The organism is Parvibaculum sedimenti (genome assembly GCF_009184905.1).
Classification (GTDB): Bacteria; Pseudomonadota; Alphaproteobacteria; order Parvibaculales; family Parvibaculaceae; genus Parvibaculum; species Parvibaculum sedimenti.
Genome location: NZ_WESC01000019.1, coordinates 1 through 57,671 on the forward strand (window position 1 = coordinate 1; position 57,671 = coordinate 57,671).

Here is a 57,671-nt window from a genome sequence, read left to right on the forward strand (position 1 = left end):
GAGCGACAGCCTCTCGCTTGGCGGCGGGCCCTACCATTTTTTTGCCAGAAGCTCGCGAAGAGCAGACGCATCGAGCAATGAGCTGTACTAAAACCCTGTACTAAACTCACTTTGCTACGTGAGTTAAGTTATTGATTTAGCTTATATAAATGAATTTGGCTGGGGGACTAGGATTCGAACCTAGACTGGCGGAGTCAGAGTCCGCTGTCCTACCGTTAGACGATCCCCCAACAGGATCAATGACTTGTCGGCAATTTCAGCAATGGGCATAGCGCTTTGCTTGTTTTTGCCGATGTGGAGGCCGGGATATTTGCCCGCGCCGCCCGTCGCGTTTGCGTGGCTTGTCTAATCGAATGCCCGGCCAGATTCAAGCACTTGTGTTCGGGACCAGTCCGATTTTCGGAATGCCTCGCGGGAGCCCGGCAAAGGCCACCCTCAGCCGGACTCAAAGGGCGGAGCCCATCGCCGGACTCCGCCCTCATTCCTTTTCCACTAATGCGCCATGACGCCCTTGTGCCGCTTCTCGGACCAGGTCCTCGGAAGCAGGAGGTCGAGCACCACCACGATGGCGGGAAGCACCGTGACCGCCACGACCATGTTGATCAGAAACATGAAGGTGAGGAGCAGGCCCATATCGGCCTGGAACTTGAGCGGCGAGAAGGCCCATGTGGAGACGCCGATCGCAAGCGTCACGGCCGTGAAGAACGTCGCCATGCCTGTTTCGAGCATGGCGTGCTTGACGCTCTCCGTCGCGTCGCGCTCTGAGGTGAAGTGATACTGGATGCGATTGTAGATGTAGAAGGCGTAGTCGACGCCGATGCCGACCGCCAGCACCATGACCGAAAGCGTGGCCACTGTCAGACCGATCTGCAGCATGTCCATGAACCAGTAACCGAGAAAGGTCGCGAAGGTCAGCGGCAGGCAGCAGGCGATGATCGCGCGCAGATCGCGATAGACGATGGCGACCAGCGCGATGACGACCGCGTAGACCCAGAGCATCATCGGCAGTTCCGACCGCGAAACCTCCTCGTTTACGGCCGCCTGAACGCCCATGTTTCCGGCGGCAAGGCGCAGGTTGACGCCCTTCATCCTGTGCTCGCTGCGATAAGTCTTCACCGCCGCCACCGCCGTTGCGATGGTCGTCGCCCTGGCGTCCTTGAGGAAGATCAGATGCGGCAGAAGCGTGCAGTCCTTGTTCATGACCGCCGCGCTACCGGGCAGCACCGCCTCCTCCTGAGCCAGCGCTTCACGCACCTTGGGAATTGTGTGCCACCTGAGATTCCCCTCATTGAAGGGAACATTGATCGCGCTGATCGAATAAGGCAGCGAGACGACGAGGTTCACACCCGGGACGTTCTGCATGTACCAGGAAAACTTGTTGAGAAAATTGAGCGTATCGTAATCGACGCAGGCATCCGCCGGCGTTTCCACGGCCACGGTCAGGATGTTGAGTCCGAGCGAAAATTTCGAGGCGATGTCGCGTGAGTCGATGTTGTAGCGCGAATCTTCCCGAAGCTCCGGTACGCCTGCGTATAGCGCGCCGACGTGGCGATTGCGGCTTGCATAGATGGAGAGCGTGAAGAGCACCGCCGCGATGCAGAGTATGATGACCGAATTGCGCGGGCTCGATACGAAATCACCCAATTTGTGCATGACATCCAGACGGACCCTGCGCGCCGCTGCGGCCCGATGCGCAAAGCCTTCGTCGAAGCGCATATAGGTGACCAGCAACGGCAACATGACGAGGTTCGTCACCATCTTGAAGGCGACGCCGATCGCCGCCGCGATGGCGAGTTCCCGGATCATCTCAATGGGGATGAGATAGAGCGTGGCGAAACCTATGAAGGTCGTCGTGAGCGCCATGGAGCCCGGCCCCAACAGCGCGACAAAGCTTGCCCGCGCAGCGTGTTCGCTCGATGCGCCCGCGCTGATCGCGGCGGTGACGCGGTTGATCTGTTGCACACCATGGCTCACGCCGATGGCGAAGACGAGAAAGGGAACGAGAATGGCGAGAGGATCGAGCCCGTAGCCCAACAGGTCAAGGGCGGCGAACTGCCAAACAACCGAGGTGAGCGAGGCGAGCAGCGTCGCGCCCGTGAGCATCCATGATCGTGAATAGAGGTAGAGCGAAAGCGCGGTGAGCAGGAATGCGATAGCGAAGAAGATAAAGACACTTCTCGCGCCGTCCGCCACATCGCCTATCGCCTTGGCGAAGCCAATGATGCGGACCGAATATTTGTCGTTCTCGTATTTGTGCCTGATCTGCTTTTCGAGTTTGTCCGCGACATCGAATAGGTCCACCTTCTTTCCCGTAGAAGGATCGAAATCCTGCATATCGGCCCAGACCATGGCGCCGGTAAAATCATTTGCGACAACGCGCCCGACGAAGCCGCCACCGATCGCCTTGATCTTTATGGCGTCGATATCTTCAGGCGTCATGGCATCCGGCTGAACGCCATTCGGAATGACGTCCTGCGCCGTTGCACCGTCTTCCGTGATCTCGATGTAATGGACATTCGGCGTCCAGAGAGAGGTCACAGACTCGCGCGCAACGCCGGGCAGATAGAAAATATCGTCGGTGAGGTTCTTGTAGGTCTTGAAGAAATCCCTGTTCCAGATCGTGCCTGTTCTGGGCTCCAGCACGACGATCAGGCTGTTCGACCCGAAGAGCTGATCGCGGTATTTCTGGAAAGTGTCGATATATTCGTGGCCCATCGGCAGGGCCTTGTCGAAGCCGGTCGACAGCCGCAGATGGGCTGCGAAGTAGAGCGCGAAAACCGTTATTACAGCGAGCAGAATGAGTATCAGACGGCGCGCACCGAATATAAAATCCTCAAGACGCCTTATCATGAAGCCCCCCGCTTCCGCGCCGCGCCCGTACATGCGGGAACGGTCACGTTATGTGTCCAGACACACGCATGAATTACATATTCTGTATAAAGACAGTATTCACTGGAGACTGGCCACCCGGAATCGACCCGCTGCGGCGAAAGAAATACGGAGCACCTCCCTCAAAGCACCCCACTTCTGTCTATGCAGAGCAACAAACCCGCCCTGCGTCCAGAAGACACATCTCACCCAAAATTTCTACCATGGATTCGGACAGCGCACAGCGGCGATTGGCAATAACCAGTGGGCGACTGCACGTCCCGCCATTTCATGGTGAAACGATGGATGTCGCATGATCCGAATGCTGTAATATCCTCCCCGATACCTGATCCGTGAACGAGAGCCCCTTGATGCTCATTGAGATCGAACGAAAGTTCCTTGTTGCCGACGACAGTTGGCGGAAGCTCTACACGCGGTGCGAAAGACTGAGGGACGGGCTCATTGCGGCGACCGATGGGCTCAAGGTGCGCGTGCGGCTCTATGAAGACCACGCCACGCTCGCCGTGAAGACGAAACAGGTGGGATTCACGCGAGCGGAATATGAGTATGAAATACCTATGGATGAGGGGGAGCAGCTCCTCGCGCTCCATTGCGGCATCACGAAGCTCGTCAAGACGCGCTACTACGTTCCTCACCGCGGCTTCACCTGGGAAGTCGATGTCTATGAGGAGATTCTCGCTGGCATCATCCTCGCCGAAGTGGAGCTCTCGCGCGCCGACATGGACGTGCCCCTTCCACCCTGGATTGGCCGCGAGGTGACGGGCGAACTCGAGTACAAGAAAATCAACATGCTGAAGACGCGGCTCGCCCGGTCTGCGTAAACGCGCCGTCAGAATGAGGCCGCCGTCAGACCGCAGCCTCCTCGGTCGCCACGAAACCCTTCCAGTTATTCATGTAGTCGATAAAGACCGGGCTCAGTCGCTCATCGCGGAGATGCGCCCGCGTCACCGGCAGCGCGATGGAGCGGAAATCGGCATCGGCGGCGACCCTCTTGGGAAAATCGTGATGAAGAACGGCGCCACGCCCGATCAGCGCGAAGTCCGCGCCATGTTCGAGAACGCGCCGGCAATCCACGCCACTCGTCAGCTTGCCCGCGACGCCGAGCCGCGTCTCTCCGCGCGGCAGATCGACGAACCAGTCGATCAGCGGCTTGTGAGCGTACTCCGCATCAACCGGCGCCTTGAATACGTCCCAGAGCGACATGTCGAGATAGTCGAGTTCACCCGAGGCGAGGAACTGGCGCGCGACCTCCACCTGCTCGGCCATGCGAAGGCCAAAGCGCTCCGGCGAGAGGCGCAGGCCAAGCTGGAAATTCGCGCCGGTGCGGGCGCGGATGCCTCTCACGATCTCATGAACGATCCGCGCACGGTTTTCCAGCGAACCACCGAAGCGATCTGTCCGACGATTGAGTTCCGGGCTGAGGAAGGCGCAGAGAATGTAGCCATGTGCGCCGTGAATCTCGACACCGTCAAAGCCCGCCTTCTCGCATCGGACGGCGGCTACAATGAAATCCTCGATCAGCTCTTCGACCTCGCCCGTGGTAAGCGCGCGGGCGCCAGTCTCCGCATCTTCGGAGGGGCCACGCGGCGCCTCGCCGATCAGATCAGCCGGGCAGCGAATGCCGCCATGGTGAAGCTGCACCGCAGAGAGCGAGCCTTCGGTCTTGATCCTTGCGGCAAGGCGCGAAAGCCCAGGCAGAAGATCGTCGGAAAAGGCGCCAAGCTGGCCGGGAAATGCCTGCCCCGACTTCTGCACATGGGCCGCGCAGGTCATGACGAGGCCGAAGCCGCCTGTCGCCCTGTAGGTCAGCCAGTTGAACTCATCATCCGACAGCGTGCCGTCAGCGTGGCTCTGGCAATTGGTGAGCGGCGCCAGCATGAAGCGGTTCTTCATCGGCGCGCCATGGGCAAAGGAAAGGGGCTCGAAGAGGTCGGTCATCGTCGGCGTTCCTTGAGGCAGTTCAATTCCAATGCCGAACACTTACCACGACGAACGCAGCTCTGGCACCGCCCCTGGACATCCCAGCAACATTATGGCGAGGAAAGACCGACGGAAACCGCCGTTGATGCCGTGTGAACGAGCGGGCATCTAATGCGCGGCCGCGTCGCAGCCTCCCGCATCCCTCCATTCCAGCAAGCACCGGAGTTTTCAACTTGTCCCCCCGCCTTCTCCTCACCGCCGCGATCCCCCTCCTTCTCGCGGGGTGCGCCTCCACGGAAACCGTCATCGCGACCCAGGCCGTGACACTCTCCTGCACCTATGTGAAATCGACCAGCATCGAGGAAGCCGCGGGCGGACTCGAGGTCGAGGTACCGACGACGATCACGGTCACGAAGACCGCGACCACTGCGGAAGAAGCCGCCAACGCGATCAAGAAGGAAACCGACGGCAAGCCCTGCACACAGATCGCCATCAACACGAACGGCGCCGCGTCTAAGTAATCGAGATGCAGCGGCGCGAACCAATCGTGCCGCTGCTCCTCATCCCGCATGCGCCGTCGGCGTCGAGACGTGGAATTTCGGATCGTCGAAATGTGCCCGCTTCTCGGCATAATAGCGCGCATACCACTCGCCCTCGCGAGCGGCGTTGAAGGTCAGAAACATGGCGCGGCGCGACGCGGCGCTGCCATTCGCCCCCGAACGATGCGGCGCGAAGGAATCGAAGATCACCAGATCGCGGCTCGAAGTCTCGACGGAGCGCCATTCAAGCCGGTCCGCGATCTCCTCCAGAATGTCGCCATTGTGCGCACCGCCCTTGTGGAAGCACAGAAGCGAACGCCCCTCTACGATCGCCTCCACGGCGTCTGACCGGCGCGGCGCAAAGGCCGCCCAGTTCTCCGCGAATTCGAGGCAGCCGTTTTCGCGCGTCGCCGCATCGACCGAGATCATCGCCGTGACGTTATAGCGCGGACCGAAAGCCTGATAGGCGGCAAAGTCCTGATGCGGACCGAAAGCACCGCCACCGGGGTGCTTCTCGTTTTCCTTGTCCTTGAAGGGCAGGAAAGGTTCTCCCGCCAAGGCCTCGATCATGGGTGCGATCCGCGCCGCCACAAGGGCGCGCAGCTCATGACTATGCCCGATGAGATATTCGAAACGGCAAAGCTGCGTCGGGTCTGCCACCTCCGGCACCACGATGAGCCCATCAGGCGTCTCCCGCGCGAAATCTGCCGGGCTCCATCCGCTCTCTTGCGCCTTACGCAGCAACGCCGTCGCCTCCGCACCCATGCTGTGCGACAACTGATCGAAGGCCGCCGCCTCATCCGCCTCGAAGAAATTCCGCAGCACGAGAACACCGTCGCGCCGAAAGGCGTCTCGCTCGGCGGCACCAATCTGTGCGACCGGCAGATGACGCAGGAAATGCGAGACAGGCGGCGTGACGGCAAGAGGGTCTTTGGCCTCCTCGTCGATCCGGCGCAGGCACAATGCCTCCTCCGCGAATGCCAGGCCACGAAAGGCTGCCACCTCGTCCTCGCTCATCGGCCCACCCTGCAACTTCAGGCTCAGCACCGAGTCGGGCGCAAGCTTACCGAAATAATCCGGATCGACGGCGCAGAGATAACGTTTCGCTTCAACATGGAGGCGCACGGGTTCGGAAACAGATTGGGGCAGCCGCTTCGCCAGCCACTTCGCGCCGAGGATTTCATGCCGGTCGTCGATGCCCTGCTCTGCCGGATTCTCGCCCAGCTTGTGGATCATGTGGCCAACATCGTGGAGAAGCGCGGCAAGCACCAGCGCGGGTGCCTCTCCCCGCGCCTCGGCCAGCGCCGCGCTCTGCAATGCGTGTTGAAGCTGGCTGATATCTTCGAGCCCGTAGCGGAGATTGGCGCGCTCCGCATAAATGGCTTCGATTTCGGATTGCAGCCGGGACAAGGCTGTCGATTGGTCTACGGACATTCTGTTTCGCCTCACGCGCTGAACCGACATATGAGGCATCATCGCCCGGCTGGCTCGCCGGGCAATGTGAAACTTTCATTGCGAAATGCCGAATGCCCTCCGCAGAGCGCAGATCCCCGAACTAGGCGTTCTTCGGGCCCTTGCGCTTGGGCTTGTCGAAACCGCCGCCGGCTTTTCCAGCCGGCTTGCCACCCGGTTTGCCATTAGGCTTTCCGCCGGGCTTGCCGGGCTTCTTGCCCGCCCAGGCAGGCTTGCCTTTACCACCAGCCTTGGGGCCACCGGCTTTGCCGCCAGGCTTTCCGTCATGCGCCTTTTGCACGGGATGCTTGCTCTTGGGCTTGGGCTTGCCTGCATGGTCCGGTTTCGGCGTCCATTCCTTGGGCTCATGGCGCGGACGCTCCGGCGCGACGTCCGCGTATTCACGTTCCGGCTTGCGACGTTCCGGCCGCGCTTCCTGTTCCCGGGGCTCCCACTTGGCACGGGGCTCGCGGGTTTCACGCGGCTCGCGGCGCGGACGCTCGGCTGGTTCGGAATGAGGCGTACTCTCCGGCGCAGGCGCGTCGCCGCGTACACGCTCGATGCGCGCTTCGCCTTTCGGCACGTTACGGATTGATGCCTCGAACTGATCGGCAACGCTGCCGTCAACTTCGAAGCGTGTCTCCTGGTCGAAAATGTCGATGCTGCCAATCTCGCGGCGCGTGACGCCGCCCTGGCGGCAGATCATCGGCAGAAGCCAGCGCGGATCGGCATTCTTCTGGCGGCCGACATTGAGCCGGAACCAGACACCGTTCGAGAGGCCCGAAACGCCCGTCTTCCGGCGCGGGGCGGCTGCGCGGGGCTCGCGTTCATTGCCACGCTCGCGGTCGCGGCGCGACTTCGGCCCGCGCTCCTCGCCCGTCTCGCGCAGCGGACCGGCATCGAGCACTTCTTCCGGCGCGGGAAGCTGCGAACGATAGATACGCGCCAGAGCGACGGCGATCTCTTCCGCCGAACGCGCCGCAAGCAGCGCCTTCGCCATGGTCAGATCGTCCTCGTCCGCAGCATAGGTGAAGATGTCGCTTTCGAGGAGGCGTTCCTGATCGAGCGTCTTGATGTCGTCGACGGAAGGCGGCGCGACCCATTCAGGGCGGATGCGCGCATTGTTGAGCAATTGCTCGGCTTTGCGGCGGCGAGACTGCGGAACGAGCAAAACGCTGACGCCCTTGCGGCCGGCGCGGCCCGTGCGGCCGCTGCGGTGCTGAAGCACTTCCGCGTCATGCGGCAGATCGGCATGAATGACGAGACCGAGGTTCGGAAGGTCGATGCCGCGCGCCGCGACGTCGGTTGCCACGCAAACCCGGGCGCGCCCATCACGCAAGGCTTGCAGCGCATGATTGCGTTCGCCCTGGCTCAACTCGCCTGAAAGCGAGACAACCGAAAAGCCGCGCTCCGAAAGGATCGCCTGCAAATGCCGCACGGCTTCGCGCGTGTTGCAGAAGACAATCGCTGTCGGCGCTTCGGCATAACGAAGCACGTTGACGACCGTGTGGCCAATCTCGTTTGCCGCGATGCGGATCGCGCGATAGGTAATGTCCGCGTGGCCGCGCTCGCCGCCCGCCGCCTGAATACGCAGCGCATCGCGCTGGTAGGTCTTCGCAAGCGTTACGATTTCCTTCGGTAGCGTCGCGGAGAAGAGCAGCGTACGGCGCTCCTTCGGCGTTGCTTCCAGAATAAATTCGAGATCTTCGCGGAAGCCAAGGTCGAGCATCTCGTCGGCTTCGTCGAGAACCACAGCCTTCAGCCCTGCGATCTTCAGACGGCCGCGTTCCAGATGATCGCGCAGACGCCCCGGTGTGCCGACGACGATGTGAGCCCCCTGCGCAAGCTGACGCGCCTCGGCGCGCGGATCCATGCCACCGACGCAGGAAACAACGCGCGCCTTCGTATAGGCATAGAGCCACGCAAGTTCGCGCTGAACCTGCAAGGCAAGCTCGCGGGTCGGCGCGATGATGAGGGCGAGCGGATCACCTGCCTCGCCCAGAAACTCCGCCTCGCCAAGCAGCGTCTCGCCCATCGCGAGGCCATAGGCAACGGTCTTGCCGGAGCCCGTCTGCGCCGAGACGAGAAGGTCGCGCCCGACCGCTTCCGGCTCAAGCACGGCATTCTGCACGGGCGTGGGGTCATTGTAATCGCGTTCCGCCAGCGCTCTCGCGAGCGGCGGGTTTGTCGGTAAAAAAGCCAAAGCTGAAACCAAATCCTGCTGAGTCCGGCGGACGGCCTTGCCGCGCGCGTCCGGGCCTGTTCATCTGGGAAAGGCGGGTCATAGCACGCAAAAGGCGAATATGCTAACCGAACCGGCAAACGGGTCCGGTTCGGGACGAAGCGGGAGGATGAGGCCATGACGGCGCCCACAGCCGAGGAAAGCGAACTCCGCGCCGACCTCGTGCGCATCATGCGGAAGATGGCGGCGAGCGGGCTTAACAAGGGCGCCTCCGGCAATGCTTCAGTTCGCCTCGGCGAGGACATGCTCATCACGCCGAGCGGTCTTGCGCCAGATCTCATGGACGAGCAGAGCATCGTCCGTGTCGCCGCTGACGGAACGACCGAGCCCGGTGCCCCGCGGCCCTCCAGCGAATGGGCGATGCATTGGCGTATACTCCGGCAGCGTCGCGACATCGACGCCGTGGTGCATTGCCACTCACGCTACGCGACCATCCTCGCCTGCTGCCACAGGCCCATCGAGCCGGTCCATTACATGGTGAGCGTCACCGGCGGCGCGGAGGTCCCGGTCGCCCCCTATCAGATCTTCGGCACCCCCGAGCTTGCCGATGCGGTCGTCGCCACCGTCGACGGTCACCTCGCCTGCCTCCTGGCCAATCATGGCCAGATTGCGCTGGGACGCAGCCTCGATCACGCTTTCGCCATAGCCGAGGAAGTCGAGGAACAGGCCGCAGTCTATTATGGCGCCCAGCTCCTCGGCTCGCCCCATGTCCTCGATGAAAATCAAATGAACGACATCTTTCGCCGCTTCGAGGATTATGGTCAGAAGCGTTGACCGCCCGCTCGTCCCGCGACAAGCTCGACACCATCAGTAATGATCCCTGGCGAGCTATCGTGACAGGCAGCGGCAAGAACAAGACGAAGGCGACATCCGTAAAGCCAACCAAGCCCGGGCGTGTGCCGCGACGCATCAAGGCACAGCCCGTCGATATGGACGTGAAGACGCAGCCGCTTCAGAAGCGCTCGCGTCAAACTTATGAAGCCATTCTCGCCGCAGCCGGTGCACTGCTTGAGGAAGTCGGCATAGAGCAGCTTTCCACCAATCTGGTCTGCAAGCGCGCCAAGCTCTCGCCGCCTGCCCTCTACCGCTACTTTCCCAACAAATATGCGCTTCTTCGCGAACTCGGCGCACGGCTGATGCAGCGGCAGGATGAAGAAGTTTTCGACTGGATGGAAAATGGCGGGCTTCGGGCAGGCGACGTCGAGGAAATCCGGCAGAGCATTCTCGTCGTCCAGGATCGCGTGAATGCAATCACAATGAAGGAGCCGGGCGGCAGATGGATCATGCGCGCGCTTCGCGCCGTGCCCACGCTGCACGAGGTTCGCATCGCTTCGCGCGAACTGGTCGCCGCCCGCATGAGCGAGGCGCTGGCCCGCATATTCCCCAAAGCCTCGCCGCACAAACTGCTCGTCGCGGCGCGGCTTGCCACCGAGGTCGGCTATGCGGCGGGCGAAATGGCGGTGGACGAGCCCGAGCATGCGGAAGAACTCATCGACGAACTCGCCTGGATGTTCGCGCTCTATTTCGAGCGCTTCCGCACATAAAAAAGCCCGCGAGGCCGGAACCTCGCGGGCTTCGTCTTCCCGAACGAATTACATACGTTCGATGATCGTCGCAGGCGCCATGCCGCCCGCCGCGCAAAGCGTGGCGAGACCGACATTGAGGTCGCGGCGCTCGAGCTCGTCGAGCAGCATGCCGACGATGATCGCACCGGTCGCACCGATCGGATGGCCGAGCGCCATCGCGCCGCCATTGACGTTGACGATCGAGGGATCGACGTTGAGATCGCGCATGAACTTCAGCGGCACGACCGCGAAAGCCTCATTGATCTCGACGAGGTCGATGTCCTTCATCGTCATGCCTGCGATCTGAAGCGCCTTCTTCGTCGCGGGCACCGGCGCATTGAGCATCAGTTCCGGGCTGTCGCCGGCGGTCGCGACCGAGAGAATGCGGGCGCGCGGCTTGAGGCCATGCGCCTTGGCATATTCCGGCGAGCAGACGACGACGGCGCCAGCGCCGTCAACGACGCCCGACGAGTTGCCGGCATGGTGAATGTGCTCGATCTTGACGCCAGGATAGTTCTTCTCGACGAGCTTCCTGTAGGTCAGGCCTTCCTCGTCGAGCGGGAAGTCATACATCGCGGCGAAGGCGGGCTTCAGCGTGGCGAGGCTTTCCAGCGTTGTGCCCGGACGGGGGAACTCTTCCTTGTCGAGCGCGAGGCGGCCATCATCGTGATAGACGGGAATGAGGCTCTTCGCGAAATGGCCGTTGCGGATCGCATGGTCGGCGCGCTGCTGGCTCTCATAGGCGAGCTTGTCCGTATCCTCGCGCGTGATGCCTTCAAGCGTCGCGATCAGATCGGCGCAGACGCCCTGATGCGGCTGCGGATGAATTTCGCGCAGATGAAGATTATGGCTGTCCAGCGTCGCGCCGCCCGTGCGCGGCAGGGTCGAACCATAGGACATGGACTCGACGCCACCGGCGACGACGAGATCTTGCATGCCCGACATGATGCCCATGGCGGCGAGGTTGACGGCGGTGAGGCCCGAGCCGCAGAAACGGTCGAGCGAGAAGCCCGGCGCCGTGTTCTTCCAGCCCGCGTCGAGTGCCGCCATGCGCGCGATGCAGGAGCCCTGCTTGCCCGACTGTGTGCCGCAACCGGCGATCACATCGTCGATGTCGTCGCTGTCGAGGTTGTTGCGCTCGCCCAGAGCCTTCAGCACCGTCGAGAGGATACGCTGCGGGTGAACTTCGGTAAGAGCGCCCTTACCGACCTTGCCGACGCCGCGCGACGTGCGCGCCGCGTCAATAATCCATGCTTCTTTCACTGGGATCTCCCTTTGTGTTCGGATTTGCCGGGAGTTTCCGCCCCCATGCGCACGGCGTCAATCGAGCACCCCAGCCAGGCAAAAGGCACCTGATTTGACGCAGCGTCACGCGACGTCGCCCGCGGACGGCTCGGCGGGCCGCCATGCCGCGCGTGCGCAAATCCGTACATTCTGGCTGGAAGGCCGTCTGAATCGACGGTGGCGACGCTCGCTCAGACGACGCGGAAATTCTTGAACTGCCAAGGGTCCTGTGTGTCGAGATCTTCGGCAAAGAGTTGTCCGCGATCGACCAGCGGCGTCCAGTCGCTATAGACGCCGACGACATTGCCCAGATAGGGCTCGGCCATTTCGAGCACGCGCTCGAAGTCCATTTCCTCCGGCTCAACCATGCCACGGCCCGGATTCTCGATCGCCCAGACGACACCGCCGAGAACGGCAGCGGTCACCTGCAACCCGGTCGCATTGTTGTAGGGCGCGAGGCTCCGCGCCTCGCCGATGGAGAGTTGCGATCCATACCAGTAAGCGCCGCGTTCGTGTCCCATGAGCAGAACGCCCAGCTCGTCGATACCGCTGGTGATCTCGTCGACGATGATGCGTTTCTCCGCCTGCTCCTTCCAGTTCTTGCCTGCCAGTTCATGAACGGAGAGAACGGCGGCATCGCAGGGGTGATAGGTGTAGTGAACGGTCGGCCGATAGCGCACCTTGTCGCCGTCCTTCTGCGACAGGTAATCGGCAATCGAGATCGACTCGCCATGCGTGATGAGAAAGCCGTGATATGGCCCTTCGAGCGGCGTCCAGCTCCGCATCCGGGTCGAGGCGCCGGGACGCCCGAGATAGATCGCCACGTCGTTGCCGAACTCGTGGTGGAATCCATCCGCGGGGAAATGCCGCTCATGGCTGCCCCAACCAAGCTCCGCCGGCTGGCAGCCCTCGCCGATAAATCCGTCGACGGACCATGTATTGACGAATTCGCCCACGCGCTTCGGAATCGGCGACACCTGTGTGTCGCGCTCCGCGATATGGATGACCTTCACGCCGAGCCGTTCGGCCAACGCGCCCCACTCCGCACGGCTCGCGGGCTTCGTCACCTCGATTTCCTTGTCCTCAGCCAGATTGAGCAAGGCCTGCTTGACGAAATGCGACACAAGGCCCGGATTTGCGCCATGGGTCAGCACCGCTGTCGGACCGGCTCCCATCCTCTCCCTGAGTTGCAGCGCCTCCTCGCGCAGCGCGTAGTTCGAACGCATGGAAGGAGTAAGCGTGACGTCCGTATACCGGCCCGGCCAAGGCTCGTTGCAGGTGTCGAGGTAAAGCGCGCCTTTTTCGTGGCAAAGTTTGATGAGCGCAAGGCTCGACACATCGACCGAGAGGTTGAGCAGAAAATCGCCCTCGCCGATCAGCGGCTCCAGAACCGTATGATAATTTTCGCGCGTCAGCGGCTGAAGGATGAAGCGAATGCCCTGCAGCTGCGCCTCGCGCCGCCCCTCCTCCTCGGCAGTAACGATGACCATGCGGTCGGGCGTGACGCCGATATGACGCAGGATCAGCGGCAGGACGCCCCGTCCGATGCTACCGAAGCCGACCATGACAATACGGCCGCGAAACTCGATGGGCTTGGATTCCAGAGGCATCTTTCACACTTCCGACATAAATGGCGCGAGGGGCCTCGTGAGCTGAGGGGGGAGTACTCGCCTTATACAAAACGTGCGTCCCCAATGAAAGAACGCAGACGTCACAGGGGCCTTTTGATCGAGGTCAATGCGCCTGGCCGTCGTCGGCATGCCTATAGTCCGAACAGTTCCCCGCCGAAGGAGTACCGCCATGAAAGCCCTCGTCTATCAAGGCCCCGGCAAGAAGGCGCTCGAAGATCGCCCCATGCCGGAAATCTCGGCAGCGACCGACGCCATTGTCCGCGTCACCCGCACGACCATCTGCGGCACCGATCTTCACATCCTGAAAGGCGACGTGCCGACCTGCGCTCCCGGCCGCATTCTCGGTCATGAAGGCGTCGGCGTGGTCGAGAAGGTGGGCGCTGGCGTCTCGACCTTCAAACCTGGCGACCATGTCATCGTTTCCTGCATCTCCGCCTGCGGCAAATGCGAGTACTGCCGCAAGGGCATGTATTCCCATTGCACGACGGGCGGCTGGATTCTCGGCAACAGCATCGATGGTACGCAGGCGGAATATGTCCGAATCCCTCATGCGGAGACGAGTCTATATCACATTCCCGAAGGTGCGGACGAGGAAGCGCTCGTCATGCTGAGCGACATTCTGCCCACCGGCTTCGAATGCGGCGTACTGAACGGCAAGGTTGAACCGGGCTCGACAGTCGCCATTGTCGGCGCCGGTCCCATCGGCACTGCCGCCCTGCTGACGGCCCAGTTCTACTCACCCGCCCAGATCATCATGATCGATCTCGATGACAATCGCCTCGCCGCCGCCAGAACCTTTGGCGCGACGCAGACCATCAACAGCGCCGACGGAAAGGCCGCCGCCACTGTCATGGCTCTGACGGGCGGGCGCGGCGTGGACACCGCCATCGAGGCTGTGGGCATTCCGGCGACATTTCTTCTCTGCGAAGACATAGTCGCGCCCGGCGGCACCATCGCCAATGTGGGCGTTCACGGTGTCAAGGTCGACCTCCATCTGGAGCGCCTCTGGTCGCACAACATCACCATCACGACCCGGCTGGTCGACACGGTAACGACACCGATGTTGCTGAAGACCGTCCAGTCGAAGAAGATCGACCCGACGAAGCTCATTACGCATCGCTTCAAGCTTGCGAATATACTCGACGCCTATGAAACCTTCGGCAAGGCGGCGAGTACGCACGCGCTGAAAGTCATCATCGAAGCTTGAAGAAAAGGCCCGGCGTTCCGTCATGGACAAGAAATTCCAGTTCAATGCCGGCTACTTCATCGTCGCCTTTCTGCTCATCACCGCTTTCCAGCTCTGGCTCGGCTCGCGGCAGGTGGCGCAGATCGACTACAGCGAGTTCATGAAGTTGCTCGATCAGAAGGCGATCAGCGAAGTCACCGTCACCGAGACGCAGATCCAGGGCAAATTCGCAAGCCCGCGTGACGGCAAGACCTTGTTCACCACAACCCGCGTCGAGCCGGACTTCGCCCAGCAACTCGCCAAGTCCGGCGTGAAATTCACCGGCGGGTCGGATCAGAACTGGCTGACCACGCTGATGTCTTGGGTTCTGCCGACGCTCGTGTTCCTGGGCGTCTGGTTCTACCTCTTCCGCGGCTTTGCCGACCGGCAAGGCGTGGGCGGGCTCATGAATGTCGGAAAGTCCAAGGCCAAGGTCTATGTCGAGACGCAGACAGGCGTCACCTTTGCCGATGTCGCGGGCGTCGAGGAGGCGAAGATGGAGCTTCAGGAGGTCGTCGCCTTCCTGAAGAACAAGGAGAAATATGGCCGCCTCGGCGCCCATGTACCCAAAGGAATTCTCCTTGTCGGCCCGCCCGGCACCGGCAAGACGTTGCTCGCCCGCGCGGTAGCCGGCGAAGCAGGCGTCCCCTTCTTCTCGATCTCGGGCTCTGAATTCGTCGAGCTTTTCGTCGGCGTCGGCGCGGCGCGCGTCCGCGATCTCTTCGAGCAGGCGAGCAAGGCTGCGCCCTGCATCATCTTCATCGACGAGCTCGACGCTCTCGGCCGCGCCCGCTCCGCCATGGGCGGACTCGGCGGACAGGACGAGAAGGAACAGACGCTCAACCAGCTTCTCGCCGAACTTGATGGCTTCGACCCGCGCGCAGGCATCGTGCTTCTGGCCGCGACCAACCGGCCCGAAATTCTCGATCCCGCGCTGATGCGCGCGGGGCGCTTCGATCGCCAGATCGTCGTCGACAGGCCGGAGCGGAGCGGTCGCGCGGCGATCCTCAAGGTCCATATGCGGAAGATCACCGCCGCCCCCGACGCAGACCCTGACGCGATCGCCGGCCTCACACCCGGCTTCACAGGCGCCGATCTCGCAAACCTCGTCAACGAAGCGGCGATCCTCGCCACGCGGCGCGGCGGCAACAGCGTGACGCTGGCGGATTTCACGGGCGCGGTCGAGCGCATCGTCGCTGGTTCCGAGGTCAAGAGCCGCCTGCTGAAGCCGGAAGAGCGCAAGCGCGTCGCCTATCACGAGATGGGGCATGCGCTGGTTGCCGCCACCATTCCCGGCACGGATCCCGTTCACAAAGTGTCGATCATCCCCCGCTCCATCGGCGCACTGGGTTACACGCTTCAGCGTCCGACGGAAGACCGCTTTCTCATCACGCTCGGCGAACTCAAGTCTCGCATGGTCGTGCTGCTCGCGGGCCGCGCCGCCGAACAGGTCACATTCGGGGAAATCTCTACCGGCGCCGCGGACGATCTCGCCAAGGTGACGGATGTCGCCCGCCAGATCGTGACCCGTTTTGGCATGGCGCCGGAAGTCGGCCAGGCTGTCCTCGAAGGGCAGCATTCCGCCTATCTTGGCGACAATATGCTGAGCGTTCGCGACAAGGACTATTCAGAAGCAACCTCGCGCGAAATCGACCTTGCCGTCCGCAAGCTCATCGACGATGCCTATGCTCGCGCCATCGACATTCTGAAAACCCGTCACGACGATCTCGAAGCGGGCGCAAAGCTCCTCCTTGCGAAGGAGACGATAACGCCGGATGATTTTCCGCAATTGAAGCCCGCCCCGAGCGAGGCTCCGACGCAGGCTTGAGCAGGAACAGGATCATGCCCGACATCAACACCGACAAGGTCTGCTACGTCATTTCCCGGGCGCGCATGTTCGACGTCAAGGAAGAGGTCACGAACCCCCGCTCCGGCTCTAACGCTTCCGACGAGGATATGCGCGACATTCTCGAGGATTTCGCCGACGACCCTACCTATCAGGAGCTGGTGGAATTCATTCGCGGCCTTGATGAAGACGAGCAGATCGAACTGGTCGCCCTCGCCTGGGTCGGCCGGGGCACGTTCGACGCCGCGGACTGGGACGAAGCGGTGGAAACCGCCTCGCTTGAGCACAATGCCCGCACCGCCGAATATCTGACCGGCCTGCCACTCCTCGCCGACTATCTGGAAGCGGGCCTCGACGCTTTCGGCGAAAGCTGCTCGGATTTCGACGAGCACGCTTGAGACTTAAAGGCCAAAGGGATAGGTCTCCGCCGCGCCGCTCAATTCCCCGGTCGTCAGCGGCGTCACAGCCTTCGTTTCGTCAAGCCAGACATATTCATCGAACTGGCGCGGCAACATCGTCTCGAAATAATGGCTCTGCAATTCCGTCTGCGGACGGTAGATGACGCCGATGGCCCGCTCGAGCCGTGGTTTCATCAGCCCGGCAGTCAGGTCGGCATCCGCCCCGCGCAGCGGCAGGAAGAAGCGCGCGCGCCCGCTTTCATGGCAAAGCCTTTCGTAGCTCCCCGCCAATGCGGGACGCACATGCTTGACTTCCATCTCCCCATCCCAGTCGGTCGCCGCCGCTACCGTGCCGTGGTCGGTTCCGAAGCCGATGGAATAGACCTCATCACCGAAAGCATCCCTGCAAAGCTGGCCGATATTGATCTCGCCGCGCGCGCCCATGTCCGTCGCCGCCGCGTTGCCGATATGCGAATTATGCGCCCAGACGATCGCCTTGCTCGCCGGTCCATGATGATCGAGCAGAGTCTTCAGCGTCTCGAACATATGCGTGTCACGCAGATTCCATGAAGCGCGCGAGCCATAATACATGATGCGGTAATATTGTTCGGCGCCCGCGACGAGCTTCGCGTTCTGCACCGCATCAAGGAAGCGCTCGCCATCATGCCGCGCATAGGCCTGCCGCTTCCCCATGAGGTCGGACAGCATATGCGCCACATGTTCCTCGCAACTCCTGTAGGCGCCGGAGAGCGCTGCCCGCCCATAGGTCGCGGGGTCCGATTGCCACGGCGTGAGGCAGCCATAGCGCAATCGCGCTATCTGCGCCGTCCGGGGGTCGACCTCATCGAGATAGTCGAGCACGGCCCGGATCGAGTTATAGAGGCTGTAGAGATCGAGCCCGTAAAAGGCGACACGACGCGCGGCGTCCTGCTCGCCATTATACTCGCGCAGCCAGTCGACGAAGGCCCGCACCTCCCGGTTGCGCCACATCCATGTCGGAAAGCGCGCAAAGGCCGCCCATTCGGAAGGCGCATAGTCGAGGTGGCGCACATAATTGTCGATGCGCGCGGCATCCGGCCAGTCGCCCTCGATGGAAACGAAGGAAAATCCTTTCCATGCGATGAGCGCCCGCGTGATCTTTTCGCGCAGCCGATAGAATTCAGACGTCCCATGCGAAGCCTCGCCGATGAGCACGATCCGCGCATCGCCGATACGCCGCATCAGCGGTTCGAGATCGACATTTTCGATATCGGCAAAGCCCTCGCCCACCTGCGCGATGCGTTCCGCCAGGGCGGCATCCGGCGAGAGGTCCTTCCGGATATGCGCCGGGGCGGGCTCCACCGCCTCCTTCGCCGCCCATCCTTCCGCGCCTACCAGTGGCACGAAGCGCACATCCAGCAGCTCCTCGGTCCTGAATTCATCGGCCGAGATGCGCGTGATGCGCAGCAGTTCCTGTAGATCCGGCTGGCGCCCCACCGGCACGACAAGCCTGCCGCCGATCTTCAACTGCGCCTTGAGCGCTTCCGGCACTTCCGGTGCGCCCGCCGTCACGACGATGGCGTCGTAAGGCCCCTTCTCCGACCAGCCCAGCGTGCCGTCGCCGTGGCGCACATGCACGTTGAGATAGCGCTGGCCGCGCAGCGCGTCCGCCGCCTTTTCCGCGAGCTGCGCGATCCGCTCGACTGTGAAGACCTCCGCCGCGACACGCGACAGAACAGCCGCCCCATAGCCGGAACCGGTGCCGATTTCGAGCACCTTTTCGCCGCCCCGGAGCAGCAGCGCCTCCGTCATCACAGCGACGATGTAGGGCTGCGAGATCGTCTGTTGCCCCTCAATGGGTAGCGGCGCGTCGTCATAGGCGAATTCGCGCATTTCAGGCGAGAGGAACTCCTCGCGAGGAACCTCCGTCATGGCGGCAAGCACCGCTTCGTCGCGCACACCCCGCCCGGCGATCTGGCGCTTCACCATCGCCTCGCGCAGATTGTTCAGGCTCGGTTCCTTCATAGGGTGCCTCCCATCATGCCCCATGCTAGAGGACGAATGCCGACGGGAATTGTTCCAGATCAATGATCTTGCCACTTTGCGGCACTTTTCGCCCCACCCCGGAAATTTGCAAATTCGTCTTATGGAATGGGCGTTTGACTGCGATCAATGTTCCCCTCCATCCTATTGCCGATAAGGGGCTTGGCCGCTTCCGGCCGAGTCGCAGAGGTAATGAACATGGCCGAATATGTCCGCTGGTTTCGCGATCTTGGCGTCGCCGATGTGCCGCTGGTGGGCGGCAAGACTTCCTCGCTCGGCGAGCTTTACAACACGCTTTCCGGCGAAGGCGTCCGCGTTCCCAACGGCTTCGCCCTGACCGCCGAAGCCTATCGCGACTCACTGACGAAGGCCGGCGCATGGGACAAGCTCCGCGACCTCTTCGCGAAGCTCGACGTCACCGATACGAAAGCCCTTTCCCGCGCCGCCAAATCCGCCCGCGCCATCGTCTATGCCGCGACCGACACGAGGGAAATCCGCCAAGCCATCGAGGCATCCTATGCGAAGCTTCAGAAGGAATATGGCAAGAACGCCGCCGTCGCCGTTCGCAGCTCCGCAACCGCCGAAGACCTGCCCAATGCAAGCTTCGCCGGACAGCATGAAAGCTATCTGAATATCTCCGGCCTGGAGAATGTCATCGAGGCCTGCCGCCGCTGCTTCGCCTCGATCTTCACCGACCGCGCCATCGTCTATCGCAAGAACAACGGCTTCGACCAGCTCAAAGTCTATCTCTCCGTCGCCGTGATGAAGATGGTCCGCTCCGACCTCGCATCAAGCGGCGTCGTGTTCACCCTCGACACGGAGTCCGGCTTCCGCGATGTCGTCTTCATCACCGGCGCTTATGGCCTCGGCGAGACCATCGTTCAGGGTGAGGTTGATCCTGACGAATTCTACGTCCACAAGCCTACCTACCGCGCCGGACACCGCGCCGTCCTCAGCCACACACTGGGCTCGAAGCGGATCAAAATGACCTATGCCAAGGGCAAGGGCGCCGCGACCACCGTGCTGAAGCCCACGACCGCCGCCGAACGCGCGGGCTATTGCCTCAACGACCGTGAAGTCCTCGAACTCGCGGGCCACGCCATCGCCATTGAGGATCATTACTCGAAGGCCGCGGGCATGCCCCGGCCGATGGACATCGAATGGGCGAAAGACGGCGCGGACGGCAAGCTCTACATCATTCAGGCGCGTCCCGAGACGGTCGCCTCCCAGCGCGGCGCCGGCGTCCTGGAAACCTATACGCTCAAGGGCAAAGGCCACGCCGTCGCAACTGGCCGCGCCGTCGGCGAGAAGATCGCCACCGGCAAGGCTCGCGTCATCACCAGCACGCGCGACCTTTCGAAGTTCAAGGACGGCGAAGTGCTCATCGCCCGCACCACGAGCCCCGACTGGCAGCCCATCATGAAGAAGGCCGCCGCCATCGTCACGGATCGCGGCGGGCGCACCTGTCACGCAGCCATCGTCGCGCGTGAACTCGGCGTTCCTGCCGTCGTCGGCGCGGAAAACGCGACAACGAAAATCAGGACCGGCCAGAAGGTGACCGTCTCCTGCGCCGAAGGCGAAGCGGGCCACGTCTACGAAGGCGCGGTCGCCTTCGATATCGCGCGCTCCTCCGCAGACAAGATCAAAAGGCCGAAGACCGCCATCATGGCCAATCTCGGCAATCCCGATCTCGCCTTCCGCACGGCCATGCTGCCCAACGACGGCGTCGGCCTCGCACGCATGGAATTCATCATCAACGAATATATCGGCATCCACCCCATGGCGCTGGCGCAGCCGAAGAAAGTCGCCTCCGCCGCCGACCGCAGGAAGATCGAAAAACTGACGCGCGGCTACAAGAAGCCTGCCGATTTCTTCGTCGAGAAGTTGTCCGAAGGCGTCGGCACCATCGCGGCGGCCTTCTATCCCAAGCCCGTCATCATTCGCCTCTCGGACTTCAAGTCGAATGAATATGCCAGCCTGATTGCAGGCGCGGGCTTCGAGCCCAAGGAAGACAATCCGATGATCGGCTTCCGTGGCGCTTCCCGCTACGCGCACCCCGCCTATGCCGCCGGATTTGCGCTCGAATGCAAGGCGCTCGCCCGTGTGCGTAACGAGATGGGCCTCGACAATCTGCGCATCATGGTGCCCTTCTGCCGCCGCGAGGAAGAGGCGCGCAAGGTCATCGCCACCATGGCCGAACATGGGCTGAAGCGTGGCGAGAAAGGCCTCGAGATTTTCGTCATGTGCGAGATCCCCAACAACGTCATTCGCATCGACGCATTCTCCGAGCTCTTCGACGGTTTCTCGATCGGCTCGAACGACCTCACACAGTTGACCCTCGGCGTCGACCGCGACTCGGAAATTGTCGCCTTCGACTTCGTGGAGAACGATCCAGGCATGCTCGAAATGCTGCGCCTCGCCATCACCGGCGCAAAACGCAATCATCGCCATATCGGCATCTGCGGCGAGGCGCCGGCCAACGATCCCGAGATCGCGGCCTATCTCGCCCGCCTCGGCATCGATTCCATCAGCGTCAACCCTGCGAGCCTCATCAAGACGATGAAGATCGTGGCCGAGGCCGAGAAGAAGGTAAGATAACCGCATGAGCGCGGAACAGGTACCGGCAAAAAAGCGCGGAAGGTTCTACGAACTATTCCACTTTATCCTGCGTTTCGCACGCCTGGCCGGACCCTTCTGGCTAGGCCCTGATAAGTGGCGCGCCATCTCCATGACGGCGAGCCTCTTTCTTCTCACCGTCGCCCAGGTCGTCCTCGCCATCTGGACCAATTACTGGAACGGCAATCTTTTCGACGCGCTCGGCGAACGTTCGATCCCGAAATTCCTCACCCAGATCGGGATCTTCGCCATCATCTTCCTGTTGACCATGGCCGTCACCGCCACCCATCTTCAGGTGAAGAGGCGCCTTCAGGTGAACTGGCGCCGCTGGTTGACGCGCCGCGTTGTCGACCGCTGGATGGCACAGAAGCATCACTACCAGCTTATCTTCACTCCGGGCGAGCATGACAATCCGGATGGCCGCATTGCCGACGACATCAACAATGCGACCGAACAGGCTATCGCCCTCTCCCACACGCTCGTCTATTCGGTACTCGTCCTCGGCACCTTCATCGACATTCTGCTGAACGTTGCCGGCGGAGCGACCGTGAACGTCAGCGGCTCGTCCTATCATGTACCGGGCTACATGGTGTTCCTCGCCTTCGGCTATGCCGGCGTCGGCACGGGCCTCGGGCTCATCCTGGGCCGTCCGCTCGTCCGTGCAACCAACGGCCTGCAGACGGCGGAAGCCAATTTCCGCTATGGCCTCGCCCGCGTACGGGAGAAAGCGGAGGAGATCGCTCTGGTCGGCGGCGAAAGAGTCGAGCGCCGTCGCTTCGTTGGCCTCTTTGTCGGCATTCGCGACTTCTGGCTGCGTCAGACCTTTGCTCTGACTGGTATTCTCTTCTTCACCTCGGGCTATGGCGCGCTGCTTCCGGTGTTTCCCATTCTCGTTGCAGCGCCTCAATATATTGCGGGCACCATGACGCTCGGCGTGTTGATGCAGACGGCGCAGGCGTTCCAGAAACTCACCTCGGCGCTCTCCTGGCCCGTGGACAATCTTTCCGATATGGCAAAATGGCGCGCCTCTGCCGACCGCGTGATGTCTCTCGCCGACGACCTTCAGAAGCTCGAGGAAGCTCGCGCAGCACCCGACGAGAACCGCATCACCGTCGGCCGCGCCGACACGCCGACGCTCGCCATCCGCAAGCTCCAGATCGTCAATCCCGATGGCCAGCTCGTTATCGACGGCTTCGACATCGAGGTGAAAGAAGGCGAGCATGTGTTGATCGACGGTGACGCGGGCGCGGCTGTGAACCTCTTCAAGGTCGTGGCAGGGCTCTGGCCGTGGGGGCGCGGCGAAGTCATGCTGCCCAAAGACCGGACGATCCTCTTCATGCCACAGCGCCCCTATATTCCGAATGACAGCCTGCGCGCCGTACTCGCCTATCCCAACGAGCCCGACGTCTATGACGACAACGATTTCCATGCGGCACTGGACAATGCCGGCCTCGGCTATCTGCGCGACCGCCTCGATGAGGTTTCCGCCTGGGAGCGCGTACTCACATTCCGCGGCCAGCAGCGCATTGGCTTCGCGCGCCTCTTCCTCCACAAGCCCAACTGGATTTTCATGGAAGAAGCGACGGATGCCTTCGACGCCATTGCCGAAGAAAAGCTCATGGATGCCGTGATCTGCGAGCTTCCCAAGATCACAGTGATCGGCATCAGCTTCAATACCGATCACGACCATTTCTACACCCGCAAGCTGAACCTCAAACGCGCGCCTGACGGCCAGTTCCTGTTCGGCGGGCCACCGGTCAAGCACGCAGCCTCGCTCCTCCTCGTCGAAGACGAAAAAATCCTCTGACCCCGTTCGGACTCATCATGAAGAAACCCGTCGTCATCGACGCCAAGACCGTGAATGTAGATCTTCAACCCGGCATACTGCGCAAGGATTTTGTCTGGGGCGTATCGACCTCCAGCTACCAGATCGAAGGCGCGACGAGAGAAGATGGCCGCGGTCTCAGCATCTGGGACACCTATGCCCGTCAGAAGGGCCGTATCGAACACGGCGATACTGCCGATATCGCCTGCGATCATTATCACCGCTATCCGGAAGACATTGCCCTGATGAAGGGCCTCGGCATCGACGCCTATCGCTTTTCCGTCGCCTGGCCGCGCGTGCTGCCGCGCGGGCGCGGCGCCGTCAACGAAAAGGGCCTCGACTTCTACGACCGCGTGATCGACGGCGTGCTGGAAGCCGGCATCGAGCCCTGGCTCTGTCTCTATCACTGGGACCTGCCGCAATCGCTCGGCGATCTGGGCGGCTGGACGAAGCGCGACATTGCCGGCTGGTTCGCCGATTACGCGGCGCTGCTCTCCCGCCGCTATGGCGACCGCGTGAAGCATTTCGCCACTTTCAACGAGCCCTGCGTCGCGATCCTGTTCGGCTATGCCATGAGCTGGAACGCGCCGGGCGTGTCCGACCGCGCCTCCTATCTCAAGGCCGTCCACCATCTCAATCTCGCGCATGGGGGCGCGGTAGATGTGATCCGCGATCTCGTGCCCGGCGCCTCCATCGGCATCGTGCATAACCGCCAGCCGGTCTATCCTGAAAGCGAAACGCCGGAAAATATCCACGCCACTGCGCTTCTCGACACCCATTGGAACCTGATCTTCACAGATCCCCAGTGCCTCGCCGCCTATCCGCAACTCGCCGCCAACGACATCGAGCCCTATGTCCAGGCGGGCGACATGGCAAAGATCTGCCGCCCGATCGACTGGATCGGCCTCAACCATTATTCGCCGATCTACGCGCGGGCTGAGCCCAATTCCGAGCTCGGCTTCGCCTGGGGCAAGTCACCTGACCACAACGACCATCCCGATTTCCGTTGGCCCATCCACCCGGATGCCTTCCGTGAAACGCTGATGGACACATGGACGCGTTATGGACTGCCCGTCTATGTCACGGAAAATGGCTGCGGCGATCCCGACGCGCCGAATGCGACGGGCGAGATCGTCGACGAACGCCGCGTCAATTATCTCCGCGCCTATATCCACGCCATGGGCGAAGCGGTGAAACAGGGCGCCGATGTTCGCGGCTATTTCGTCTGGTCGTTGCTCGACAATTTCGAATGGGGGGCCGGCTTCGGCAATCGCTTCGGCCTCGCCTATGTCAACTTCGAGACGCTCAGGCGCACGCCCAAATCATCCTATTTTGCCTATCGCGACATGATCCACAGGCTCCGCTAACGCGCTCATGTTGCCGCGATGGCCGCGGCAGGCTAGTTTCCACGTCGAGAGTCAACGGAGATCGAGAGACCATGACCACCGCCCCCTACGCCCTGCCCGCAAAGCTCGAAACCGATATCGAGAGGGCACGCGCCTATTGGCATGGCCTCATTCGCGGTCAGGCAAGCGACATGCCCTATTGGGACGATGTGAAACTCTCCTCCCTGCCCGACCTCGCCGATCGACTGATGCTCATCGAAGTGTTCGACAAGCCGGAGCGTTTCCGCTTCGACATTGTGGGCAAGGAAATCGCCGGCAAATATGGGAAGGATTTCACCGGCAGCTTCGCCGACGAAATCGAACCCCATGCGCCGCTTGATTTCTTTCGCGCTCAGGCGAGCGCCACGGTCGAAGGCCGCGCGCCCACCTATCAGCACCATGGGCATGTCGCTCGCCTGCTGCTCCCCATGTGGGGCGATGGCCGCATCAGCATGCTGCTCGGCGCCTTCGTCTGGCTCTAGGCGAGTTTTGACGCCTTCACCTGCGGGAGAAGGCGCTCCACATCCTTCGGCTGGCAAAGCTCGGTACCAGCGGCAAGCAGCGCCGCCGATCCCGCTGCGACGCCACGACGGAAAGCCTCCTCCATCGGCATTCCTTCCGACAAGGCGCAGACCATCGCGCCGACAAAGCTGTCGCCAGCGCCCACCGCGCTCAGCACCTTCACCTTGGGCGCGTTTGCGCGCCACACATTCTCGCCGGTGACGAGCAGCGCGCCGTCCTCACCAAGCGTCAGCGCAACCATTTCGACCTTGCCTTCCGCAACGAGGCCGCGCGCGGCGCCGATCATCGAAGCCTCATCCGTCAGCGTCGCCCCGGTAAGCTCCCGCAACTCGCGCAGACTCGGCTTGATCATGAAGGGTCGGCCGGCCAGCGCGCCCGCAAGCGCCGCGCCTGACGTATCGACGACAACCTTCGCGCCCGCCTTTCGTCCCGCCTCCACCACCCGCGCATAGAAATCCACCGGCACGCCATGCGGCAGGCTTCCGCTCGCCACGATGAAGCCGGGCGCCGGCGCAAACTCCGCCACCGCGTCGAGCGCCGCCTTCCATACCGCTTCCGGCAAGTCCGGCCCTGGCATCACGAAACGAAACTGGTTGCCGCTCTTTTCCTCATAGACGGTGAAATCCTCGCGCGTCTCGTCCGGCGTTTCGATCACACGGCTATCAATCCCCGCGTCAGTGACGAGTCGCTGCAGCAGCTTTCCCGAAATGCCGCCAACGACATAAACCGCCGTCAGCGGCAAGCCGAAGCGCTTCACCACCCGCGCGACATTGATGCCGCCGCCGCCGGGATCGCGGTGCCCCGCCGCGCAGCGCATCTTGTGAATGGGCTTTACCTCCCCCACCGACGTCGAAACATCGATGGAGGGATTCATGGTCAGAGTGACAATCTTCGCCGTCATGCGCGCCTTCGCTCCCTACCTTTCGGCATTTTCCAATGAACGGTGCAAACGCCGGAGGATGACATTGCGCGCCTTGTCGTCGGCCGCACGATCCAGCTGCTCGCTGATGTCGAGCCAGAGACGCGACAGATCGTTGTGCCAGTCGAAGCGGCCCACCACCTCCGGCTGCAGGCGGCGCGGCCCCGGCCGCGAACGCGCGCCGGGCGCTTCGGTGACGAGGTCAAAAACATCGTCGAGCGTCGGCTCGATGATGCGTTCTCCATCAATGCCCATTTCGTCGAGTCGCTTGTGCAGCGCCTCGATTTCCTCTTCTTCACCATGCACCAGAAACACCGCGCGCTTCACCGGTGCGCGATCCTTGATCCAGTTCGCCAGCGCCGGACCATCAGCATGGCCCGAATAAATGTCGAGCTGACGGATCTTGGCCCGGACCTTGATTTCTTCGCCCTGAATGCGCACGGCCTTCGCGCCATCCGCGAGAATGCGGCCCAGCGTGCCCCTTGCCTGAAAGCCGACGAGCATCACAGTCGTATTCGCGCGCCACAGATGGTTCTTCAGATGGTGGCGAATGCGGCCGGCATCGCACATGCCACTCGCCGCCACGACGATGTGGTTTCCTTCCACCTGTTCGATGCGCATGCTTTCCGCCGCCGACTCGGTCGTCTGCAACAGCGGCGTCGCCATGGCCTTGCGGAATTCGTCTCCGTTTTCAAGCTCATCCGCATGGTCGATGAAAACTTCCGTCGCCTTGATGGCAAGAGGCGAGTCGAGGAAGATCGGCACCCGGGCAATGCGCCCCGTATCAACGAGCTCGATGATGTCGGCCAGAAGCTCCTGCGTGCGCTCGACCGCGAAGGACGGGATCAGCAACGCGCCGCCATCCTTGAAAGCGTCCTTCACTTCACGTTCCAGAACATCCAGCCGCTGGTCATGGGTGAGCTTCGGCCGGGTCCGGTTGCCGTAGGTCGATTCACAGATGAGATAGTCGAGGTTTTCGGGCGAGACCGGCGCGGGATGGAACGTCTGCGCGTCGGGGCCGATATCGCCCGAAAAGAGAAGCCGCAACACGCGGGCGGTCGGCACATCCGTATCGATCTCGATTTCAATCGAGGCTGATCCAAGAATGTGGCCAGCGTTCCAGAAGCGCGCCCGAACGCCCGGCGCAGGTTTCACCCACACGTCATATTTCACCGGCTTGAAGAGCTTCAGGCAGTCCTCGGCATCTTCCACCGTATAGGTCGGCGTCACCTTCTCTCGGCCGCGTCGTGCGTTGCGCCGGTTCAGATCCTCAACTTCGATTTCCTGAATATGTGCCGAGTCCGGCAGCATGCAGCCAGCGAGATCAGCGGTTCCCCGCGTCGCATAGATCGGCCCCTTGAATCCATGTTTGGAAAGCTTGGGCAGCATGCCCGAATGGTCGATATGGGCATGCGTCAGGAGAACGAAATCGATCTCGCGCGGGTCGAAGGGAAAAGGCTCATAGTTGAGTTCCTTCAGCGTCTTCGAGCCCTGGAACATGCCGCAATCGACGAGAAATTTGTGCTCGCTGGTTTCAATCAGATAACAGGAGCCCGTGACGGTGCGGGCGGCACCGTGAACGGTCAAGATCGCGGTCATGGCATCCCCTCTTGGATTATTCCTCACCGTCGTACATGAGACGGGAAATATGGCAATTCGACGAGATTCGCCTCGCCGGGTCTATGACTTCGCTCAATGCTGGCATAGTTGGCCCGGACACACCATGATGCGAAACGAGACAGGCCGACGAACGGATTCGACTGGAATGGATGGCAGAAATATATCCATGGCGATCCTCGCATGAGCGACGCGCCCATACCCTTTGCCGAGCCGGATGCCATCGCGGATGCGATCATCGCGAAGGTCGGAAAAAAGATCGTTCTCGCCCTGCCTCTCGGCCTCGGAAAGGCGAACCATATTGCCAACGCGCTCTTCGCCCGAGCAGCGGCAGACCCCTCGATCACGCTTCAGATCATCACGGCACTCACCCTTGAAAAGCCGCATGCCGCGAAGGGGCTCGAAGGGCGCTTCATGAACCCCATCGTCGAGCGGCTGTTCGAAGGCTATCCCGAACTTGCCTATGCAAAGGCGCTCCGCGCCGGAACGCTGCCGCCCAATATAGAGGTGAGCGAGTTCTTCTTTGTCGCCGGGCGCTGGCTCGGCGTGCCAAAGGCGCAACAGAACTACATCTCGACCAATTACACCCATGCGCAGCGCTACATCCTCGCGCGTCGCCCCAATGTCATCGCTCAGCTCGTCGCCAGGCATCCCGATGGAACGCGCTACAGCATCAGCTCCAACACGGACCTCACGCTCGACATGCTCGCCGCGCGCGAGGCTGGCAAGGCCGACTTCATCCTCGTCGGCGAGGTGAACAGCGAGCTTCCCTATATCGGCTACGACGCGGAGATTCCCGCCTCCACTTTCAGCCTCATGCTGGAAAACGCCGCGACGGATTTTCCCCTCTTCGCGCCGCCGAAAGAGCCCGTGAGCATTCAGGACTACGCCGTCGGACTTCACGTTGCGCGAATGGTTCCCGATGGCGGCACCTTGCAGATCGGCATCGGGTCCATGGGCGACGCCATCGCGCGCGGCCTCATCCTGCGCGACGACGACAACGAGACCTTCCGCGCCGCCACGCAGCAATTGGCGCTGGATGGATTGCCCGAAGATCAATCGCACCTCGCGCCCTTTGACAAGGGCCTCTTCGGGTCGAGCGAAATGCTCGTCGATACGTTTCTCGAATTGATGGACACGGGCATCATCAAGCGCGAGGTAGACGGCACACTTCTGCATGGCGGTTTCTTCCTCGGGCCTCGCAGCTTCTACAAGCGCCTCCGCGAGCTGCCCGAAGCGGAGCGCGCAAAGATCCGCATGAAGCCCATTTCCTATGTCAACGAACTCTATGGAGACGAGGAGACGAAGCGAAAGGCTCGCGTCGGCGCCCGCTTCGTCAATAGCGCCATGATGGTGACGCTGCTCGGCGCCGTCGCCTCCGATGCGCTGGAAGATGGCCGCGTCGTCAGCGGCGTCGGTGGCCAGTACAATTTCGTGGCGCAAGCCTTCGCGCTCGAAGACGCCCGCTCCATCATCACGCTACGAGCAACGCGCCAGAGCGGCGCCAGGACGCTTTCCAATATCCGCTGGTCCTACGGCCACACGACCATTCCGCGCCATTTGCGCGACATCGTCGTCACGGAATACGGCATCGCCGATCTGCGCGGAAAGTCTGATCGCGATTGCATTGCCGCCATGCTCGAAATCGCGGATTCGCGCTTCCAGGCCGAACTCCTCGCAAGCGCAAAAAAGACAGGTAAAATCGAAGCGTCCTACGAGATCCCCGCACCGTTTCGCAACAACACGCCACGGCGTGTCGAGATTGCGCTGGCGGCGCTGCGCGACGATGGCCTTCTCGATCCATTCCCCTTCGGCACGGATTTCACGGAGACGGAGTTGCGCCTCCTTCCCGCCCTGCAACTCATGCAGACTGCGGCGAAGTCGCCCGCAAAACTTGGGTCGCTATTTCTTCGCGGGCTTTCGACGCCCGCAAGCGCGGCCGACCGGGAATGCCTTGCGCGCATGGCTCTCGAAAATCCGCGAAGCCTGTCGGACCGACTCTACGCCAGCCTCTTGCGCGGCGCGCTTCGAGCCTAGTCGCCGCCACCTGCCACATGCCCGCCGGATAGCGACCGATGGGCAAACCAGACCGTACCAATAAGCAACAGCACGAGCCAGCCCGAGAGCCAGAAGTAATCCAGCGAGGCCAGCAAGTAGGCCTGGCCCTGCATGTTGCGAGCAAGCATGGCGAGCGCCTGCGCGTCCGGTACGCCAAGTGCGTGAAGCGACGCCAGCGCGTTCTGCATGGTCGGATCGTAAATGCTCGACGCCTCCGCAAGTCTGCTCTGGTGCAGCGCCTCACGCCGGTCCCATAGCGTCGTCGTCAGCGACGCGGAGAAACTACCCGCCGTGATACGAATGAAGTTGTTGAGACCCGAGGCGAGCGGAATACGCTGTGGGTCAACACCGTTGAGCGCGATCGTGAGCAGCGCGACGAAGAAGAAACTCATCGCGACGCCCTGCACCAACAACGGCATGACGAAGTCGAGGAAGGTCGCATCGGCGGTGAGTCCCGCTCTCATGAAATAGGAGACCGCGAACGCGAGAAACGAAAAGCTCGCCGTCCATCGCGCATCGAGGCGCGACATGACACGCGCCGCAAGTGGCGAGAGGACGACCGCGACGACGCCGCTTGGCGCGGCGACCAACCCGGCCCATGTCGCCGTATAGCCAAGATGCTGCTGCAACCACAGCGGCAGAATGACGACATTACCGAAGAAGATCGCATAGGCGAGCGACGAGGCAAAAACGCCGATCGTGAAATTTCGATTGGTGAAGAGTGACAGATCGACGATCGGATGCTTCTCGGTTACCTCCCAGATCACCCACGCGATGCAGCCGATGGCCGAAACAAGCGCCAGAACGACGATTTCCGTCGAGGCGAACCAGTCCGCATCCTTGCCCGTATCGAGCATGATCTGCAACGCGCCGACCCAGACGACGAGCAGAGCGAGGCCGATGGAGTCGATCGGTATCTTCTGGGTCTGCGTCTCCCGCGACTTGAGGCCCCGCCAGCAGACCGCCGCGCAGAGAAGGCCCACGGGCACGTTGATGAGGAAGATCCACGCCCAGTGGAAATTATCCGAGATATAGCCGCCAAGGATCGGCCCGCAGATGGGCGCCACCAGCGTCGTCATCGACCAGATGGCCAGCGCCGTACCGCGCTTGGCGGGTGGGAAGATCGCAATCAGAAGCGCCTGCGAGCCGGGAATCATGGGCCCGGACGCCGCGCCCTGAAGGATGCGGAAGAAGATAAGGCTCGAAAGGTTCCAGGCCATGCCGCAAAGGAACGATGCAAGCGTGAAGAGCAGCACTGAAGCCACGAAGGTCCGCACTGCTCCATAGCGCCGCATCAACCAGCCGGTCAGCGGAACGGCGATGCCGTTCGACACCGCGAAGGAGGTGATGACCCACGTTCCCTGGTTCGCGCTGACGCCGAGATCACCCGCAATGGTCGGAATGGAGACATTGGCAATCGTCGTGTCGAGCACCTGCATGAAGGTGCCGAGCGCCAACGCGAGCGATATCAGCGCGAGCGCGCCGCCTTCGAGCGGCGCAGGCGCCCTCTCCGGCGCGCCGCTCATGGCAACCGCGCCGCCGCGGAGACGGCACCACCACCGCCATTGTCAGCCACGATGCGCTCTATCGTCTGCTCGATGCCCGCGTTGCCATCGTCGCGCGGACGCGGCGGCAGCGGCACGGAGCGCACCTCGCTCGCGACAAGCGGCCCGGAGGTGTCGCGCACATCGACCTTCACCGACACGGAAAGGCCGATCCGCAAGGGATGCGCTCTCACTTCCGCCGGATCGAGCGCAATCCGAACGGGCAGGCGCTGCACGATCTTGATCCAGTTGCCGGAGGCATTTTGCGGCGGCAGAAGCGCGAAGGCGCTGCCGCTGCCCGCGGACACACCAACGACATGCCCGTGATAGGTCACATCGCCGCCATAGATATCGGCTTCCAGCGTCACCGGCTGTCCGACGCGCAAATTCGCAAGCTGACCTTCCTTGAAATTCGCATCGACCCAGACATCTTCAAGCGGCACGACCGCCATCAGCGGTGCACCCGCCGCCACATGCTGGCCAAGCTGAACTGTCCGCCGTGCGACGAGGCCATTCACCGGCGAAACGATATGCGTGCGCCGTACGCCCAGCGCCGCGTCGCGGACCCGTGCCGCCGCCGCCAGAACGTCGGGATTCGTGGACACGGATGTGCCGTCGATCGCCGCGAGCGTGGCGTTGAGCTGTTCCTTCGCAGATGACAGCGTTGCCTCCTGCGCGGCCACAGCGTCCCGCGCATGCGCGAGTTCTTCACCCGACACCGCGCCGTCGCCGGCAAGCTGGCGCCGCCGCTTCAGATCGCTCTCCGCCTGGCGCACCGCCACTTCGCGCTGCGCGATATCGGCCCGCAATGCATCAGCCTTGGCGAACTGCGCCCGCACCTGCCTCACCGTTCGCGCAAGATCAGCTTCCGCCGCCTGCAACGCGATCTCGACACTCGACGGATCGAGCGTAACGAGCGCCTGCCCGCGCTTCACGGACTGAGTGTCATCGGCACTCAGCACCTGCACCGTACCCGGTTGTTCCGCCGTGATCTGCACCACGTCGCCCGCGACATAGGCGTCATCCGTCGACTGATAACTTCCGCCGAAGACAAACCAATAGCCTGCCCAGACCAGAATCCCGGCAATGACGATGATGCCCAGGAGGGCAAGCCCGCGCTGGCGCGGCGTGCCTCGGCCAAGAATATTTGAATCGTAACTCATGGTGTCCACCGGATGGGCTGATTATTGGGTGTTCGTCGTGGTGTCGCTTCGCGCCAGTTTCCGCGCGGGCGGCGTGAAGTCGCCGCCTACGGCAAGGAGCAGCTGCACCTTGTTCGTCGCCTGTGCCGCCGCGATAAAGGCCTGTTGTTGCCTTGCGTCGAGCAGCAACGTTTCCGCGCTCAACACCGAGAGATAGGTGCTGAGGCCTGCCGCATAGCGCCGCTCGGCGAGGCGATAGGCTTCTTTCGCCGCGTCGAGCGACTGCCGCTGTTCATCAAGTTGCTTCGCCAACGATCCGGTCTCGGTGAGCCTGTCCGCCACGTTGCGAACCGCCTCGACAACCGCCCCGTTATATCCGGCGATAGCCGCATCGACCTCCGCCGTCGCGCCGACATATTGCGACTTGAGCCTGTCGCCATCGAAGATCGGCAGATGGATCGCGGGCCCGACGCCGTAATTCTGCGATGGCGCCTGAAGCATGCTGTCGAGGCCGATCGCCGCCCAGCCCGCGAAAGCTTTGAGGTTGATGTCGGGATAGAACGACGCCTTGGCCGCCTTCCGCCCCGAAAGTGCCGCCTCAACGCGCATTCGCGCCGCAAGCACGTCGGGTCGCCTGCTCAAAAGATCGGCGGGCAGCACTTCCGGCAGCGGCAAGGCGCCGCCGAGTTGCAGCGCGGGCCGCTTGATCGCCGCATAGGCATTCGCGCCTTCGCCCGCCAGCGCGGCGACTTCATGCAGCGCCAGATCGCGGCCACTCATCGCCTGCTCCCGCGCCACGCGCGACGCCGCGAGCAACGCCTCGGCCTGCTTCACCTCCGCCTTGCTGTCGAGACCCGAAGTCACGCGCTGGCGCGTGAGATCGAGAATATGCTGACGCTGCTTTTCCGTTTCGACTGCGATGTCCGACAGCGCAAAGGCGCGGTCAAGCGCGACATAGGCTTGAACCAGCGCGCCCGAAATGGCGAGCCTCGCACCCTCCGCATCAAGTCGCGCCGCTTCTTCCTCCGAACCCGCCTGCGCGACGAGCGCCGCCTGCTTGCCCCAGAAGTCGATATTCCAGGACAGATTGGCATCGAGGCTGCCGATCCAGTTCCAGTTTCCGGCATAGGGCGGCGGATAAACATAGGTACCGCTGAAACGCTGGCGCTGTTCATCGCCGTCCAGCGTTACCTGCGGCAACATCTGCGAGTGCGCCACCGCGACCTGCGCCTGCGCCCCGCGCATCCGGGCCATCGCTTGCGCCAGCGTCGGATTATGCACAAGACCGCGCGACACAAGATCGTCGAGCTGCGGATCGCCGAAAGCCTTCCACCACGCAGGCGACGCTTGCGGCGCGTTCACGCCGCCAAGCCCGATAGCCTCGCCCGACAACGGCTTTTCCTGAGGCTCCACCGAGGGCGGCAACACGCAGCCGCCGAGCAACAGACTCGTCAGCGCCGCAAATGCGATTGCGCTTCTCATGGCTTCGCCTCGTTCACCTGTTCAGCCCGCGCGACGAGCCGCGTCAAAAGCGAGATCAATTGATCCGCCTCCGCCTTGTTGAAATCGCCCATAAGATCGTTGAGATAGCCGGCCACGAGCGGGATAAGGGACTCGACCATCGCCATTCCGTCCTTCGTGAGCGACAGCTTCACGATGCGACGGTCCACGCCGCTGCGCTGACGCTCCACGAGGCCCCGTTCCTCGAGCTGATCGAGAATGCGGGTCAGCGCACCGCTGTCATGGTGCATGTCGCGCGCGATATCCGCGCAGCTCTCGCCCATTCCGTCCCGCAGATACATGAGCACCGCCCATTGTGTGAAGGTCAGGTCGTTCTCAACAAAGAGCGTCTCCACCCTGGGCATGATGAGGTTGTGCGCGCGGCGCACCAGATAGGAGATCGCCGTCTTGGCCCTGTAGTTCTCTGCGTAATAATAGGGCTTTCCCATATCCCTGCCTCAGCAATGACTGCCTGGGCAGCTAATATGAGTGTCGACCCTTTGCCGTCAAGGTCACCATCAAAATTTTTGGCGGTGCGTGGCTTCAGCGCACCGAGAATGCGACGGGTCCGAGCACCCGCGGCCCGTCCTCGTCCTCCACCCGCGCTTCAAGGGCATAGAGCCCCCGCGAGACCGGCCACATGAATTCCGCCCCTCGTGTTTCTGCCACGGGCGCACCATTGAGCATCCATGTCACATGGGCCTCCGGCTCGACGCCGCCCAGCGCGAAGCGGAACATCTGCCTGTCCGCAGGCAGGCGTGGGTCATAGGCAAGGCGCAGGTTCGGTGTCGGCGACAGGATCGACGGGCCCGCCACCTCCCGCGCCACGGCTGCCCTGCCCGAAGTCCGACCTGTCCCATAGTCGTAAATCTGCTCACAGCCGCTTTGCCCAAACGCGCAGCTATCCGCCAGCGCCAGACCGTCCGGCAGGGGAAGTTTTTCCGTATTCTGGTCACGATTGAGATAGGCGAAGACGCCCCGCAGCACGAGCGCGGGGCCCGTCGAGCCCGTGATGCCGTCCGTCGGCGTTCGGTCCAGATTTCCCATCCATATGCCGACCACATAGCGGCTGTCGAACCCGACCGACCATGCGTCGCGATAGTCCGAGGAAGTCCCCGTCTTCACTGCCGTCTGCACCGGCAGGTCGAGCGTCGAATAGCGCCCGAACTCCATCGCCCGCGCCCATGGATCGGAAAGCACATTGCCGATGAGCAACGCCGCATTGCGGCTGAAAACACGCGCCCCCGGAACCGCGCGCGCGTGTCTGTCGACAACGGCGCGCAGCGGCATGACCTTGCCGCCATTGGCCAGCGCCGTGAACCCCCGCACCAGTTCGAGCAGCGACACCTCGCCATTCCCAAGCGCCAGGCCATCGCCATAGAACCCCGCGCTCTTCTTCAGGCTCTCGAAGCCGAGCTGATGCAGCAGGTCGAGATAGCGGTCCGGTCCGACGAAATTGACCGCATGGAGCGCCGGAATGTTCAGCGAGTTGCCCAGCGCCTGCCGCGCGCTCACCTCGCCGTAGAATTGGCGGCTGTAATTGTTGAAGCGATGAAGACCCGTCCCCACCGCCTCCGAATAAGGCGCGTCCTCGATGCGCTCGGCGGGCGACCAGCCCGCATCGAAGGCGGCGGCGTATAGAAAGGGCTTCAAGGCGGAGCCCGGCTGCCGCGGGATCAGCACCGCATCGAGAAAGCGGCCCGGCGTGCCCACGCCGCGATCAGAACCATCCTCCGCGCCGGCGACGACCCAGGCGCGAATCTCGCCGCTCCGCCGGTCGACCACCAGCAACGCACCATTGTGAACCTGACGCGGCGCAAGGCTCGCCAGACGTTCGTCAAGAAGGTTCTGCGCGAAGTCGACGAGCCCGCTGTCGAGCGTGGTCGTGACCTTGATCGGCATGGTGCCGGTCCGCGCGCCCGCGATCTGCCGCTCAACATAATTGCGGAAATGGCCGATGGCCGCGCGACGCGGCGCCGGATGCAGGTCGAGCGGCGTTTCGATGACGTTTTGCCATTCCGCCGCAGGCAGCAGGCCTGCATGGCGCATGGAGGTCGCGAGCCGAATGCTGCGCCGGTCGAGCACCTTCGTCCCGCCGCGATTGGGATCAAGGCCCGAAGGCGCGCGCGGCAGGATCGCAAGCGCGAGCATCTCCCGTGTATCCAGCGTGTCGAGATCGCGATCGAAATAGAACCGCGCCGCCTCGGCGACGCCGCGCCGGTTCGAGGCGTAGGGCACCTGATTGAGATAGAACTCCAGTATGTCGGATTTGGTGTAGCGCCGCTCCAGCCGCGCCGCGTCGAAACCTTCAAGCCATTTCGACCAGAACGAGCGCGGGCGCGGATCGAGCATTCGTACCACCTGCTCGGTGATCGTGCTCGCGCCGCGGACATTGCGGCCCGCGCTCACGCCCTGCCAGAGTCCATGCGCCCGCGCGATCCAGTCGACGCCCCGATGCGCGAAGAAGCGCCTGTCCTCCGCAAGCAGAACGGCGTCCTTCAGCCTTTGCGGCACGCGGTAGAGCGGCACCTGACTCTGGATGTTCCACGCGCCCGTTTCCTCCGCGAGCGGATGGCCCTGCCGGTCCAGCAGAATGTGGCTCGCCGCCTTTGGCTTGAGGTCGAGCAGCGCTTCATCCGCAAGCCCCGCCCATGTCGCAATGCCGAGCCAAAGCGCGAAGGCGCTCACGCCCAACCCCACCCAGCGCGGCCAGCCCCATTCGTTCGGACGCATCGGCGTCCGGTCGAGATGGGACCAGCTCCAGCACAGCCACATCATTTACGGCTTCTCTTTCACCGTCAGGCTTCCCGGAACGCCGAGACCAAAGACATCCGGGTCATACATTTCCTCGGCCTTTGTCGCGCGCCGCTGGAACTCGCCCGTCGCAATCGCCTGCGCCATATAGGTCAGGTGATAATTTCCCGCGTCGAGATAGTCCGAATAGAAGCGCGCGCTGTCGAAGCGCAATTCCCGGTGATAGAAGCCCCAGAAACCCGCCTCATATTCGATCCAGTCCTTCGCGTGGCTCCACCAGCTTCCCTCCGGCGCGACATATGCGGCCTTGGTGGCGTCAACGCTGGATGCCGTCGCCAGATCGCGGTTGACGGGTTCAAGTCCGCCCGGCACCGGATCGTTGACGACCACGAAGGCCCGCGCCGCCGGCAGCGAGAGATAGAGATCGACGCGCACAATCTCGCCCCGCGTCACCTCCGCCTTGTCGCCGAGCAACACCCACTTGCCACCGCGCTCGACGCTATATTCGCGCCGCACCTCGATGCCGCTATTGACCGCGGTCCCGCTGGCATCGGTCGGCGCATAGGAAAGCCGCGTCGCGTAGTAGAGCCGTCCCGCTCCATCACGCTTGATCGACACATTGGCTGTGGTCCCGGGATCGCCGGCCGAAATCGGCCTTGTCAGCGTCACAGGCTTCGCCTGCGCGCCCTTGAGTTCCGCCGCGCCGAGCGGCTCCGCGCCCAGCGTCGCCGTCACATGAAGATCGGGCGCAACGGCCTCATAAGCCGCCGCATAGTCGGCAAGTGCAGTTGTGCAGAACATGTTCTCCTGTGTATTGCCCCAATAGCCTTCCTTGCGCTGGCTCTGCGAGATCGCCCGGACGAGCTTGAATGTCACCTGCTCCATGCGCGCCCGCTGAGCCGGATTGCGCCCGTAAGCGACGAGGCTCGACAGGATCGCGCAATTGTCGCGCAGCGGCGTCGCCAGCATGCGTGCATAGCCCTCGCCCTGCTCCTCGTTGAAAAGGAACTTGCCGGAGGTCTGGTTCGAATGCGCCATGATGATATCGGCGATCTCGTCTGCGAGCTTTTCACCGCTCGTATCTTTCAGCGATAGCGTTGCCTGCATCAGCATCGCATCGCCGAAGAGGCCCATCGTCTTGTAACGCGGCCTGAGCCGCTCGATATCGCGCAGCGTCACCTGTCCGCGTTGCGCCAACGCGGCGAGCGCCGTCGCCCGAACCGATGCCGTCATATCGGCGGTATAATACTCGGGCGCCACATCCTTCCGCAGCAGGTCTTTCAAATAGGAGAGTAGCTTCTCCTCCACAGGCGCCGCCACCTCGACGCCGCGCTCATGCAACCACCCGAAGGCCAATGCCGTATAGGCCGAGAGATAGGGATCGGCGCGGTCGTTCGATGCGACCCAATAGGCCATGCCGCCATTGGGCGCCTGGAAGTCCGCCGCGCTGGAAACCATCGCCTTCAGCGTATCGGCCGCCCCCTTCCATGTGAGATCGGAGGGAAGATATTTTCCCAGCGCCGCGAAATTTGCCGCCATCACGCCCTTGGTGATGCGCTGCTCCCAGCACAGGAACGGATAATCGGCGATGAAGCGGAAGGCACCAGCCACATCGGTCACGACGGTTGGGCTCAGCACGACATCGAGCGCCCCGGCATCCGGCCTTATATCCTTCGGGAATGCGACCGGCGTCGAAACCTCCGCCGCATCCGTCGAGCCATAGACCGCAGCGGTGACGAGATCGACGCGCTTGTTCACCGGAAGTTTCGCGAGATATCCATCCTTGTCCGAGGCATCGCCCGCCGCGACCTTGAACGCGATCTCGCCTTGATTGACGCCTGGCACTGTTGCCACGGCTCCCGCAACGAGCGGCATGTAGATCGCCGCCCGCTGGTAGGGATCGAGGTCAACATCTTTGGTTAGCGTCGTCACCGCCTTCGCGTCGAGCGTTCCCGCCGCTTCAATATCGACCTTGATGTGCCGCCTCTTGTCCGTCCGGTTCATCACGCTGAACCCGGCATTGAAGCTGTCGCCCTCCATCACCTGGTTCGGCATGATGGGCCTGATTTCCGTCTCGCGATTGACCTTGAAGTCGCCCTCGCCGAGCCCGGCCTTGTCCGTCGGCGTCGTGCCGATGACGAGGATACGCCAGCCGGTCAGATTGTCGGGCGCCGCAAACTCGAAGCTCGCCTTGCCGGACGTGTCCGTTCGCAGGCCTGGGTTCCAGTAGGCGACATATTTTGAATCGTCGCGGAACTTGAAATCGGCCCCGCCATCACCGCCGGGATTTGCGCCCTTCTTCTCGAACTTCTGCCGCCCGACGAGTTTCAGCAACAGATTGTAATTATGCACGTCGAGGCCATCGAGCCGATAGAACCCCTTGTAGGGATCGAAATAGGCCCTGCCGCCCACAACGAGATCGAAGACAGCCTGATCGAGAACCGCGACCGCAAGCTCGATCGGCTCCTTCTTCTCTTCGTGCAGCGGCGCGGCGTGAAGCGCGACTTTCACCGTCTCGCCGGGCCGATATTCCCCGCGCTCCGTCTTCGCCGTGATCGAAAGCTCATTATAGGGATCCGTCACCGGCACGGAGATATAGCCCATGCGGAATGCAGGCTTGCCGAGATCGACCTGGTTCGCTTCCAGCGGTTTGTCGACACGCGGGCTCACCAGCACCACCGAAACGAAGAATCCCGGCGCGTAATTCGCCTTCACCGGAAATTCGACGATCGGCGTCGATGTTGTGAATGTCCGCACGAAGTGATCGAGCACGCCATAGCGTTCGATGGTGATGAGCGCCTTGGCATTCGGATAGGGGTTCTTGACGAGATAGCGCGCCGTCTCCCCCACCTTGTAACTCGCCTTTTCCGGGAACATCTGCAGCGCGGTATCGGGCGCGCTGTCCCAGAGCACGACATCGCGCCCCGTCACCCAGAAGTCGCTGGTGGCGACATGGGCCTTACCGCCCGTGCCCTTCACCGTCGCCGTAATGCGATATTCGCCGGCATCCTTCGGCACAAAGCTGCATTCGGCGGGCTGCGCCTCCGGCGTTCCCGCGCAGGTCGCGACCTGCTCCCAACTCGTGTTGTAAACGGTCTGATAGGCATTGCCGGCGGATTTCACCCGCGCCGCCGTTACCTTTTTCAGTTCGATCCTGAGATCGGCCTTCGCGTCCTTCACCGGCACACCCGCCGGATCGACGACGATGTAGCTATAGGCCGCCGCCTTTCCGGCCTGATAGATCCACTCCTTGGCTTTCAGGCCGACGAAGCGATCCGTCGCGGCAAATGTCGCCGAGACCGAGTTCGCGACATTCTTGCCGCGATCATCCATTACGGCGACCTCGAAGTTCAGATCGCCATAGGTTTCGTTGCCTTGATCGGGAATAGCGACATTCACCTTGGCAATGCCCTGCGCATCGAGCGGCTGCTCCATCTGCGCCAGCATCTTTTCATAGCTCTCGTGTTCGAGATCGCCGCGTGAAAAGTCGAAGCCTGCCGCAATGGGATGATCCGATGACATGGGCCTCGGCGTGAACATTGCCGTGATCCGGGCCTTGGCGTTGGTGTAGGGCCCACCGGAATGTAACTCCGCCTTGCCCTCGATCTCGACCGCTTTCGAGGGGCCAAAGACCTTGCCATTCACGCTCGCGGTGACGCGGAAGGACGCAGGCGTGAAATCGCTCACCAGAACCTGCGCGGGCATCCATGCGAACCAGCCGCTCGACAAAGCCCCCATGGCATCGGCACCCTCGCCCTGCTCCGCATTTTGCGGCTCGCCGGCATCCCCGCGCAGCTTCTGCAACAGACGGAACTTGTACCAGCCGACCGCGCCCGTCTTCGGCACTGTGACCGACCCGTCCGTCGCGCCGAACTCGTTGAGCGCCACCTTCTTTATGTCGGCGACCAGCTTTCCGGTTGGATCGACGAGTTGCAGGCGATATTCCGAAGGCGGCGCGGCGGACAGCCCCTCGTTCGACTGGCCACGCACATAAATCTTGTACTGGATCGTATCGCCGGCGCGATAAACGCCCTGCGCGGTCGTGCCCCAGACGCGCATGTGCTCCTGTTCACTTTGCGCCTGCGGCCATATCTGTTCGCCGGAGGCGCGGAATGTATCCGCCTCGAACTGATAGGTGACAGGCAACAGCGCGATATCGTCGCCTTTCACCGCGCGGATCGTCAGCGCTTTGTCACAGTCGGATTCATAAACGCCCGGCTTCGGCGCCACGCCGGGCAGGATTGCAAGCCCGTTCTCGTCGCTGATCGCCGAGGCCTCGATGAACTCGGGCTCCGGCCAGTTTCCGGGCGCGGTATTGCTGCAAACCGCCGCACTGAGCACCGGATCGCGATAGCGCTCGACCCGCACTCCGGCAACCGGCTCGGCGGTGGCAAGGTCAGATACCCAGACCAGCGTGTTGTAATGCGCGACCTTTGCATGAAGCCCGAAAGGTGTGACCTGCGCGAAAAGAAGCCCCGGCTTTGCGTTCGGCAATTCCGGCGTGACTGTCATCTGTCCAAGCAACGCGCCCGATTTTCCATCGAGCATTCCGCGCACGCCGAAAGGCACGGCATATTGAATGTTGCGGATCGGATCGAGCGCCTCATGCGAGGAAAGCCCGCTCTCGATGCCGTGCGCTGTCATCCGTGAAAAGACAAAGTCCCGGCTCGCCAGATTGTTGACGAAGAGCGGCACCTCGCTGTCGACGTTCTTTTCCAGCACGGCAATATTGTTCGGAAGCTCGAAATTCGGCGGCCGGTTGTCCATGTGCCAACGCACATCGATATTGCCGTCGAGCTTGCGGCCGAACAGGTCGACGATCTGAACCTTGTCGTCCTTCTTCAGCGTCGCCTCATAATAGCGATCCGACCGCAGGTAGATCGGGAAGCGCGCCGAATATTCGTCGCCCTTCTGCCGTCCCTTCCAGCTGTAATAGCCCTCCGTCTGCTCGGGATCGACATTGGCCCATGGATCGTCCTCCGGCCCCTCCTTGCCAAGCTCCGGCGAGAGCGCGACGTGATCGCGGATTTCCTTGAGTTTCACCGGCGCGCTGAACATGAGGCGCACGACGCTCCACGGCCCGCAATCCGCCCTGGGCTTTTCCGTATCGCCAGGACGGACGGTGATTTCCGTGCCGTCATTCGCCGTGCAGCGCAGGCCTGTGAAACGGAACGCACCGAAAGTCGCAAATTTCTGCACCGGCTGGTCGATAACGCTGCGCTCCGGTCCCATCGACGAAATCAATCCCGGACGCATGACGAGTTCGGCCTCTGTATCGAGCGGCAGGGGCTTCTTCGCGGTGACGAGCCATGTCCGCCGTGCCCATTCCTCAGTTCCGGGAACGTTTTCCGGGCGGAACCAGGGAAAATAGGCAAGAAGACGTCGGAAGAAGCCACGCAACCCCGGCTCGCGCCCGACTTTCACCAGCGCATCATCTGGCGCCTTGCTCCAGTCCGGCCCCGCCGCCGCATGAATACCAACCTCGCCAGCATGATCGCCCTTCCAGATAAAGCTCAGGCGATCGGCTACGGAGTCCCGGCGCACGGGCTGATTGAAGGTAACGAGCACGGCAGGTTCCGCAGGCCCCGCCCAATCCGAAAACTCGGCCCGGTCAAGCGCGACGCGGGAGGTGACAAATTCATGATGGAAGGGCGCAGCAAGCGTCGTTCCATCCGCAGCCTTCAGCCCCGGATTGACCGTCACCGAATATCGCGTCGATGCCTTCAGCGCATCGGCTTCCTTCAACTGGCAGGCAAGCGCGCTTTCACTGAGCCAACGCCATTCGCAATCGAGCTTGGGCGAAATCTCCACCGGTATTTCCGCCGCCGTCCGTTCCATGCGCCCCAGAGGCACAACCGCCCGATCGAACTCGATGACCATCTGGCGTTCTGCCGGAACATCCTCGCCCGAGGGAGTGATCCGGGCGACGGAAAGCGCCCCTTCGGCCGCCCAGGCCCCCGTGGCAGGAAGTATCAATGCGAGAAAAAGAGCCACAAAAGGGGATCGTGAAAATGCCTGCATGAAAATGATCCTTGGCAAGAATCCGGGCGATAATTGATGAGAGCATATCACGCAGACAAAGCAGTGACAGACGGCCAGAGGCCGCCCGCGCACTTCCACAGTACACTCCCATAGTATGAGTGATTGAAATTATGCGGAGATAAGTCGGGTAGATGGACGAAATCGAAGCTTTCGGTCACCCGGGCGGAGAGGTCTATCCGCCGATCCAGCCAAGCGCCCGGCGGAAAAGACCGATCGTCGAGGCGTGGAGCATATCACCGGTCTCCTTCGGCGCCTTTCCGGCTGCCGCCCGCGCATTCGTACCTTCGAGGATGATGCCGAGCTTGTAGCAGGCAAGTACTGCATACCACTCGATGGCTGAGAGATCGCGGGCAGACCCCTCGGCATAACGCGCAACAAGTTCCTGCGCCGTCGGAAAGCCATCCCATGGCTGAACACCGACCGAGCCCGTGCTGCCCCGCCCCTCGCCATCCGGCCAGGTCGCCATGAGCCAACCGAGATCGAGCAGCGGATCGCCGATAGTCGTGAGCTCCCAATCGACGATGGCGGCCAGTTCCGGCCCATCGAAGCGGTACATCACATTGGCGAGATGATAGTCCCCATGAATGATGCCGGGCTTGAAGGAACCAGGCCGGTTCGCCTCGAGCCAGTCGGCAACCTTGTCGACGCCGGGAATGTCGCCGGGGCCGGCCCAGCCCTCATATTCGGCATAGGACTCAAGTTGTGAGCGCCAGCGCTTCACCTGCCGTTCGAGATAATTCTCGACCTTGCCCAGATCGCTGAGGCCGGCGGCGACATAATCGACCCGCCCCAACGCTGCCGCGCCGTCGGCTATGGCCAGCCCCATTCCGTAGCGGATTTTCGGATCACCCGCATGAAGCGGCGGCAGCCCGACCGTCGCGTTAAAGCCTTCCACCGGCTCCATCAGATAGAAAGCCGCGCCGAGCACGTCATCGGTCGGGCAGGCGGCAATCAGCCCGGGATGCGGCACGTCGCTTCCCTTGAGAGCGCCGAGCACCCGCGCCTCGCGCCGCATCGTCTCACTACCATTCATGTGTGGACGATGCGGCGGACGGCGCAGCACAAAGGCCCGCCCACCACGCTTGAAGCGCAGCAGGATGTTCTGCGTACCGCCCGCAAGCGACGTCACATCTTCCAGCGGACCACTCTCGAGCCCCTGCATGTCCATCCAGTCGCGGAGCTTTTCGAGATCGACGAGTTCAGTCCAGCTTTCGGGTGCCATTTCCATGCCTCAGGGGACCAGGATCATTATAGCGGAGGGCCCTGCTCCCTTCTTGTGTTTCAGGCGTTGCGTGCCATCAAACCGCCATCGACGGGAATGGTGACGCCCGTGATGTAGGACGCTGCCGGCAGACAAAGGCTCAGCGTGATATGCGCGACCTCCTCCGGTCGGCCATAGCGGCCAAGCGCAGTGCGGCGCTTCGCATAAATCTGTTTCTGCTCGTCGGGGATCGCCTGCGTCATCCCAGTGAGGATCGGCCCCGGACAAATGCAATTGACCGTGATGCCTTCCCGCCCAAGCTCGACCGCGAGCGCGCGCGTCAATCCGGTGACGCCTGCCTTCGCCGCCGCATAGGCGCTGTCCATCGCCGTCGCGCCGAGCGCTTCGGTTGAGGCAATGTTGACGATGCGCGGACTCTTCGACTTGCGCAGATGCGGCAGCGCGGCGCGGATGACGCGCTGCTGCGCGGTAAGCAGAACGGTGACGAGCCGGTCCCAAATCTCGTCATAGCCCGGCGCATCGATGGGTGAGAAGCCCGAAATGCCTGCATTGTTGACGACGCAGTCGAGCCCGCCGAAATGCTGCGCGATTGCGGCCACGACCGCATCGATCTCCGCCTTGTCCGCAACGTTGAGCCTCCACGCCTTGGCATTCCCGCCCGATGCGCGAATACCCTCTGCTACGGCTTCCGCGCCTTCCAGCGTGTAGTCCGTCACCGCGACATTGGCGCCTTCGGCGGCAAAGACCTCCGCCGTCGCGCGGCCCATACCGCTCGCGGCACCCGTCACCAGCACCGTCAGGCCTCTGACCGAGCGGTTATGTTCCGTCATGGCGTCCTCACTTCTTCTTTGCGTTGTATTCCGCGATCTTGAGCTTACCGAGCTGCGACATGTGCACCTCGTCCGGGCCGTCGGCGATGCGCAGGAACCGGTTCAGCGTGAAGAAGGAGGCAATCGGCGTATCGGCACTGACGCCCATGCCGCCATGCGCCTGGATGGCTCGGTCGCAAACGGTCTGAGCCATCTGGGGCGCGATGACCTTGATGGCAGCGATCAGATCGCGCGCGACCTTGTTGCCATAGCGATCCATCGCATCGGCAGCCTTCAGCGTCAGAAGGCGCGCCTGTTCGATCTCGCAATAGGAGCGCGCGACATCCTGGCGGATGCTGCTCTGATCGGCGAGCTTCTTACCGAAGGCGACGCGGTTTTCGACCCGGCGCGCCATGATCTCGAGCGCGCGCTGCGCCTGACCGATGGAGCGCATGCAGTGATGAATGCGGCCCGGCCCAAGCCGGCCTTGCGCGATCTCGAAGCCGCGGCCCTCACCGAGGATGAGATTGGATTTCGGCACACGCACGTTTTCGAGGCGGAGTTCCGCCTCGCCGCCCGGTGAGTTGTGGCTGTTGAAGACCGACTGGTTACGGACGATGTGGATGCCGGCGGTGTCGCGCGGCACGATGATGGTCGATTGCTGAACGTGGCGAGCAGCATCCGGATTGGTCTTGCCCATGATGAGCAGAACCTTGCAGCGCGGATCCATGATGCCGGAAATCCACCACTTGCGGCCATTGATGACGTAGTCGTCGCCATCGGCGCGGATTTCCGTCTCGATGTTGGTTGCGTCCGACGAGGCCACCTGCGGTTCGGTCATCACATAGGCGGAGCGGATTTCGCCATCGAGCAACGGCCGCAGCCACTGCTTCTGCTGCGCGGGCGAACCATATTTCGCCAGCACTTCCATATTGCCGGTATCGGGCGCCGCGCAGTTGAAGACCTCGGAAGACCAAGGTACCCGGCCCATGATCTCCGCCAGCGGCGCATATTCGAGATTGGTGAGGCCGGGGCTCCACTCGCCATATTCATGCGGCAGGAAGAGATTCCAGAGCCCCTCCTCCTTAGCCCTTTCCTTCAGCGCGTCGAGGCCAGGCCAATATTTCCAGAGATTGGCATGGTTCGACACCCAATCGAAATAGGCCTGCTCATTCGGATAGATATGCTCATCCATGAAGCTCTCAAGCTTCGCGATCAGCGTCTTGACCTTGTCGGTATGTTCGAAAATCATGGGATCGCTCCGATCACTGCCGAATTAGAGAATGAGACCGCCATCGACCGGGATGGTCTGGCCGAGGACATAAGCCGCGAGCGGCGATGCAAGGAAAAGCGCGACGCCCGCCATGTCTACCGGCGTGCCGAGGCGGCGCATCGGAATGCCCTGAATGGAAGCGGCGAGACGGTCGGGATTGTCGGTCGTGACTTTGGTCAGCTTCGTATCGACAAGGCCCGGCGCGATACCGTTCACGCGAATGCCGTCCTTCGCCCACGCTTCGGCGAGCGTGCGCGTCAGGCCGACGGCGCCGGTCTTCGAGGCGTTGTAAGCCGGATTGCCCTTGGTCGAATGGAAGGCCGCCGTCGAACTCACGGTGATGAGCGAGCCTTTGGACGCCGACAGCATGTCATGGAATTTGATCGCGCAGGCCATCAGGCTGTTGACGTTGACGTCCATTACCTTCTGGAAGCCGTCCATCTTGAACTCGCCGCGCTGGTAGATGACCGTGCCCTGGCTCAGAACCAGCACATCGAGCGAAGCGAAGGGCGTCTGGTAGGTCTCGATCGCGTCAAAATCGGAAACATCCATGAAGTCGTAGTGCAGCCCGGTGAGATCAGAGCCTTCCGCAGCGGAATAATCCGACGCCTTGGCCCGTGTACCCCAGACATGCACCGTCGCGCCCTTGGCGCGAAATGCCTGCGCGATGCCATTGCCGATGCCGCTCGATCCGCCGACGACGAGCACGGTCTTGCCCGAAAAATCGAGTTCCGCCACGAAATCCTCCCCTGCCACGACACTTTTTGATTTAGGTCGTTTGGATAATTTATTTGACCCATCATGACGACCTCGTCCATTCTGTCAAGATGCCGAAGTACCCGACCACATCAAAGCCGTCCAAAACCCAGGTGAACGCGAGGGCGAGCGCGCGCGAGCAGATCAAGCTCGCAGCGCGTCGCCTTTTCGCGTTGCGGGGAATCGACGGCGTCAGCGTTCGCGAAATCGTCGAGGCGGCGGCGCAGAAGAACCACGGCTCATTGACCTATTATTTCGGTACCAAGGAAGCGCTGGTGCGTGAACTCGTCGCTGATGGCGCAAAGCTTATCGACGAGCGCCGCAATGCCCTCCTCGACGCGCTGGAGGCGAAAGGCGGACCAAAATCGGTGCAAGACGTGGTCGAGGCGCTCGTCTACCCCTCGATCGGGCTTGCAGGCACGAGCAACGACGAGGAGGACACCTACACGCGCTTCATCGGCCTTCTCGGGATGAGCCACCGCGAACTGTTCATGGACGCTCTCGAGAAGCGCTGGAACTCCGGCTATCTGCGAGCTCTCGAACATTTGCGCCGCCTGATGCCTGAAATGCCCGCGGCCGCGAAGAACCAGCGCTTCGTTTTCATGGGCGCCTATCTCGGCAGCGTGCTTAGCCTGCGCGAAGCAGCGCTGACCGACCGCTCACGTCCTCACCCGACATGGAGCTCCAAGAACACGCTGCCGCATTTCATACAAACAATAACGGTAATGTTGGGGGCCCCGCTGCAAAAGGGGTTGTTCGCAGACGCAGACGGGAACGCCACCGCAAAAGCACGGCGTCCCCGCGCCATTGTCGGCTCGGTCGGGCTGATCCTCGACTGAGCGGTTGCCCGTCACCCATGTCTTTCACGGGGTGACAGGCATCTGTCTTTAAGCGACCTTCAGCTTCGTCGCATCATCCATCGCCTTGCCGATGAACTCACCGCCCTGCGCAATCGCGTGGCGGCCCGTTTCAAGCATCGGGTGGAAGAAGTGCCAGACATGGATCATCTCCGGCCACACCTTAAGCGTCACATCGACATCGGCCGCGCCCGCTTTTCCGGCGAGGCGGATGGAATCGTCGAGCAGTGTCTCCGCAGCACCGACATGGATGAGCAAGGGCGCGAGGTCGCGATACTCCGCATGCAGCGGTGAAGCGAGCGGCGTCTTCGCGGACGCGGCACCAAGATAGGCCGCCGCCATGCCGGCGAGCCCTTCCCGGCTCACCATCGGGTCGATGTCGGCAAGTTCCGTTATCGAATTGCCGGTCGCCTCAAGATCAATCCAGGGCGAGATACAAAAGGCGCAGGCCGGCTGTTCGAGCCCGGCATCGCGGATCGCAAGCAGCGTCGCCACCGTGAGACCGCCGCCCGCGCTGTCTCCAGCGATGGCTATATTGCCGGGCACGAAGCCCTGCGCGAGGAGATAGCGATAAGCGGCGAGAGCATCGTCCACGGCAGCGGGAAACGGATGCTCCGGCGCAAGGCGATAATCGACGGAGAGCGTCCGCGTGCCCGCAGCACGGCCCAGTTCGGTGACGAGGTGACGATGGCTCTTCACCGAGCCGATCACATAGCCGCCGCCATGCACATACATGACAACGCGATCCGGCGCTGCGCCGGGCGTCGTGGCCCACTCGGCGGGAACGCCATTGGCGCTCACACTTTCGAGCGCCACATCGGCCGCCGTGGGAAAGATCGCGCCGAGATTGTCGTAGGTCTGGCGCAGCTCAGCCCTGTCCGCCGGTTCCGGCATGGAGCCGAGAAACTCTCGAATGGCAATGATTTCCTGATTTTTCATTCTTCCCTCCCTTGATCTTTGGCCAAGCCTATACCGGACAAAGGAGAGAATGAAAGGCTAGGCCGTCGCGCGGACAATCTCCTCCTCGACGTCCCGAAGGCGATCCTTGCCGAAGAAAATCTCATCGGCGACATAGAAGGTCGGCGCGCCAAAGGTTCCACGCTCGACAGAAGCGCTCGTATTGGAGAGCAACGTGTCCTTCACATCCTGGTCCTGAATGCGCGCAAGGATGCGCGCACCGTCGAGCCCACCGGCATCGAGTACTTCGCGGATGACATCGGCGTCATCCATTTTCTTCGAATCCTCCCACATGGCGCGGAAGACGATGTCCATGTATTTCGCCAGCACACCGTCCATATCGGCTGCCACGGCGCCGCGCATGATCTGCACCGTGTTCACGGGGAAATGTGAATTGAATTTGAACTTTCTGAGCTTGTGCCGCGCGATGAAGCGCTGCATCTCCAGGTTCTCGTATTGCGGCTTGTTCTTGATGTTGCCGAAAGCAACCATAGGTGGCTGGTTGCCCGTGAGCTTGAACACGCCGCCAAGCAGGATCGGCACGTTAACGAAGGTCGCACCGGTGCGTTTCTCGATATCGGGGATGATCTTCCAGGCGAGATAGGAATTCGGGCTGCCGAAATCGAAGTGATGTTCCACCGCTACCATTACCAACGCTCCCGATAAGGACGAATATCCAGCTCGTGCGTCCAGGCGTCGCGCGTCTGGTTGTGCAATTGCCAATAGGTTTCCGCGATCGACATGGGGCTCATGAGCTGACCGGGATCCGCCTCGCCGCCCGCCGCCTTGATGCGTTCGCGCACGAAGGCCGTGTCAACGCCGGCATCGATGACGAGGTGGGCAACATGAATGTTTTGCGGTCCGAGCTCCCGCGCCATGCTCTGCGCTACCGCGCGCAAGCCGAACTTTGCCGAAGCGAATGCCGCATAGCCGGGGCCGCCGCGCAACGAAGCCGTCGCGCCGGTGAAGAAGATCGAGCCCTGCCCCCGCGCGAGCATGTGCCGCGCAGCCTCGCGCCCCGCGAGAAAGCCCGAATAGCAGGCCATCTCCCATACTTTTCGGAAGACGCGCTCGGTCGTGTCGAGAAGCGGAAAATTCACATTGGCGCCGACATTGAAGATGACGACCTCGAGCGGCGCATGAGCATCGGCTTCCGCCATGAAGGCGGTCACCTCATCTTCCTTGCGAGCGTCGAGACCTCGCGCGACGCATGCGCCGCCCGCGCCTTCGATCTCATTCTTCAAAGACAGAAGCTTGTCCGCCGTTCGCCGCCCGGCAAACACGGTGTAGCCCTCGGCAGCGAACTTCTTCGCGATCGCTCCGCCGATGTAATCGCCCGCGCCGATGATCGCCGCCGTCGCATTCCGCTTCGCAGCCATGCCCGCTCCCCTGTTGCCGGTGCGGACAACAGGTAAGTTCTAAAACGGAACCTTGTCAAGCCTGGCCCCTGCTCATCGCGCATCGGCTCACCTCCGGCTCACACCAAAAAGGGCGGACCGATAAGGCCCGCTCTTTTTCAGTTCCGCCGTGCGTTTTATGGCTTCGCGAGCCCGGTGGCCGTTCCGAGTACGCTACCCACCACTCCGTTAGCGGAAGGCAACCCGCCGCTCGAAACCATTCCACCGAGACTCGAAGCCGCGTTCGTTGCACTGGTCAGGGTGGCCGGATTTGTCACACTGCCGAGAACTCCGGAAACAGCTCCGGTCACCGAATCGAGCGGAGTGCCTGTGGTCGGCAGGCCACCGGAACCGGCGCTGCCAAGGGCGCCCGTCAGCGTCGATACCAGGCCCGTCACGGCCTGCGTCGGGTCGCTACCGGTCGGAAGAGAGGGAAGCGTTCCCGCAGGCACCACACCGCCCAGCGCGCCGCTGTTACCGCCGCCCAGCAGCGACCCTACGACGCCGTCCGAGCCGACAACGCCCGTGAGTACATCCTGTCCGGCGAGATCCTGGACAAGTCCACCGCTACCGTCGACGCCGAGCGCGGGAAGCTGGCTCGTAATCGTGCCGAGCGGAATGGCATCGGCGAGCTGCCCCGTCACCGGCGCAAGTGCACTCGACAGCGGATCGAGCACACCTGCCGGAATAGCGCCGCCGAGCTGGCCGCCCGATCCACCTCCGACGACGCCGGTCGTGCCGAGGATGGGGTCCGTCAGTGCGGAAACGCCAAGAGCCTCGGTCGCACCGCCCGTTCCGGTGACACCAAGCTGCGGAACAGCGGCCGCGCCGCCTCCGCCGCCGCCATTACTGCCGCCGCCACCTCCGCCGAGGCTCGAATTGCCATCGCTTGCACAAGCGGCGACGAGAGCCATTGCGCTCGCCCCGAGCAACACATTCCATAAGCGCTTCATTGTCATTTCCTCCCGATCTGGGTGAGCCCGCGATTCCAGGTGATCTGACGTCAACGCTACGCGCCCACCGGCCGCCGACGGTGTAGAGCCGTGTACGTTTGGGTATCGTTTTGTTGGCGGCCGGAGCAATCCGGCGCATTGGCCGCAAATGATCCCCCACTTGGCCGGATCTGCACTCCTTGAACGGGCCATGCCTGTCCATATGGAGAAAACGCTGCGCCACTTCGCAGGAAATTCGTGCCCCGATCCTTCAAGCGTAGGAAATGATATGGCCCTTCAAGATGCTCCCGACATCAGCTCTCAGAAGCTCAAGCCGGCCAGACCGCGACCGCCGCGAAGGGCACCGGGGCTGACTGCCACGCTCATTCGACCGCACCTCCTGTCGAACCTCATCGCCTCCTATCCGCATGACTGGTACGACGGGGATTTCCACGAATTCCGCATCGGCATCGCAGCTGCCGGGCGCGGCACGGTGGTGAACCATCCGGACACGATCCGTCACATCCTCGTCTCACACTCCGATAACTTTCCCAAGGATACGAACCAACTCGCAATCCTGCGACCGCTTCTCGGCGACGGACTACTGACCGCATCCGGACCAGGCTGGCGGCAGGCTCGAAAACTGGCCGCGCCGATCTTTCAGCATTCGAGCGTGCGCGACTTTGCGCCAATCTTCGTCGCTGCCGCACAACGGTCCGTTGAGCGCGTACTGCAAAGGGGCGAGATATTCTCGATCGACCGCGAAATGACGCAGGTAACATTGGAGGTGATCGGCGAGGCGATCCTCAGCGCGGACCTCTCAGATGACATTGAGGGCATCGCTGGAACGGTCACCGGGACGTTGGAAAAATTCCCGGCCATGTTCCTGGCTGCCGCACTTCTGCCTCCACGCATAAGAGATGCCTTTCTCGAAAGGCTCGTACTGGCCGGGCGCAGGCAGTTGGACGTCTTCGCGCGCAGGATCATCAAGCGCGCACATGAGAGGGAAAGCGGCAATTCGCTGCTGACGCGGATGATGGATGCGAGCCGCGCCGACACCGGCCACGAAATGTCGCTCGCCCAGGTGCGCGACGAGGTAGCGACTTTCCTTCTGGCAGGCCACGAAACGACGGCCACCACACTCTCATGGGCATGGTACCTTCTGACGTTGCATCCGGAAGCCTTCGAGCGCATGCAAGCGGAAGTGGACGCGGTGGCGCCCAATCGCCCGCTGACGGCAGAGGATGTCCCCGCACTCCCCTATACACGCGCTGTTCTCGACGAGACGTTGAGGCTCTATCCGATCGTCGCGAATATCATGCGTACCACGCTCGCCGACGACATCACGCCGACAGGGCTCCCGCTCAAGGCCGGACGCACCGTCCTTATCTCACCGTGGCTCATGCACCGTCACCGGCGCTATTGGCAGGAACCAGATCGCTTCGTTCCCGAACGTTTTCTCACGCAGGAATCTACCGCGCAGCCACGCTACGCCTATCTCCCCTTCGGCGGCGGCCCCCGCGTCTGCATCGGCGCGAGTTTCGCGCTGCTTGAAGCGGTTCTCATTCTCGGTACATATGCGCAGCACGCCAATATACGTGTTCTCAATGCGCATAATGTGCGACCGCTGGCACGCATCGTATTGCGGCCAAACCGTCGGCTGCGAGCCATGGCAAGCAAAAGACGACCAGCGACCTGATCCCGACCAGACTCTTCCGGCCAAAATCTTCAAATAATGTGCCGCACGCACGCCGCCGTTCCAAACGGCGACATGCGCGCGGCCACATTTGGTTACAAAACAGCACGCTTTAACATCCGTCTGTTTGAGCCAAGTTGATAGAGTTCCCCCCAATGATCTGCATACGAACCGGGCGCATCGCATGCGCCGCTCAGAGATCGAGGGAGAGGACAATGAAGCGAGTTCACCACATTTTCGTTACGGGCGTTATAGCGGCGCTTCTGGTCAGTCAGGCTCGCGCCAGCACTCCTGCCCAGCACTATTTCCTGCAAACGGGTGCAGATCTTGAACAGGTCTGCGCGAACCCCGTCGATGCGCGTAATATCCAGCCGACCGAGCGAGAGAGACTGCTTGTGTGTGGCTCCTATATTCAGGGATACCTTTCTCATTACGCGCTCGTACGCGGAGAGCTTGCCAACGCCCCCTTCTGCTTGCCGCAGACTGGCGTAAGCGGCGAACAGATTCGTGTCCTCCTCGTCACGCTGCTCCAGCGGAAGCCGCAGATCCGTGACCTTCCGGCCAGCGTCGATCTGGCAACGAGCATCGCCTGGGCCTATGGCTGCTCCGGCGCTGCCAGTACGTCGGCGCAAGGCGGCACACCGAAGCCGGCCGCACAATGAAAAGCAGACCAAAGATGCCGCCGCAGGTCTTGCGAAGGTCAGTTGGCAAGGCTCGGAAGAGCCTCATGCCGCTCCCGCCATTCAGATAGAAGCGCAATCAGGAGATCGCGAAGTTCGTTATCGCTCAAACTCCTGACCGCGCCGCCCAGGTCGCTCAGCACATCGTCAAGCGGTGTGATCCGCTCGTCACTCATAATGCGCTTGTCATCCATGATCGGTATCTCCTCGATAGCAATTTGGTAAGCCAGAAACACGCTCCCCTCGCTTCAAGATGCTGTAATTCGCGCGGCGAGACTGTTGAAATCTGTGGCAATTCGTACAACACGGGAGGCGTCTCATACATGCAACGCCTTGGATGGAAGCAACCTGATATCAACGATCGCGTCTGGTCGCCGCCCGTAATTCCCGTAATAATAAACTGACAGGCGATATCGATTTTATGTAGTCGTCCGGCCCTGTGAGCTTTGCGGGAAAGCTTTGTTTACGCGCGTGGTGCAAGATCGGGTTTCGATAGTCGGATAGACCGGCAAGCTGGAAGGAAGGGAAACACCATGGCTCCGGCAATGGAAGCGGACCAGACGGACGAAACGACGGGAGATAGCGCCGTTTCGCTTCTGCTGGTGGATGACGACGCTGAAATTCGCTCTGAGGTCAGAGAATATCTCGAGGCGCACGGGTTCGAGATTTCCGAGGCGCCGGACACGCGCTCGGCCAAGGCGTTGTTCGGTTCCCGGCACTTCAACCTCGTCATTCTCGACCTCTGGCTCGGCAAGGAAAATGGATTCGATTTCCTGCGCGACATCCGCCAGACGCATTCGACGCCCTGCATCATGGTAACGGCACATGGCGAGGCGACCGACAAGGTTGTCGGCCTCGAGCTTGGCGCCGATGATTATGTAGTGAAGCCCGTCAACTTGCGCGAGCTTCTCGCCCGCATCCGCGCGCTCCTCCGCCGCTCGGGTCGCTCCGGTTCGGAGCCCCAACCTGCCGCATCGCCGAAGCCCGAAAACGGCGACAACGCCACATCCTGGCGCTTCGATCCCGTGCGCCGCAATCTTCTCTCGCCGGAAGGCGAACTGGTGCCTCTGACAACGGCGGAATGCGATCTCCTGATCGAACTCGTCGCGCATGAAGGCCGCCCGCAAACGCGCGAAGATCTCTGCCGTCGCGTTTTCAACCGGCAATGGCAACCCTACGATCGCAGTCTCGACAGCATTGTGGTCAAACTGCGCCGCAAGCTTGAGCCCAATCCCGACCATCCGATGGTCATCAAAACGATCCGTGGCAAGGGCTATCTGTTCACAGGCTTTCCGAGCGAACAGTAATCAGGTGATCTTCGTCACGCTCGGCATGTGCAGCGTGACGAAGCCCCCGCCGGTATGGTTTCCGAGTTCAATGAAGCCGCCGCTTTCACGCAAGATCGCGTCACAAATGGCAAGCCCGAGGCCCGTGCCCTGCTCCGCCGGCTTGGTCGTGAAAAAGGGCTCAAGCGCCCGCTCCAGAATCCCGTCGGGAAAGCCCGGCCCGTTATCTTCTACCCTCAGCACTGCCTGGCGCGTCGCATCCGGCGCATAGAAGCCAATGATGCGAATACGCCCATCGCGCCGGCCAGCCGCCGATGTGCCGACACCGGAAATTGCATCTGCCGCGTTCTGAAGCAGGTTCGCGAGGACCTGTTCGACCTGCAGTCCGTCCACAAGAGCGGCGAGGCCTTCGGATACATTTATTTCCACGTCAGTGCCGGCCCGATCGAGCATGGGCCTCATCATCGAGACAACACCCTCAACCAGTTCCACCAGATCGACCCGTTCGTTATCGCCGATGCTCTTGCGTCCAAAGCGCCGCATGCGGTCTATCACGTTGGACGCCCGATCCACCTGTGCCAGCATTCGCGCGATCTTGGCTTCGGCCGTTCTTGCCTCGAACTTCGGCGAGGCAATGATGGCCTCGAGATTCTGCGCTGCCAGAGAAATCGTATTGAGCGGTTGCTTCAACTCGTGCGCGATGCTCGCGGACATCTGACCGAGTGCGGCCATCTTGGCAGTCTGCGTGAGCTGCGCCTGCTCTTCGCGCAGCAAAAGCGCCTGGCGCAGCAAGAGCCCGAATCGATCGGCAAAAGCGAGGCTCGCGCTCGAAAAGCCCTCCGCCGCCCGCGTTCCACAAAGGAAATAGGTCATGTGCGCCTTGAGCGGCAAAGCGAGTGTCGCCACATGTGCCCCGTCCAGGTCGAACGCCTGACGCAGGCCATCAGCCGACATGTCGCCGGCGGCGTAGACCTTGAGCGATCGCTCGGCTAGCCCATGAGCCAACGTTTGGATGATGTGGCCACCATCGAGCACACGAGTCTCCGGACTCAGCAGGCGTGGCCGTCCGTCGAAGCCCGCTTCAACGACGAAGCCCGCACTCGCGCCCAGTCCTCGTGAAAGAAGATTCGTGAGGTGTAAAAGCTTGTCGCGCGACGTCGAACTCGCGAGCAGAAGACGAAGCCCCTCAAGCATGGCCTCGGCCTCTATACGCAGCTCTTCCTCGCGTCGCCGTGCTGTACTCGCCTGCGCCAGAACGGAGGACGCCTCAGCATCGAATGACCCGAACCCGGCGCCATGCGCCGCCGTCAGAGTGCCAGCGAAGACCGGCCTCGCGACGCCTGCCGATTCATCTGTGTATAGCCCGGAGACGTAAAAGGTCTGCCCCTTATGAGCGTCGAGATTGCGATGCGCAACGCGCTGATGGCGAACACGTCCCTCCGCGCGCAACAGATCGAGCATGTTGGCGCCACCGTTGCCCACCGTCATCCCGGCAAGGTTAATGCCCTCGAGCGAACGGGCGAGGTCGTCCCGCCGGTTGAGCACGCGACGGCAATGCAGGACGCCATCCGCATTCGCGTCCCACGCGATGTCGATTCCCATTTCCAGCCAGACTTGCGCATCGTCGTGAGCCTCCTGTTGGCGACGCTGCAAAAAACTCTCGACCTGCCGTCGATGGACGCGCAGAAGCGCGGCTGCAACAAGCCGGGCGATCGCCTTGAGGCGTTCCTGTACGCGTTCGATATCCGCCCCGTCAGAAACAATAAGGCAGGCGAATCCCTCCCATCCGGAGGTCTCTTCAATCGCGACGGCGATGCCCGCTGCCCTTTTGCCGACTACGGACTCAAATTCGCCGGAGCTCCGGCGCGCACGGGAGAACCATGCGGAGAATGCTTCGCCCTCGATAATATCGAAATCGCCGTCCCCGACTCTCCAGACTACGACCGGTCGGCCGTCCGGCCCGGCACTGACCTCGCAAAGCGCATAGTGGCGCGACGGCTCCGCTTTCCGAAGAAGCGTAATACACCGCGAAAGGGCCTGACGTATCTCGTCAGGCTCACCGGCGCGCGCCACATCTACCGCCGTTTCGATCAACGCACGGTCTAATGGATCATTCCCTTGATCCACAGAGTCGGGTGGCACGCGTGGTGCGGAAATCAGCATTTCGGCCCTCACAACATCGCGCCGAACTAACTGGATGGATCGGCGACGATAAAAGTCGTCGAGACTGCGGGCAGGTTCGACATATCGGGAACGAAGGGTAGATAGGTGAAGCGGGCGGTCGGCTTTATGCTGATCAGCAGCTTCTGGTCGCCATTTGCTGTCGTCCCGTTCGGCGCAACCGTGATGCCGGTCGTTCGATCAACATCGACAAGCCCTGAATAGGCATCCAGCACCCTGTTGATCGCTTCCTTGGCAAGAGTTTCCCGCTCCGTGTTGGTCAATCCCGCCACAGCTGCGCGGCCGCCTTCCGAGACCGCGTAGTCGAGCGCGATGCGCGTCGCAAACTGGAAACCAAAAGCAATGATGCCAAAGAGGATCATCAGAAACAGGGTGGATACCGCCGCAAACTCGATCGCGACGGCGCCGCTCTCGTCACCCACCAGGCCTCGCACAATGCCACGATGGAGAGGGCCGCGCCTCCCGGCTACCCGGGAGGCACCTACGCGATACGAGCCCTTCAACATGCCTCCCCTCCTCCCGACTTTAGCAAGTGGTGGAGTTCGAGAGACAAGTGCTTACATTGCCAAAAATAGTCGAGACGCCGGTACCCACTCCCGCCGCTGCGGCATAGACCACCAGTGCGATACCGGCTGCGAGCAGACCATATTCCACAGCCGAAATTCCGCTCTCATCCGCCATGAAACGC

General features: G+C 62.2%; 43 protein-coding genes and 1 tRNA gene (1 of these 44 running past the window's edge). 16 read left to right on the forward strand and 28 right to left on the reverse strand.

Features of this window, described 5'->3' with window-relative positions; genetic code table 11:
• Window positions 1-156: 156 nt before the first annotated feature.
• Both F2P47_RS16290 and F2P47_RS16295 read right to left on the reverse strand, forming a co-directional pair.
• A tRNA-Gln gene (locus F2P47_RS16290) sits at window positions 157-230 on the reverse strand.
• A gap of 262 nt (window positions 231-492) precedes the next feature.
• Window positions 493-2,850 carry an efflux RND transporter permease subunit gene (locus F2P47_RS16295; RefSeq protein WP_152217447.1) on the reverse strand — a complete coding sequence of 786 codons (2,358 nt, stop codon included), beginning with the start codon at window positions 2,848-2,850 and terminating at the stop codon, window positions 493-495.
• Between the two features lie 389 nt (window positions 2,851-3,239).
• Here F2P47_RS16295 and F2P47_RS16300 point away from each other — a divergent pair, with 389 nt between their 5' ends.
• Window positions 3,240-3,710 (forward strand): CYTH domain-containing protein, encoded by a 471-nt coding sequence (locus F2P47_RS16300; RefSeq protein ID WP_152217493.1) that lies wholly within the window; start codon window positions 3,240-3,242, stop codon window positions 3,708-3,710.
• A gap of 25 nt (window positions 3,711-3,735) precedes the next feature.
• On the opposite strand, the gene F2P47_RS16305 is transcribed toward F2P47_RS16300, so the two are convergent.
• Complete coding sequence (locus F2P47_RS16305) at window positions 3,736-4,827, reverse strand: NADH:flavin oxidoreductase (protein ID WP_152217448.1); 1,092 nt, start codon at window positions 4,825-4,827, stop codon at window positions 3,736-3,738.
• Window positions 4,828-5,042: 215 nt separating this feature from the next.
• Between F2P47_RS16305 and F2P47_RS16310 the strand changes: the two genes are divergently transcribed.
• On the forward strand, window positions 5,043-5,330 hold the full coding sequence (locus F2P47_RS16310; protein WP_152217449.1) for a hypothetical protein: 288 nt from the start codon (window positions 5,043-5,045) through the stop codon (window positions 5,328-5,330).
• 39 nt (window positions 5,331-5,369) lie between these two features.
• On the opposite strand, the gene F2P47_RS16315 is transcribed toward F2P47_RS16310, so the two are convergent.
• Both F2P47_RS16315 and F2P47_RS16320 read right to left on the reverse strand, forming a co-directional pair.
• Window positions 5,370-6,782 carry a phytanoyl-CoA dioxygenase family protein gene (locus tag F2P47_RS16315; protein ID WP_152217450.1) on the reverse strand — a complete coding sequence of 471 codons (1,413 nt, stop codon included), beginning with the start codon at window positions 6,780-6,782 and terminating at the stop codon, window positions 5,370-5,372.
• Window positions 6,783-6,903: 121 nt separating this feature from the next.
• On the reverse strand, window positions 6,904-9,003 hold the full coding sequence (locus tag F2P47_RS16320; RefSeq protein WP_152217451.1) for a DEAD/DEAH box helicase: 2,100 nt from the start codon (window positions 9,001-9,003) through the stop codon (window positions 6,904-6,906).
• A 156-nt stretch (window positions 9,004-9,159) separates the two neighbouring features.
• On the opposite strand from F2P47_RS16320, the gene F2P47_RS16325 reads away from it, so the two are divergent.
• Together F2P47_RS16325 and F2P47_RS16330 are read left to right on the forward strand one after the other, a co-directional pair.
• Window positions 9,160-9,816 (forward strand): class II aldolase/adducin family protein, encoded by a 657-nt coding sequence (locus F2P47_RS16325; RefSeq protein WP_152217452.1) that lies wholly within the window; start codon window positions 9,160-9,162, stop codon window positions 9,814-9,816.
• Window positions 9,813-10,586 carry a TetR/AcrR family transcriptional regulator gene (locus F2P47_RS16330; protein ID WP_204886735.1) on the forward strand — a complete coding sequence of 258 codons (774 nt, stop codon included), beginning with the start codon at window positions 9,813-9,815 and terminating at the stop codon, window positions 10,584-10,586. The genes F2P47_RS16325 and F2P47_RS16330 overlap by 4 nt, the downstream gene beginning before the upstream one ends.
• Window positions 10,587-10,634: 48 nt before the next feature.
• On the opposite strand, the gene F2P47_RS16335 is transcribed toward F2P47_RS16330, so the two are convergent.
• Together F2P47_RS16335 and F2P47_RS16340 are read right to left on the reverse strand one after the other, a co-directional pair.
• Window positions 10,635-11,870, reverse strand: a complete 1,236-nt coding sequence (locus tag F2P47_RS16335) for an acetyl-CoA C-acetyltransferase (protein WP_152217453.1) — start codon at window positions 11,868-11,870, stop codon at window positions 10,635-10,637.
• Between the two features lie 212 nt (window positions 11,871-12,082).
• A complete protein-coding gene (locus F2P47_RS16340; RefSeq protein WP_152217454.1) occupies window positions 12,083-13,501 on the reverse strand; it encodes a homospermidine synthase in 1,419 nt (472 codons plus the stop codon).
• Between the two features lie 190 nt (window positions 13,502-13,691).
• Between F2P47_RS16340 and F2P47_RS16345 the strand changes: the two genes are divergently transcribed.
• The 3 genes from F2P47_RS16345 to F2P47_RS16355 are packed head-to-tail and all read left to right on the forward strand — an operon-like array spanning window position 13,692 to window position 16,991.
• Entirely contained in the window at window positions 13,692-14,729 is a 1,038-nt protein-coding gene (locus tag F2P47_RS16345) for a zinc-dependent alcohol dehydrogenase family protein (RefSeq protein ID WP_152217455.1), read from the forward strand.
• Between the two features lie 22 nt (window positions 14,730-14,751).
• Window positions 14,752-16,575 (forward strand): ATP-dependent zinc metalloprotease FtsH, encoded by a 1,824-nt coding sequence (ftsH, locus tag F2P47_RS16350; RefSeq protein WP_152217456.1) that lies wholly within the window; start codon window positions 14,752-14,754, stop codon window positions 16,573-16,575.
• A gap of 14 nt (window positions 16,576-16,589) precedes the next feature.
• Window positions 16,590-16,991 carry a DUF3775 domain-containing protein gene (locus F2P47_RS16355; RefSeq protein ID WP_152217457.1) on the forward strand — a complete coding sequence of 134 codons (402 nt, stop codon included), beginning with the start codon at window positions 16,590-16,592 and terminating at the stop codon, window positions 16,989-16,991.
• 3 nt (window positions 16,992-16,994) lie between these two features.
• On the opposite strand, the gene F2P47_RS16360 is transcribed toward F2P47_RS16355, so the two are convergent.
• Window positions 16,995-18,995 carry a protein-L-isoaspartate(D-aspartate) O-methyltransferase gene (locus F2P47_RS16360; RefSeq protein ID WP_246176937.1) on the reverse strand — a complete coding sequence of 667 codons (2,001 nt, stop codon included), beginning with the start codon at window positions 18,993-18,995 and terminating at the stop codon, window positions 16,995-16,997.
• Window positions 18,996-19,205: 210 nt separating this feature from the next.
• On the opposite strand from F2P47_RS16360, the gene ppsA reads away from it, so the two are divergent.
• The 4 genes from ppsA to F2P47_RS16380 all read left to right on the forward strand — a co-directional run bounded on the left by ppsA (window position 19,206) and on the right by F2P47_RS16380 (window position 25,321).
• Entirely contained in the window at window positions 19,206-21,611 is a 2,406-nt protein-coding gene (gene ppsA, locus F2P47_RS16365; protein WP_185681165.1) for a phosphoenolpyruvate synthase, read from the forward strand.
• A gap of 4 nt (window positions 21,612-21,615) precedes the next feature.
• Complete coding sequence (locus F2P47_RS16370) at window positions 21,616-23,436, forward strand: ABC transporter ATP-binding protein/permease (RefSeq protein ID WP_152217460.1); 1,821 nt, start codon at window positions 21,616-21,618, stop codon at window positions 23,434-23,436.
• Between the two features lie 17 nt (window positions 23,437-23,453).
• Window positions 23,454-24,821: a GH1 family beta-glucosidase gene (locus F2P47_RS16375; RefSeq protein WP_152217461.1), complete on the forward strand. Its 1,368-nt coding sequence runs from the start codon at window positions 23,454-23,456 to the stop codon at window positions 24,819-24,821.
• Between the two features lie 71 nt (window positions 24,822-24,892).
• Window positions 24,893-25,321: a hypothetical protein gene (locus F2P47_RS16380; protein WP_152217462.1), complete on the forward strand. Its 429-nt coding sequence runs from the start codon at window positions 24,893-24,895 to the stop codon at window positions 25,319-25,321.
• Here the strand turns inward: F2P47_RS16380 and F2P47_RS16385 are convergent.
• Both F2P47_RS16385 and F2P47_RS16390 read right to left on the reverse strand, forming a co-directional pair.
• Entirely contained in the window at window positions 25,318-26,262 is a 945-nt protein-coding gene (locus tag F2P47_RS16385) for a 1-phosphofructokinase family hexose kinase (RefSeq protein ID WP_152217463.1), read from the reverse strand. The two genes, F2P47_RS16380 and F2P47_RS16385, sit on opposite strands and share 4 nt — an antisense overlap.
• A 15-nt stretch (window positions 26,263-26,277) precedes the next feature.
• Window positions 26,278-27,879 (reverse strand): MBL fold metallo-hydrolase RNA specificity domain-containing protein, encoded by a 1,602-nt coding sequence (locus F2P47_RS16390; protein WP_152217464.1) that lies wholly within the window; start codon window positions 27,877-27,879, stop codon window positions 26,278-26,280.
• Window positions 27,880-28,080: 201 nt separating this feature from the next.
• Between F2P47_RS16390 and F2P47_RS16395 the strand changes: the two genes are divergently transcribed.
• Window positions 28,081-29,934 carry an acetyl-CoA hydrolase/transferase C-terminal domain-containing protein gene (locus F2P47_RS16395; RefSeq protein WP_152217465.1) on the forward strand — a complete coding sequence of 618 codons (1,854 nt, stop codon included), beginning with the start codon at window positions 28,081-28,083 and terminating at the stop codon, window positions 29,932-29,934.
• Here the strand turns inward: F2P47_RS16395 and F2P47_RS16400 are convergent.
• From F2P47_RS16400 to F2P47_RS16445, 10 genes are all read right to left on the reverse strand, one after another.
• Window positions 29,931-31,481 (reverse strand): DHA2 family efflux MFS transporter permease subunit, encoded by a 1,551-nt coding sequence (locus F2P47_RS16400; RefSeq protein ID WP_152217466.1) that lies wholly within the window; start codon window positions 31,479-31,481, stop codon window positions 29,931-29,933. The genes F2P47_RS16395 and F2P47_RS16400 overlap by 4 nt on opposite strands.
• A complete protein-coding gene (locus F2P47_RS16405; RefSeq protein ID WP_152217467.1) occupies window positions 31,478-32,662 on the reverse strand; it encodes an HlyD/EmrA/EmrK family protein in 1,185 nt (394 codons plus the stop codon). Before F2P47_RS16405 ends, F2P47_RS16400 begins: the two co-directional genes overlap by 4 nt.
• A gap of 21 nt (window positions 32,663-32,683) precedes the next feature.
• Window positions 32,684-34,123 carry an efflux transporter outer membrane subunit gene (locus F2P47_RS16410; RefSeq protein WP_152217468.1) on the reverse strand — a complete coding sequence of 480 codons (1,440 nt, stop codon included), beginning with the start codon at window positions 34,121-34,123 and terminating at the stop codon, window positions 32,684-32,686.
• A complete protein-coding gene (locus F2P47_RS16415; protein ID WP_152217469.1) occupies window positions 34,120-34,590 on the reverse strand; it encodes a MarR family winged helix-turn-helix transcriptional regulator in 471 nt (156 codons plus the stop codon). Before F2P47_RS16415 ends, F2P47_RS16410 begins: the two co-directional genes overlap by 4 nt.
• A gap of 94 nt (window positions 34,591-34,684) precedes the next feature.
• The gene (locus tag F2P47_RS16420; RefSeq protein WP_152217470.1) at window positions 34,685-36,919 is read right to left on the reverse strand and encodes a transglycosylase domain-containing protein; all 2,235 of its coding nucleotides are present in this window, start codon (window positions 36,917-36,919) and stop codon (window positions 34,685-34,687) included.
• Window positions 36,920-42,889: an Ig-like domain-containing alpha-2-macroglobulin family protein gene (locus tag F2P47_RS16425; protein ID WP_185681166.1), complete on the reverse strand. Its 5,970-nt coding sequence runs from the start codon at window positions 42,887-42,889 to the stop codon at window positions 36,920-36,922.
• A 220-nt stretch (window positions 42,890-43,109) separates the two neighbouring features.
• On the reverse strand, window positions 43,110-44,159 hold the full coding sequence (locus F2P47_RS16430) for a phosphotransferase family protein (protein WP_204886737.1): 1,050 nt from the start codon (window positions 44,157-44,159) through the stop codon (window positions 43,110-43,112).
• Window positions 44,160-44,218: 59 nt separating this feature from the next.
• The gene (locus F2P47_RS16435) at window positions 44,219-44,989 is read right to left on the reverse strand and encodes an SDR family NAD(P)-dependent oxidoreductase (protein ID WP_152217473.1); all 771 of its coding nucleotides are present in this window, start codon (window positions 44,987-44,989) and stop codon (window positions 44,219-44,221) included.
• Window positions 44,990-44,996: 7 nt separating this feature from the next.
• On the reverse strand, window positions 44,997-46,220 hold the full coding sequence (locus F2P47_RS16440; RefSeq protein ID WP_152217474.1) for an acyl-CoA dehydrogenase family protein: 1,224 nt from the start codon (window positions 46,218-46,220) through the stop codon (window positions 44,997-44,999).
• 24 nt (window positions 46,221-46,244) lie between these two features.
• Window positions 46,245-46,979, reverse strand: a complete 735-nt coding sequence (locus F2P47_RS16445) for an SDR family NAD(P)-dependent oxidoreductase (protein ID WP_152217475.1) — start codon at window positions 46,977-46,979, stop codon at window positions 46,245-46,247.
• 53 nt (window positions 46,980-47,032) lie between these two features.
• Between F2P47_RS16445 and F2P47_RS16450 the strand changes: the two genes are divergently transcribed.
• Window positions 47,033-47,836: a TetR/AcrR family transcriptional regulator gene (locus tag F2P47_RS16450; RefSeq protein ID WP_204886739.1), complete on the forward strand. Its 804-nt coding sequence runs from the start codon at window positions 47,033-47,035 to the stop codon at window positions 47,834-47,836.
• 48 nt (window positions 47,837-47,884) lie between these two features.
• Here the strand turns inward: F2P47_RS16450 and F2P47_RS16455 are convergent, their stop codons facing one another.
• The 4 genes from F2P47_RS16455 to F2P47_RS16470 all read right to left on the reverse strand — a co-directional run bounded on the left by F2P47_RS16455 (window position 47,885) and on the right by F2P47_RS16470 (window position 51,161).
• Entirely contained in the window at window positions 47,885-48,793 is a 909-nt protein-coding gene (locus F2P47_RS16455; RefSeq protein ID WP_152217476.1) for an alpha/beta hydrolase, read from the reverse strand.
• A 57-nt stretch (window positions 48,794-48,850) separates the two neighbouring features.
• The gene (locus F2P47_RS16460; protein WP_152217477.1) at window positions 48,851-49,459 is read right to left on the reverse strand and encodes a 2-hydroxychromene-2-carboxylate isomerase; all 609 of its coding nucleotides are present in this window, start codon (window positions 49,457-49,459) and stop codon (window positions 48,851-48,853) included.
• On the reverse strand, window positions 49,459-50,190 hold the full coding sequence (locus F2P47_RS16465; RefSeq protein WP_152217478.1) for an SDR family oxidoreductase: 732 nt from the start codon (window positions 50,188-50,190) through the stop codon (window positions 49,459-49,461). Before F2P47_RS16465 ends, F2P47_RS16460 begins: the two co-directional genes overlap by 1 nt.
• A 155-nt stretch (window positions 50,191-50,345) precedes the next feature.
• The gene (locus F2P47_RS16470) at window positions 50,346-51,161 is read right to left on the reverse strand and encodes a hypothetical protein (protein WP_152217479.1); all 816 of its coding nucleotides are present in this window, start codon (window positions 51,159-51,161) and stop codon (window positions 50,346-50,348) included.
• 268 nt (window positions 51,162-51,429) lie between these two features.
• Between F2P47_RS16470 and F2P47_RS16475 the strand changes: the two genes are divergently transcribed.
• Window positions 51,430-52,839: a cytochrome P450 gene (locus F2P47_RS16475; RefSeq protein ID WP_185681167.1), complete on the forward strand. Its 1,410-nt coding sequence runs from the start codon at window positions 51,430-51,432 to the stop codon at window positions 52,837-52,839.
• A gap of 212 nt (window positions 52,840-53,051) precedes the next feature.
• Complete coding sequence (locus F2P47_RS16480) at window positions 53,052-53,498, forward strand: Rap1a/Tai family immunity protein (RefSeq protein ID WP_152217481.1); 447 nt, start codon at window positions 53,052-53,054, stop codon at window positions 53,496-53,498.
• A gap of 38 nt (window positions 53,499-53,536) precedes the next feature.
• Here the strand turns inward: F2P47_RS16480 and F2P47_RS17760 are convergent, their stop codons facing one another.
• Entirely contained in the window at window positions 53,537-53,710 is a 174-nt protein-coding gene (locus F2P47_RS17760; RefSeq protein ID WP_185681168.1) for a hypothetical protein, read from the reverse strand.
• Between the two features lie 339 nt (window positions 53,711-54,049).
• On the opposite strand from F2P47_RS17760, the gene F2P47_RS16485 reads away from it, so the two are divergent.
• Window positions 54,050-54,823, forward strand: coding sequence for a response regulator transcription factor (locus F2P47_RS16485; protein ID WP_152217482.1), 774 nt, complete (start codon window positions 54,050-54,052; stop codon window positions 54,821-54,823).
• Here the strand turns inward: F2P47_RS16485 and F2P47_RS16490 are convergent, their stop codons facing one another.
• From F2P47_RS16490 to F2P47_RS16500, 3 genes are all read right to left on the reverse strand, one after another.
• Window positions 54,824-56,965 (reverse strand): sensor histidine kinase, encoded by a 2,142-nt coding sequence (locus F2P47_RS16490; protein ID WP_152217483.1) that lies wholly within the window; start codon window positions 56,963-56,965, stop codon window positions 54,824-54,826.
• Between the two features lie 26 nt (window positions 56,966-56,991).
• The gene (locus tag F2P47_RS16495; protein ID WP_185681169.1) at window positions 56,992-57,405 is read right to left on the reverse strand and encodes a TadE/TadG family type IV pilus assembly protein; all 414 of its coding nucleotides are present in this window, start codon (window positions 57,403-57,405) and stop codon (window positions 56,992-56,994) included.
• A 103-nt stretch (window positions 57,406-57,508) separates the two neighbouring features.
• Window positions 57,509-57,671, reverse strand: the 3' portion of a protein-coding gene (locus F2P47_RS16500; protein ID WP_152217485.1) for a Flp family type IVb pilin. 32 nt of this gene lie beyond the right edge of the window; only the last 163 of its 195 coding nucleotides appear in the window; its start codon lies off the right edge, out of view; it ends in the stop codon at window positions 57,509-57,511.

Coding starts and splice junctions, on each gene's coding strand:
- F2P47_RS16410 (WP_152217468.1), bottom strand. CDS start 34,123: ATGAGAAGCGCAATCGCATTTGCGGCGCTGACGAGTCTGTTGCTCGGC.
- F2P47_RS16300 (WP_152217493.1), top strand. CDS start 3,240: ATGCTCATTGAGATCGAACGAAAGTTCCTTGTTGCCGACGACAGTTGG.
- ppsA (WP_185681165.1), top strand. CDS start 19,206: ATGAACATGGCCGAATATGTCCGCTGGTTTCGCGATCTTGGCGTCGCC.
- F2P47_RS16440 (WP_152217474.1), bottom strand. CDS start 46,220: ATGATTTTCGAACATACCGACAAGGTCAAGACGCTGATCGCGAAGCTT.
- F2P47_RS16360 (WP_246176937.1), bottom strand. CDS start 18,995: ATGAAGGAACCGAGCCTGAACAATCTGCGCGAGGCGATGGTGAAGCGC.
- F2P47_RS16370 (WP_152217460.1), top strand. CDS start 21,616: ATGAGCGCGGAACAGGTACCGGCAAAAAAGCGCGGAAGGTTCTACGAA.
- F2P47_RS16380 (WP_152217462.1), top strand. CDS start 24,893: ATGACCACCGCCCCCTACGCCCTGCCCGCAAAGCTCGAAACCGATATC.
- F2P47_RS16385 (WP_152217463.1), bottom strand. CDS start 26,262: ATGACGGCGAAGATTGTCACTCTGACCATGAATCCCTCCATCGATGTT.
- F2P47_RS16400 (WP_152217466.1), bottom strand. CDS start 31,481: ATGAGCGGCGCGCCGGAGAGGGCGCCTGCGCCGCTCGAAGGCGGCGCG.
- F2P47_RS16470 (WP_152217479.1), bottom strand. CDS start 51,161: ATGAAGCGCTTATGGAATGTGTTGCTCGGGGCGAGCGCAATGGCTCTC.
- F2P47_RS16435 (WP_152217473.1), bottom strand. CDS start 44,989: ATGACGGAACATAACCGCTCGGTCAGAGGCCTGACGGTGCTGGTGACG.
- F2P47_RS16305 (WP_152217448.1), bottom strand. CDS start 4,827: ATGACCGACCTCTTCGAGCCCCTTTCCTTTGCCCATGGCGCGCCGATG.
- F2P47_RS16430 (WP_204886737.1), bottom strand. CDS start 44,159: ATGGCACCCGAAAGCTGGACTGAACTCGTCGATCTCGAAAAGCTCCGC.
- F2P47_RS16480 (WP_152217481.1), top strand. CDS start 53,052: ATGAAGCGAGTTCACCACATTTTCGTTACGGGCGTTATAGCGGCGCTT.
- F2P47_RS16420 (WP_152217470.1), bottom strand. CDS start 36,919: ATGATGTGGCTGTGCTGGAGCTGGTCCCATCTCGACCGGACGCCGATG.
- F2P47_RS16475 (WP_185681167.1), top strand. CDS start 51,430: ATGGCCCTTCAAGATGCTCCCGACATCAGCTCTCAGAAGCTCAAGCCG.
- F2P47_RS17760 (WP_185681168.1), bottom strand. CDS start 53,710: ATGGATGACAAGCGCATTATGAGTGACGAGCGGATCACACCGCTTGAC.
- F2P47_RS16465 (WP_152217478.1), bottom strand. CDS start 50,190: ATGGCTGCGAAGCGGAATGCGACGGCGGCGATCATCGGCGCGGGCGAT.
- F2P47_RS16415 (WP_152217469.1), bottom strand. CDS start 34,590: ATGGGAAAGCCCTATTATTACGCAGAGAACTACAGGGCCAAGACGGCG.
- F2P47_RS16395 (WP_152217465.1), top strand. CDS start 28,081: ATGAGCGACGCGCCCATACCCTTTGCCGAGCCGGATGCCATCGCGGAT.
- F2P47_RS16455 (WP_152217476.1), bottom strand. CDS start 48,793: ATGAAAAATCAGGAAATCATTGCCATTCGAGAGTTTCTCGGCTCCATG.
- F2P47_RS16345 (WP_152217455.1), top strand. CDS start 13,692: ATGAAAGCCCTCGTCTATCAAGGCCCCGGCAAGAAGGCGCTCGAAGAT.
- F2P47_RS16405 (WP_152217467.1), bottom strand. CDS start 32,662: ATGAGTTACGATTCAAATATTCTTGGCCGAGGCACGCCGCGCCAGCGC.
- F2P47_RS16355 (WP_152217457.1), top strand. CDS start 16,590: ATGCCCGACATCAACACCGACAAGGTCTGCTACGTCATTTCCCGGGCG.
- F2P47_RS16390 (WP_152217464.1), bottom strand. CDS start 27,879: ATGACCGCGATCTTGACCGTTCACGGTGCCGCCCGCACCGTCACGGGC.
- F2P47_RS16490 (WP_152217483.1), bottom strand. CDS start 56,965: ATGCTGATTTCCGCACCACGCGTGCCACCCGACTCTGTGGATCAAGGG.
- F2P47_RS16485 (WP_152217482.1), top strand. CDS start 54,050: ATGGCTCCGGCAATGGAAGCGGACCAGACGGACGAAACGACGGGAGAT.
- F2P47_RS16325 (WP_152217452.1), top strand. CDS start 9,160: ATGACGGCGCCCACAGCCGAGGAAAGCGAACTCCGCGCCGACCTCGTG.
- F2P47_RS16340 (WP_152217454.1), bottom strand. CDS start 13,501: ATGCCTCTGGAATCCAAGCCCATCGAGTTTCGCGGCCGTATTGTCATG.
- F2P47_RS16460 (WP_152217477.1), bottom strand. CDS start 49,459: ATGGTAGCGGTGGAACATCACTTCGATTTCGGCAGCCCGAATTCCTAT.
- F2P47_RS16315 (WP_152217450.1), bottom strand. CDS start 6,782: ATGTCCGTAGACCAATCGACAGCCTTGTCCCGGCTGCAATCCGAAATC.
- F2P47_RS16295 (WP_152217447.1), bottom strand. CDS start 2,850: ATGATAAGGCGTCTTGAGGATTTTATATTCGGTGCGCGCCGTCTGATA.
- F2P47_RS16375 (WP_152217461.1), top strand. CDS start 23,454: ATGAAGAAACCCGTCGTCATCGACGCCAAGACCGTGAATGTAGATCTT.
- ftsH (WP_152217456.1), top strand. CDS start 14,752: ATGGACAAGAAATTCCAGTTCAATGCCGGCTACTTCATCGTCGCCTTT.